This window comes from Zavarzinella formosa DSM 19928, assembly GCF_000255705.1.
GTDB classification, from domain to species: domain Bacteria; phylum Planctomycetota; class Planctomycetia; order Gemmatales; family Gemmataceae; genus Zavarzinella; species Zavarzinella formosa.
Genome location: NZ_JH636440.1, coordinates 1,141,435 through 1,189,025, shown reverse-complemented (window position 1 = coordinate 1,189,025; position 47,591 = coordinate 1,141,435). Strand labels below are relative to the sequence as shown.

At 61.3% G+C, this 47,591-nt stretch carries 27 protein-coding genes and 1 pseudogene; 8 read left to right on the top strand and 20 right to left on the bottom strand.

The annotated features are described in order from the left end of the window. Nucleotides 1-347 (bottom strand): annotated as a pseudogene (locus tag BGIM_RS65865) (hypothetical protein); the annotation flags it as partial. Between the two features lie 576 nt (nt 348-923). Here BGIM_RS65865 and BGIM_RS0116265 point away from each other — a divergent pair. From BGIM_RS0116265 to BGIM_RS0116250, 4 genes are all read left to right on the top strand, one after another. Next, nucleotides 924-2,183, top strand: coding sequence for an Lpg1974 family pore-forming outer membrane protein (locus BGIM_RS0116265; protein WP_157369054.1), 1,260 nt, complete (start codon nt 924-926; stop codon nt 2,181-2,183). Between the two features lie 199 nt (nt 2,184-2,382). Continuing rightward, nucleotides 2,383-4,068 carry a hypothetical protein gene (locus BGIM_RS65860; protein WP_029630096.1) on the top strand — a complete coding sequence of 562 codons (1,686 nt, stop codon included), beginning with the start codon at nt 2,383-2,385 and terminating at the stop codon, nt 4,066-4,068. Nucleotides 4,069-4,147: 79 nt separating this feature from the next. Beyond that, nucleotides 4,148-5,140, top strand: coding sequence for a sugar phosphate isomerase/epimerase family protein (locus BGIM_RS0116255; RefSeq protein ID WP_020470811.1), 993 nt, complete (start codon nt 4,148-4,150; stop codon nt 5,138-5,140). Nucleotides 5,141-5,143: 3 nt separating this feature from the next. Beyond that, entirely contained in the window at nt 5,144-5,434 is a 291-nt protein-coding gene (locus BGIM_RS0116250; RefSeq protein ID WP_020470810.1) for a hypothetical protein, read from the top strand. Nucleotides 5,435-5,549: 115 nt separating this feature from the next. Here BGIM_RS0116250 and BGIM_RS0116245 read toward each other — a convergent pair whose 3' ends face one another. The 17 genes from BGIM_RS0116245 to BGIM_RS0116150 form a co-directional block, all read right to left on the bottom strand. Beyond that, nucleotides 5,550-6,122 carry a GIY-YIG nuclease family protein gene (locus BGIM_RS0116245; RefSeq protein ID WP_020470809.1) on the bottom strand — a complete coding sequence of 191 codons (573 nt, stop codon included), beginning with the start codon at nt 6,120-6,122 and terminating at the stop codon, nt 5,550-5,552. A gap of 93 nt (nt 6,123-6,215) precedes the next feature. Continuing rightward, nucleotides 6,216-6,608 carry a hypothetical protein gene (locus BGIM_RS0116240; protein WP_020470808.1) on the bottom strand — a complete coding sequence of 131 codons (393 nt, stop codon included), beginning with the start codon at nt 6,606-6,608 and terminating at the stop codon, nt 6,216-6,218. Beyond that, on the bottom strand, nt 6,592-7,242 hold the full coding sequence (locus BGIM_RS50695) for a hypothetical protein (RefSeq protein WP_020470807.1): 651 nt from the start codon (nt 7,240-7,242) through the stop codon (nt 6,592-6,594). The genes BGIM_RS0116240 and BGIM_RS50695 overlap by 17 nt, the downstream gene beginning before the upstream one ends. A gap of 261 nt (nt 7,243-7,503) precedes the next feature. Continuing rightward, nucleotides 7,504-8,133 carry an Imm21 family immunity protein gene (locus BGIM_RS62955; RefSeq protein WP_157369050.1) on the bottom strand — a complete coding sequence of 210 codons (630 nt, stop codon included), beginning with the start codon at nt 8,131-8,133 and terminating at the stop codon, nt 7,504-7,506. A gap of 122 nt (nt 8,134-8,255) precedes the next feature. Further along, the gene (locus BGIM_RS62950; RefSeq protein WP_020470805.1) at nt 8,256-8,984 is read right to left on the bottom strand and encodes a hypothetical protein; all 729 of its coding nucleotides are present in this window, start codon (nt 8,982-8,984) and stop codon (nt 8,256-8,258) included. 126 nt (nt 8,985-9,110) lie between these two features. Continuing rightward, a complete protein-coding gene (locus tag BGIM_RS0116220) occupies nt 9,111-9,608 on the bottom strand; it encodes a hypothetical protein (RefSeq protein ID WP_020470804.1) in 498 nt (165 codons plus the stop codon). 136 nt (nt 9,609-9,744) lie between these two features. Beyond that, nucleotides 9,745-10,095, bottom strand: a complete 351-nt coding sequence (locus BGIM_RS0116215) for a VOC family protein (RefSeq protein ID WP_020470803.1) — start codon at nt 10,093-10,095, stop codon at nt 9,745-9,747. Between the two features lie 317 nt (nt 10,096-10,412). Further along, nucleotides 10,413-10,802 carry a hypothetical protein gene (locus BGIM_RS0116210; RefSeq protein WP_020470802.1) on the bottom strand — a complete coding sequence of 130 codons (390 nt, stop codon included), beginning with the start codon at nt 10,800-10,802 and terminating at the stop codon, nt 10,413-10,415. Between the two features lie 948 nt (nt 10,803-11,750). Further along, complete coding sequence (gene tatC / locus BGIM_RS57615) at nt 11,751-12,857, bottom strand: twin-arginine translocase subunit TatC (RefSeq protein ID WP_020470799.1); 1,107 nt, start codon at nt 12,855-12,857, stop codon at nt 11,751-11,753. 201 nt (nt 12,858-13,058) lie between these two features. After that, the gene (gene nagA / locus BGIM_RS0116190; protein ID WP_020470798.1) at nt 13,059-14,249 is read right to left on the bottom strand and encodes an N-acetylglucosamine-6-phosphate deacetylase; all 1,191 of its coding nucleotides are present in this window, start codon (nt 14,247-14,249) and stop codon (nt 13,059-13,061) included. 283 nt (nt 14,250-14,532) lie between these two features. Next, complete coding sequence (gene proS / locus BGIM_RS0116180) at nt 14,533-16,044, bottom strand: proline--tRNA ligase (RefSeq protein WP_020470796.1); 1,512 nt, start codon at nt 16,042-16,044, stop codon at nt 14,533-14,535. Nucleotides 16,045-16,205: 161 nt separating this feature from the next. Continuing rightward, entirely contained in the window at nt 16,206-16,820 is a 615-nt protein-coding gene (locus BGIM_RS0116175) for a Uma2 family endonuclease (protein ID WP_020470795.1), read from the bottom strand. A 67-nt stretch (nt 16,821-16,887) separates the two neighbouring features. Further along, nucleotides 16,888-17,706 carry an alpha/beta hydrolase gene (locus BGIM_RS0116170; protein WP_020470794.1) on the bottom strand — a complete coding sequence of 273 codons (819 nt, stop codon included), beginning with the start codon at nt 17,704-17,706 and terminating at the stop codon, nt 16,888-16,890. After that, on the bottom strand, nt 17,699-18,871 hold the full coding sequence (locus BGIM_RS0116165; protein ID WP_020470793.1) for a dipeptide epimerase: 1,173 nt from the start codon (nt 18,869-18,871) through the stop codon (nt 17,699-17,701). Before BGIM_RS0116165 ends, BGIM_RS0116170 begins: the two co-directional genes overlap by 8 nt. 161 nt (nt 18,872-19,032) lie before the next feature. Further along, on the bottom strand, nt 19,033-26,565 hold the full coding sequence (locus BGIM_RS0116160; RefSeq protein ID WP_162136258.1) for an Ig-like domain-containing protein: 7,533 nt from the start codon (nt 26,563-26,565) through the stop codon (nt 19,033-19,035). Between the two features lie 321 nt (nt 26,566-26,886). Next, nucleotides 26,887-39,696, bottom strand: a complete 12,810-nt coding sequence (locus tag BGIM_RS0116155; RefSeq protein WP_020470791.1) for a proprotein convertase P-domain-containing protein — start codon at nt 39,694-39,696, stop codon at nt 26,887-26,889. Nucleotides 39,697-40,287: 591 nt separating this feature from the next. Then, the gene (locus BGIM_RS0116150) at nt 40,288-41,193 is read right to left on the bottom strand and encodes a cysteine hydrolase family protein (protein WP_020470790.1); all 906 of its coding nucleotides are present in this window, start codon (nt 41,191-41,193) and stop codon (nt 40,288-40,290) included. A gap of 146 nt (nt 41,194-41,339) precedes the next feature. Between BGIM_RS0116150 and BGIM_RS0116145 the strand changes: the two genes are divergently transcribed. Then, nucleotides 41,340-43,319, top strand: a complete 1,980-nt coding sequence (locus BGIM_RS0116145) for a prolyl oligopeptidase family serine peptidase (protein ID WP_193788986.1) — start codon at nt 41,340-41,342, stop codon at nt 43,317-43,319. Between the two features lie 6 nt (nt 43,320-43,325). Here BGIM_RS0116145 and BGIM_RS0116140 read toward each other — a convergent pair whose 3' ends face one another. Beyond that, nucleotides 43,326-43,874, bottom strand: a complete 549-nt coding sequence (locus BGIM_RS0116140; protein ID WP_020470788.1) for a hypothetical protein — start codon at nt 43,872-43,874, stop codon at nt 43,326-43,328. A gap of 259 nt (nt 43,875-44,133) precedes the next feature. Between BGIM_RS0116140 and BGIM_RS0116135 the strand changes: the two genes are divergently transcribed. Both BGIM_RS0116135 and BGIM_RS0116130 read left to right on the top strand, forming a co-directional pair. After that, entirely contained in the window at nt 44,134-45,039 is a 906-nt protein-coding gene (locus tag BGIM_RS0116135) for a DUF1559 domain-containing protein (protein ID WP_020470786.1), read from the top strand. A gap of 46 nt (nt 45,040-45,085) precedes the next feature. After that, complete coding sequence (locus BGIM_RS0116130) at nt 45,086-45,853, top strand: HEAT repeat domain-containing protein (protein WP_020470785.1); 768 nt, start codon at nt 45,086-45,088, stop codon at nt 45,851-45,853. 47 nt (nt 45,854-45,900) lie between these two features. Here BGIM_RS0116130 and BGIM_RS57610 read toward each other — a convergent pair whose 3' ends face one another. Beyond that, complete coding sequence (locus BGIM_RS57610) at nt 45,901-46,248, bottom strand: cupin domain-containing protein (protein ID WP_020470784.1); 348 nt, start codon at nt 46,246-46,248, stop codon at nt 45,901-45,903. 200 nt (nt 46,249-46,448) lie between these two features. Between BGIM_RS57610 and BGIM_RS0116115 the strand changes: the two genes are divergently transcribed. Continuing rightward, on the top strand, nt 46,449-47,339 hold the full coding sequence (locus tag BGIM_RS0116115) for a beta-propeller domain-containing protein (RefSeq protein WP_020470782.1): 891 nt from the start codon (nt 46,449-46,451) through the stop codon (nt 47,337-47,339). The last annotated feature ends 252 nt before the right edge of the window (nt 47,340-47,591 follow it).

The window sequence follows — 47,591 nt, the reverse complement described above, 5'->3', positions numbered from 1 at the left end:
AGCTGGGGTTGGGTGGTCACCCCCGGAAGATTCAGTTGGGTTTGGCCGCTCTGTTGACCGCCGCCGCCAAACTGGCCGCCGCCGAACTGACCGCCCTGTTGACCGCCGAACTGACCGCCGCCGAACTGACCGCCGAACTGACCGCCATTGTTTCCGCCGTTATTGCCGTTGTTGTTCCCGTTGTTATTGCCGTTGTTGTTGTTCCCGTTGTTGCTGTTCGATGTTCCCTTGAAGATGTTCTGGTTGTAGCCAGGAGGAACGGCGGGCGGGTTGGGAATTCCGGGGCGGGGACCGGCCGGGAAGAACGGCCGGAGTTGGGCCGACATCTCGGTCGGGAAGGGAATCATCGAGACGACTCCCAAGACCATGGCCGACGCGGCTAGGCCGTGTGTGATTGAAAAGCGCATTTAGTTCGGATCCCTTGCAAAAACGGTGAGAAGAACGGAAGGAATCGGCCTCGACAGACCGGCTCTGTCAATCGTCGAGGCCTTCGAGAGTCATGCTGTGATAAGACACGTTGATTTGGAACAACCGACGGGGTCCGTACCAAAAAAGAGCGTCCGGTCCATGTCAATCCTAGCGAAGCGGGTGTCCGGCTGATTTATTTTTCGGGAATTAATTGCCCAAAATTCCGAATTTCGTCAAACACCCCTGTTGCTGAATGCAACGCCGCCCCGCTTCTCTCATGAAACTTGCCGGGATAACGCCAGTTTGCCCAAGGTTTGCGCCGGATAATCCGCATTTTCGGCACATCTGGCATTGACCGCCCGCCGATAGAAGTTATGTCTGTCGCCATTCAATCGAAGGTGTTCGCTCTGCGCGAATGCCCAAACAAGTGAATGACCCGGCGGACGGGGAATCTTCTTTTCGGTTTGGGGAAACCGGCAAGGGATGGCCGCACGGCGTCAAGGGGGATGTTGGAAATGTGCAACCGCTGGCTCGGCTATATGCTGATGATCGCTCTGGGGCTCGCCATTGGGTTCACGCCCGGCCAGGTCCGGGCGGAACCGTGGGATGTCAGCGGGAATTCTCTCCCGACTCTTCCGGTGCCGATTGGTCCGTATCAACACGACGGATCGGGATTTTACACGGGAATCGAATTCCTGATGATGCACGAGACACGGGCGATCGGCAGGCAGGTCATTGCCTCCCGAGGCTATGTGCCCTCGTTTGACTTTCCCAATCCGGGCGGGTCTCCAAGCCCGGGATTCGTCGGCGGGGTGCCTCGCGGATCGGGGGCGACAGCGCTCGCCAGCGATCAACTCGGGAACACCAGTTGGGCTCCGGGCTGGCGGATCACCGCCGGCTACCGGATGGAGGACGGCACCAGCTTCTCCGTGAGCTGGGCGCACCTTCAGGACGTGAAATACAGCGGCGGCGCCGGCTCGCAGGGGCCGAACTTCGCCCAGGTGGACGGGGGGGACAACACGTTCCTCTTCGCCCCGGTGTTCAACTTCTCCCCGCTGTTTTCCGGGGCGCCCAACCGCGTGATCGCCACCGTTCCCGGTGTCGGCACCGCGCCGGTCTCCGGGTTGCTCAACGGGATCTGGAACGGGGCGTCGGACATGTCCATGCTGTTCAGTCAGCGGTTCGACAACTGGGACATCGCCGGCCGTTTTCCGGTTTTCCAAAGCGAAAACGCCCGGTCCTATGCCATCGCCGGGGCCCGGTTCGCCTGGATTTGGGAACGCTTCCAGTGGGTGACCACGGACTTGAACTACACGGGGGACGACACGACGGGCTTCACGGCCAGTTACGACGGGCAATACGCCGCCCGTTACGACAACACCCTCTCCCAACGGATGTATGGTCCCATGATCGGGGCCGGGCATGAGGTGTATCTCGGGAGCGGGTTCGGGCTGGGGTGTGAAACCTCGTTCGCCCCGTTGCTGGACATCGCCAAGGAACGGGTGAAGTATATCCGCGTGGACGAAACCACGCAGGCCAAGCGTGGTTGGATCGACAACACGATCACCCTGAACTTGAACTTCGCCATCAACCTGACCTGGCAGCCGTTTGAAGGGATGACGTTGCGGGCCGGATGGAACGCCTACAACTTCTTCAACACCTACTACATGGAACGGCCGGTGGGCTTTAACATGGGAGCCTTGGATCCGACCTACGGGACCCAGATCTACCGGCTCATGCACGGGTTGAACGTCGGTCTTGCCTATACCTGGTGACCGGCCGATCGGGGATCTCCCCGTTCCCCGATCCCATCAACCGGGCGGCGGTTTCCCATGTCCGGGGAAACCGTCGGCCGGTTGTTCGTTTCCATCGGCTGATTGCCGGGCGGTCCCCTGTCTCCTATCTTATCGCCACCGTGCGGGGAACGACCGCCGCCCGTCGAGTGGAACTCACCAATTCATCTGGGGACAGAGCATGGCCGAGGAGCGTGGGGCTGCCCGCGATTACCCCGCTTGGAAATCCAAGCCGACATCGTGGACCAAACTATTCGGCACCTTTCTGGTCGCCCTCGATCCGTTCAAGCTGCTCGTCGCCGCCGCCGGCATTTTGGCGACCGCGCTCGGATGGTGGCTGATCTCGATCATCTTCTATTACAGTTGGTCGATTCCGAAGCAAAGCGACTATGACTCGAAGAAGTTCCCCGAGGGAACCACCGAGGAACAGCGTGCCCAGCTCAAGGACGACGCCTTCCGCAAGGACATGGCGACGTGGGCGTTGATGTACGAACTCGGCGGGCCGTCCGACCGTTCCAACAAGGACGTGACGGCGATTTACGCCAAGTGGTATCAGGAAACCCACCCGGACAAGGCTCTTCGGAATGTGCATCTCGCCAACGGCCACGGCGGCAAATACCGCACGATGCCGTGGAACGAAGATCGCGGCCCGAATCCGTTTTTGCTCACCAAGTCGGTCATCAGCGGCAGTTCCGGGGAACGTCGGGAGTTCATCGGCTGGTTCTTTAGCAATCAACTGCCGAACCTCGTGGAACCCCTGCTGAAGTTCCTCACGCCGGTCTATTACCTGTTTGACGCCCGCGCCAGTTTCTGGGTGTACATCTACCTGCTGTTGCTCATCTTCTGGCTGCTCGTGGTCTGGGGCTTCTTCGGCGGCGTCATCACCCGCATGGCCGTGTTGCAACTCACCGGCAAAGAGGGGGGCGGCATCCGCGAGGCTTTTGGCTTTGTGAAAAACCGGTACCTCTCGTATTTGCTGTCACCGATGGTGCCGCTGTTGCTCATCGGATTCATGGTCCTTTGCTGCATCCTCTTCGGCATCATCCACTGGATTCCCCTGCTTGGGGACTTTGTGGACGGCATCTTCTGGTTCCTGCCACTTCTGGCCGGGCTGGTGATGTCCCTGATGCTGCTCGGCATGGTTGGCTATCCGCTGATGTACCCCACCCTCAGCGCCGAGGGGAGCGACACTTTCGACGCAATGAGTCGATCATACAACTATGTGTACGAATCCCCGTGGCATTACATCTGGTACTCACTTGTGGCCGTCGTGTACGGGGCGGTGCTGGTGTTGTTTGTGGTGACGGTTGGCTCGGCCGCCGCTTACCTGTCCAAGTGGGGCGTTTCCAAGTGGCCCACCTTCGGGGCCGACCGCTCGCCGGAATATTTGTTCATCTATTCGCCCCAGTCGTTGGGCTGGCGGGAATTGATGCTTCAAGGAAGCCCGGCCGCCATCAATGATGAAGGCGAAGTGCTGAACCCGGCCGCCAACACGGTCTTCATGGACAACTACTCGTGGTACAACCACGCGGGCGCCGCGATGACCAGTTTCTGGATCACGCTGGTGTTCATGCTGGTGATCGGCTTCGGCTACAGTTACTTCTGGACCGCCGCCACGCAGGTTTACCTGCTGATGCGGAAACGGGTGGATGAAACCGATTACGACGAGGTGTACGTCGAGGAAGACCTGCCCCCGCAATCGCCGGTGACGGTCACCCCGACGCCGACTCCCTCGCCGAGCCCGACACCGACCCCGGCTCCGACGCCCGCCCCGGCAGTCGTGACCACCCCGGCTCCGGTCACGGTGACCCCGGCCCCGGCGGCCACCGAGCCGACAAAGCCCGCGACGGACAAGCCGACGACCTGAGAACTCCGGTTGACAGTGATTCTCAAAAGCCCCATACCCTTTCGGTGTGGGGCTTTTTTGTTGACGGCGGGAGGTTCCAATGCCACGGCCCGTGATTCTGTTCACCAACGCGGTGACCGACATTCCGTTCGAGGAACTCGCCGGCAAGGCCGAGGAATGGGGCTTCGCCGGGTTTGAACTCTGTTGCTGGGGCGATCACTTCGAGGTCCAGCGGGCCTTGAGCGAGAAGGATTATTGCCCGACCCGCCTGGAAATTCTTTCCCGCTTCGACCTTCAAGTCCCCGTGTTGAGCAACCACCGCACCGGGCAGGCGGTTGGCGACCCCATCGACATTCGGCACAAGGGAATTCTTCCCGATTATGTGTGGGGCGACGGCAAGCCCACCGGCGTCCGCCAGCGCGCCTCCGAGGAAATGGCCGGGACATTCCGGGCCGCCCAGAAACTCGGGGCGAACATCGTCGGCGGGTTCACCGGTTCCCCGCTGTGGTCCCACGTCGGCGGCTATCCGGCCCCGTCCCCGGAGATTATCGAAGCCGGTTTCAAGGATTTTGTCCGCCTGTGGAATCCGATTTTAGATGTCGCCCGCGACGAGGGGGTGCGCTTCGCCTTCGAGGTTCATCCGGGGCAAATCGCCTTCGATCTTTATTCGGCCGAAATGGCCCTCGACGCCCTCAACGGCCGACCGGAGTTCGGCTTCACCTTTGACCCGGCGCATCTGCACTGGCAGGGGGTGGACCCGGTGGAGTTCATCCGGCGGTTCCCGGATCACATTTATCATGTGCATGTGAAGGATGCCGTCCTGACCCTGAACGGCCGTTCAGGCATCCTGAACAGTTACCTGCCGAGCGGCGACCCGCGCCGGGGGGTTCAGTTCCGCACGCCGGGCCGGGGGGGGATTGATTGGGAGAGCATCATCCGGGCGTTAAACGAGATCGGCTATGCCGGTCCGCTCGCCGTGGACTATCATGACCGGGGCATGAACCGCGAGGCCGGCCTTCGGGAAGCCTGCGAGTTCGTGAAGCGACTCGATTTTGAACCCGCGACCCCGCCCGGCTCGCAAGCCTTCCGGTGACCGATGCGAAACCCCGATCCGACGACGCTCGAAGACCTGCGGGACAAATGGACCGACCAGTTCGTCCGGGCCAACCCCGACAAACCGGAACACAAACGCTTTGAAGGCCGCGTCGGCCGCGTGGTGACCGTCAACTGGTCCGGCAAGGCCATCATCGACTTCGCCGACGGCGCCTGGTACGACCTCCCCGCCTCGGAAGAATACCTCACCCTCGTCCCCGCCGACGACCCCGCCAAAACCAAATACGACCCCAAACGCACCAGCGCCCAAGCGAGGCCGGACCGGCAGGGGTGAGAGAACAATCTCGTCCAATCCGGGAATAATTGGCCTATTTTGGCCTCAATGGTCCATTGCGGCTGATTTTCGGTGGTTCGCCCGAAATGATGGAACGATCCTCAAAAAACAAGAATTAACCTTGGCCGACCGCTTGATCATATGCGCTTGACTGCGAGGGCGGCATGATAGCGAAAAATCGCTCGCAACGGACCATTACCTCTTCCAGAGAGGTGGTGCGAAAGATCTCCGTGTGCAACTTTTCACAGTTGGCGGACACGGATTCGATTGCTGTCTTCTCCCATAATCGTCGGCATGGCCAAGACTGCAAGACCGTGGCGAACGGAGCAGAACAACGCAGATGCCTCAACCGCTCCGACATGCCGGTGGCAAAACCTAATTTGAACCGTCCGGGGTCAAATTTTGGCTCAAGCTGAATAAGGTAGAAAACGCCGACTTCGGCAGACACAAAATCCTCGGACTCATCGCCGTTCGCTTCGGCGTCATCACGTTCAATGATGGCTTGCATCTCGACCGTAACAAGCCGGAATTCTTCTTGCGTGATGTATGCAACCAACTGGTTTTTGCTCGACAAGTTTCGATGTTTCGCCGGGGTGATGCCGAGCTTTTTCAGCACCTTAAACACGGTCGATTTACGCTTGCCATGCTGGCGGGCGATGTCAATCACCGAGATTAGATCGTCACCCACTTCAGATGCTCTTTTCGATGTCAAAATCCAAGTTCAGCCGCCCTCCATCAGAAGACAGCCACCAACTTGGAACAGATGAGGACAATATCTGCCTCAAATAATGATTGCGAATCGGAACCGCACACCGGCTCGCTTCGCCGCCTCTAACTCCGTTGCTATTTGTGACAACTCCTCGATCACGAGTGATTGCCGAGCCAAAACATTCGGACATGAAATTAGATACGTTTGCAATGCCTTGACGGTTGCCAGTCCGTGCGATGGCGAGAACCATTCGGCGGGCGCTAATTCGGCCCGTGTCTCGTCACTCATTGGTGCGGCGATATCTTCGGGCGCGTAACTCTCGAATGCCAAGAGCGAGACAAGCCCATTCTCTTTGGCAAAAAAATCCAATTGTTCCCGCACTTTGGCCAGCGCCGTATGGTCCGTTCCGCATTCGGAATACGGCTGGGCTTTGGCCTCAAACACTGTCTCAAAACTGGCCCCCATCCTGTGCGTCCTTTGTGATCTGTGTCTCGGCCTGTCTTGCGATGCACAGAGATTTGCCTTGAAAGACAACCTCGCAGCCCCGCGACCACAACTCAAAATACGGGCGGAATACGTCTCGTGGAATCCATTTCTGAAAGTATGGCCACTGAAGATACCATGCAAGCCAATAATCGCACGCCACGCTGTAGAAGCCTTCTCGCAGATGGACGGTTCGGTGCCCGTAGTCGTAGAAACCCCGAAGGATGTCACCGAGCGAATCCTGAACCAATGCGTGATCGTCGTTTCTGCGGTCGCACTCTCCCGACGGGACAACCACAACCCCATCAACAGCGCCGATATACTCGTGGAGTTCCCGGTGACCTGATAATGTCGCCAGCACAGCTATCAGCCGCAAGCCGGCGAGCAAATCCTTCCCGAAATCGATCAACTCCGTGTCATTTGAAAGCGGGGGTGTGCGAACGACGAAGTACGCATCTCGCGCCCAGTCAGGATGAAACGCGGCCTGGCAGACGGACCGCACACGGGCGGCATAATTTGGCGAATCCTCAAGACTGGCGAATACCTCGTCAACACCGTCGCCATGCGGCCGGTAGCCCTGAAAAACGCCGAACCAACGATCATCATCGTCAATCACTCACGAAGCCCTCCGGCGGTTGATTAACCATCAGCGTAACCATTTATTGACGCCGCGCCAAACACCGCCTTACCACTGATGTCTTGGCGAGCCGAACAGCATGTGCTGCCGGGTGACTCCCGGCGGGCAACGGCTTCCCCCCGACTCGGCGAGACAAATACCCGTGATGAAAGCGATTTCCCCGCCGACTACCCCGCCAAAGCCAAGTACGACCCCAAACGCACCAGCGCCCAACCCCGGCCGGATCGTCCGGCCGGATCGTCAGGGGTAACTCAAGTTGATCCTTGAGTTACAAATCGGGGAAAACCGGCGGGCGGCCGGGTCAGGCACAGCGCCCGGTTTGGCGTTTGAGCGCCGCCACTCGTAAACGATCACACCACACTCGCCGGCCGCGGCACGCGACATCATCACCCGGTACGACCCGGCGGGCAGCTCGAACGCCGAGTGTTCAAAGAGCCAGTTCCGCGGGGTGTCCGACGAGTCGAGCAGGAGCAACCGCCCGCCCGGATGACGGAACGCCACCTCGGCCTCCGGTGACAAGCTTCCGACGACTGACCGGAAGAACTTGAGCAGGGCGGCTTCCGACGGGGCGTAGTCCCACCGGAGAATGTAATGCCGCCCCTGCCACTCGTGGCAGGCGGCCAGCAAAGGCACATCGCCCAGCACCACCCCCCGGCCACGGCCGACGCGGATCACCCCCATCCAATCGTTGACATCGCAGGCCCGGTCATAATCGGTGGCCGGTTCGGCGGGATCGGAGCGGAATCGGGCTTGGACGACCCGGCCGTGGCTCGGCTCGCCCACGCCCTCCCAATGCGGGGCGTGCTTCTCCGGCACCACGAGATGCGGCCCGCCGGTGGTGCCGATCCAGACCAGCCGCCGCTTTGCCACCTCGACGCCCTCCGCCGAACGAATGACTAAACTCAGCCGCCCTGTGCGCCGAGCCATCCCAGAACCGAACACTGCGGCGGTGTCGGCGACGGCGTCTGATTCGGCGTCCGGGCCATTCCCGCTCACAGCGGCATGAGGTCCGCCGCCAGTTGACTCCGGGCGGTCGAGGGCAGTTCCAACCAATCGCTGGCGAACTCGTCCTCCGTCTGCACGCATCCCGCGAACCCGCCCCACCGGAAGGCGTTTCGCAGGTACTCCACAAACGTAAACGACATCGACCCGCCCTCGAACCCGACGGGACCGTCGGCCGCCCGGCCTGGCTCCAAGTACAGCGGCCCCACCCCGCTGTACCCGTCCTTCATGAGCGGGCATGGGCAAAGAAAGATTTTCTCGACCGGCCCGTCCCAACCGCTCGCGTCGTTGCGTGTCATGTCTAGTCCGTATATTTGGAGCGGGTCTTGCTGCCCGCGCCAGTCGGGGTGGCGGCCGCGCAAATCCACCGCTCCGACGACCTCGTAAAACGCCCGCAGGGACAATGGGACTGTGACCCCGAACCGCCGCTCGTAGTCATCGATCAACTCTGGCTCGTTGCCATCCGGCGGCACGTGCGGGGGCTGCGAGTCGCCGATTAATCCCGGCCTGTCGCGGGCGAAACGATACCCGATGTGCTCAAGCCGCGGGATCAGCCGCCCCACGTTTTCTCGCACCCGCCTCATCGTCTCGTTGGCTACCGCCCTGGCCTCGCTCCAATAAGGCTCTTCCCGAACCCGGTCGCCGAGGGCGATCAGTTCCTGCCATACCTGCTGGTATTCGCCGCCCGCGTACCGTTCGATGAAATCGGTTGCAGCCATTCGTGTCCTTCGCTCGCCGAACGACTCGGCAGTGGCGGGGGCCGAGTGTGCCATATGCCGGGGAAAACCGTCATGCTCCCGCCGGGTCAGGCGCCTCGCCGGGTTCGGCACGGCCACCACGCCCGTTCACCGTCGAAGCACATCAATCCAAGACAATTCGAGCCGGGGCGAGCCGATCAGCAAGCAAGTCGGCAAGGTGACATCCAGCGCGTCGTCTCGCGACTCCACAACCACATTCAAAACGCCTGCGGAACGCCGATCGGCGCCTGACTTCCCCTTTGCGTCCAAGAAGTCGAAGTCGAGCTTGTCCGACAATTTCAACTCGCCTTGCGCGCTGACACGATCCGTCGTCAGCGAGAAATGCTCAAACTTGCTGATGCCCTTGCCACGCGCTCGCTGAAACCGAAGGGTGACGTTTTCGGGCCATTGGCCCGCCTTCAGGATGATGGTTCCCTGACCGATGCCGTTTGGACTGGTGACGACGAACACGGTTCGCTTCGCTTCTTTGACAACGGTGGCGCTGTCCTCCGGCTTGTCGAGCTTGAATTCGTAAACCGGTTCGGCAGCCTTGGCTTCCGTGCCGCCACCAAGGGCCAGCGACGCAAAAATCAGACCAGCAAACATGGGGATATCCTCCGCGATGGTATGTGCCAGATCGGGTTACGGTTGCTCTGTGGCCGAATGACTGTCTTCAGCGGCCGGCGTCGGAGCCCCCCGGCGAACTTGGCGGATGGGGCCGCCCGCGCGTGGCCGGGTATTGTCACCATTGGCGAAAAACAATGCACACATTCGTCGTGTCAAGAACAGCAAACTCTTTCGCGCCCCACGGCTTTGTTTCGACAAACTTCGCGTTCGGATGGAGCAGTAATGGACGCTTGGCCGCAATCTCGGCGTACAGGGCTTCGATGGAGTCCGTCTCGATGGTGATCTCGGGACGGTCCTTCGCCGCGAATTCCGGACTCTCGACGACATATGCCTTTGCCCCGTCCCTGGCCACGACAGCAAGCGACTCATCCTGATAGAGCGCCTCGAAACCCAGGCACCCCACAAACAGGTCGAGGCCTTCACTCAGGTGATTGAAAAACACCTTCGGAATCAGGCGGATCATCATGACTCTGTCACAGCCTTTCATCCGCCGAATGCCGAACGACCAAACTCGACGAGCCGGGGTGGGTTGTCACGTTTCACCGTTGGCCAAGAGCCCCACTGCGTCAGCGGTGGGGGTGGCTTCCTGAGAGTAAAATCCACCCCCACCGCTGACGCAGTGGGGCTCTTGAGGTTCGGCAACCAGCGTGAATGGGAATCAAGAAAACCTCACATTCAACCCCGGCCATCTGCTTAAGCCCGACAAGCCGGCCTCAGTCAGCGACTGATCAGCCCCCGGAACCAATTTATGCGGCTGGGTCTGGTGCAGAGTTTTGTTCGGCGTCAGTCCAAGCTCCAGAAAAGCTCCACTGAATCCAGACCGCCTCTCGCCGATCGCCACCACAAGGTAAGCGTGCAACTGTACCCCTCGCCCGGAGTCTTGTCTACGCGAGCGGCCACCAAGTCCGCCCCGGACGCCTCCCGCACCACCCGTCGTAGTTCCCACACCAGATGGCCTCGCGTGGACGGCGCGGGCGTGCCATAGTTTCCCAGCGCCACGTCGAAGAACCGGCATAAAAGCGCATCCTCACTCGGACCGCTGGCCGACAGGTCAGGCGGTGGCGGTACTTCCTGTTGATATGTACAGGACATGCCACCCTCGGAATACATGCCGTCGGCAATCCCACACAGGCTGCGTAGGAAGCCGTCAACCAGCGCCGGCACATCTGCCACCCTGAAACCCTCCGTTCGCCGAACTTGTGATAGTTGCGCCCCGGCGCAAGTTATCACAGTTGGTTTTCAAGCCGTTTTTCGATTTCGAACACGATTCAGAATCGGCGTAACCGTCAATTTGGCAAAGGCTTGCTTGCCTCACACCGCGTTCGTTGGGACAAAAAAGATCGCAATCCATCACAATAACGACACTTTGCGCCGATTGCGGCCCGGTCATAAACAGTCGGGCAGGCTTTTCGTTTCCAAGGGATGGGGTCATTCATGAGGAAATCCACCAATCCCGGACGCCAATCCATGTCCTGAAGTTCGGTCCCCGTCACCAAGACTCCATCCGGTTATAACTGACGGGCACCGATGGCATCCGGCCAGCGATCCTTGTTTCCTGTCCACCTCGCCGACAATGTCGTGATTTTTGATGACCGGGCGGTCGAGTCTCATGGGCTTCCTTCCGCCAACAGATTACCCGAATCATCCGCGAGAATGCAAGGACTTCCGACGAAAACCAAGGAGAGCACCTTTCCATTGATATTCGAGCGGGCCGAACGCTGTCTGGCTCGCCAAGACGGATCGTTCAGCTTGCCGCCGGTGAGCAACTTCCCTCATTTTGGGCCATTTTCCATGACCCGAAAAGGCTGCGTATTTGCCCAAAATCATCAGGGATGATGCTCGTTTTACCGGGAGTTTTGAAAAATAGTGTTCAGTTGGCCCACTGGTTTTGACCACTTGGGTGGGTGTCCAACTGTCCAAAAATGGTCGCCGGAGGGGTGTTTTTCACTTTTTCAGGGCAATTTTGGGCCGGGTTTTGACCGGTCTGCAAATCCGAAAAGCCCGAGGGCTGTAACGTGTTGGCCGGTCGGGCAAAGAAAAAGCCGTGAGCCAAACCAAGACCGCCAACGGGGCATTTGGTTTGGCTCACGGCTCAAAGCTCGTGGCTCACGACTTGCCCGATCACACCGCCACTTCTTCCTCTTCTGGGGCGCCCATCAAATCCCCGAATAGGTTCTTCGGCGGCGGCAGCATGTAACAGATCAGGATGCCGAGCATGTAGAGGGCCATCGTCGGCACGAACAGCCAGAGCATGGAGATCACGTCCGTGGACGGCGTCAGCACGGCGGCAAGGACGGCCAGCGTGAAGATCGCATAACGCCACTTTTGCAGGTAAACCTGCCAGGTGAAGATGCCGATTCGGTTGAAGAACAACATGACCAGCGGAGTCTGGAAGGCCACGCCGAACACCAGCGGCATCACCAGCGCGAAGCCCAGCCATTCGTTAAGCCGAAGGTCCGGATCCACGTTGATCCAGCGGTAAAAGCTCAACATCGCCTCGACGGCCCGAGGCAGCACCATGAACTGGCAGAGAAGACAGCCGCCGAGGAACAGGAAGATCGAGAACGGCATGTAGACATGCACGAGTTTCTTCTCGTGCGGATACAACCCCGCCCCGATGAAGGCCCACATCTGCCCGAAGATCCACGGGCAGGCCAGAATCACGCCGCACAACAGCGACACCTTCATGTACACCCAGAAAGCTTCCATCACGCCGAGACCCGTCAGGTATTGCCGGGAATCAGTAACGTATTCGCCGTCATTGTTGGCGAGGTACACGCCTGCCGCATGCAGCTCCAATGTGCATTCAACGTGTGTCTGTTCTGGATTGACGGGTTTCAGGTCAAAGGTGTCCGCGAGCGCTTTGACCGGGATGCGCGCCCGAACTTCGTTAAACTGGCTGATCTTTCCCTGGTCTTCGTTTTTGCGGGCTTCTTCGGTCGATTTGCGAACCCGTTCGGTTCGCTCGTGGTAGAACTCCTTCACCTGGCTTTCCACCGGGTCGGTGATGATTTTCAGCATCGGCTTGCCCACGCCGAGCCACTTCTGGCCCAGCGCGTCGCCCAGGGCGTCAAGGGCGAAGCCGATGACGAGGCAGAAGGCGAGGCCCTTGATGGCCCGCCACATGCGGGTGCGCAGTTCGTCGAGGTGATCCCCGAACGACATGCGGCTTTCCTTGAAGAAATCGTCGCCATAGTCTTTGCCATGGCGGGGTCTTGAACCAAACATGGGAGTTTCCTGCGAAAAGCAGGTGAACAACGGCGGGCGGAGATGCCGCGTGTTGGGGCGGGTTGGTGAGGGGAACAAACCTCCGGGCGAGGGTGCCCGGCCGTCATTCCCGACAAGAGATGAAATCTTAGCACGCCAACGCGGAGGGGACAAGGGATTGATTTGTCTTCCGCCCGACCCTCGCCGCGAAAGCCCGGCCGGTCACCGGCTGACGGCCCGGCCGCCGATCCAGACGCCGCGAATCTCCAGGTTTTTGTCTGTCCACACCAAGTCGGCATACTTGCCCGGTTCGATGCTTCCCACTTTGTCCTCGACGCCGGCGATGCGGGCCGGGGTGAGGCTGACCATCCGCACGGCGCTGACCAGCGGCACGGGGGTTGTGGCAACGAACGTCCGCAGGCCGTGATCAATGGCGGTGACACTGGAAGCCAGGGCCTTGCCGTCCGGCGTGATGCCGACGCCGTCTTTTTTCCACACAATCGCCTCGCTGTCCGGCGGGCCAAACACATATTGGCCGTCCGGCATGTCCATGCCCCGCATCGCATCGCTGACAATGGCGAGCCGGTTTGGACCCTTGATCTTGTAGGCGAGTTTCATCAAGGCGGGGTTGAGATGCTTTCCGTCGGCGATGATTTCCGTGGTCAGTTCTTCAAAGTAGAGCGTGGCCTCCATCAATCCGGCGCGCATCGGGTAAGTTTGCGTTTGCCGCAATCTCGCCCGGTCGGACATCGCGCAAAACAAGTGATCGACGTGCTGGATGCCCCAGCCGATGGCTTCCTCCACCTGCTCAAAGGTTGCGTGGGAATGCCCCGCGTTGCAGCGGACTCCCTTCTGGCGACAGGCCTTCACAAACTCGGCGGCGCCGGGCAGTTCCGGGGCCACGGTGGCGGTACGGAGATACTTCGACATCTCCAGATACGGGGCGTAATCCTCAAAAGTGGGAGGCCGCACATCGGCGGCCGGGTGGCAGCCTCGGGCTTCCTTCGCAAAGTATGGCCCGTAGAGATGCGCCCCCAACACCCGTGAGCCGACCGGATCGGCATCCTGGAATTTCTTCACCTGCTCGAAGAACGCCATGTGCCGCGCGTGGCTGGCGACGGTGGTCGTCGGCGTGCAACTGGTGGTCCCGTGCCGGGCGTGGCATTCCAGCACGGTGCGAAAAGCCTCGGTCGTCCCGTCCATGAAATCGGCCCCGCCGGCCCCGTGGAGATGCAGATCCACAAACCCCGGCAGGAGGTAGCCATTTTCCAAGTCGATCATCTCGGAGCCGATGGGAATGGTCAGATCCCGGCCGACGGCCCGGATCTTCTCCCCGGTGACCACCACATCGCCGACGACGGTCGCATCAGGCGTTATAATCGTCCCATTCGTAAAGATCAGCGTTTTCGACATGCTGAAAACTCCCCGTGACCGGGCGATTCGGGATAACCGTCAGAGAAACCGGCTTAAGATTCTTCGCGAGATCCGATTCAACCCGCCGGGTGATCGAACCGATGATGGCCACCGAATTCAATCCCTGCAAAAATCCTGCCAACCAGCCCCGACCGCTTGGCCGCTTCCAACGACTGCGGTTGGGCCGTCCGGGTGAACGGCCGCCGTTGTCCGTGTGCAATATCACCGAAAAGCCGACGGGGCGCGAGCCGGGACAATCGGAAATGGAACGCAAAAAAGCGGGTTAATACGCCCGCGCAAACACCACTCGCTTGGCGGACGGTTTCCCGGTCACCATGCACGTCCCCGATTCCGTCGGCCCGTCAAACGGGATGCAGCGGATGGTCGCCTTGGTCTCTTCCTGAATCTTGTCTTCGGTCTCGCGGGTGCCGTCCCAGTGCGCCCAGATAAAGCCGGGTTCTTCGATCAACTTCTTGAACTCGTCGTAACTGTTGGCCGTTCGCATCGCGCCATCGCGGAACTTCTTCGCCCGCTCGAAGAGGTTCTTTTGGATATCTCGCAACAGGGCATCAATCTTGGCCGGGGCCTCGGCCATCGGCACGCCCATCGTCTTGCCTTCCTTGCCGGGGATGTCCCGGCGGGCCAGCACGCAGGCGTTCTTTTCCATGTCCTTCGGGCCAAGTTCCACCCGCACCGGCACGCCGCGAAGCTCCCATTCCGCGAAACGGTGGCCGGGCATGTTCTTCGTGTCGTTGTCGATTTTCACGACGATGGGTTGATAGCCATAGAAATCATCACGCGGCAATTCGCGGATGGCTTGGGCCAGCTTTTCAGCCGCCTCGACGCAAGGCTTGCGTTCGGCCTCGCTCTTGCCCAGCGGGCAGATGACCACATGAATCGGCGCCAAACGGGGCGGCACGACAAGGCCGTTGTCGTCCGAATGCGTCATGATGAGGCCGCCGATGAGCCGGGTGGAGACGCCCCAACTGGTGGCCCAGGCATGTTCCCGCTTGCCTTCTTCGGTGGTGAACTCCACGTCGAACGCCTTGGCGAAGTTCTGGCCGAGGAAGTGGCTCGTCCCCGCCTGCAACGCCCGGCCGTCCTGCATCATGGCTTCGATGCACAACGTATACACGGCGCCGGGGAACTTCTGGCCTTCGCTCTTCGGGCCGACGAGGACGGGCATCGCCATCCATTCCTCGGCGAACTTTTGGTAGACGCGCACCATCCGGAGCGTTTCTTCCTCGGCTTCCTTCCCGGTGGCGTGAGCAGTGTGCCCTTCCTGCCAGAGAAACTCGGCCGTCCGCAGGAACAGCCGGGTCCGCATTTCCCAGCGGACGACGTTCGCCCATTGGTTGATGAGCAACGGCAAATCGCGGTAGCTTTGAATCCAACTCTTGTAAGTGTTCCAGATGATCGTTTCGGAGGTCGGCCGGATAATCAGCTCTTCCTCCAGCTTCGCCTCCGGGTCCACCTCGATCTTGCCGTTCACGGAACGGAGACGATAGTGCGTGACGACGGCGCATTCCTTGGCGAAGCCCTCGGCCATCGCCTCTTCCTTCTGGAAGAAGCTCTTGGGGATGAACAGCGGGAAGTAAGCGTTGACGTGCCCGGTGTCCTTGAAGAGGCCGTCCAGCCCGCGTTGCATCTTTTCCCAGATGGCGTAGCCGTTGGGCTTGATGACCATGCAGCCGCGTACATCGGAGTTCTCGGCCAGCCCGGCCCGGTTGACGATGTCCAGATACCATTCGCCGTAGTTCGCGGCCCGCGTCGTGATCTTCTTGTCATCAGCCATGAGGACAATTCCTGCTCGGTCATTGGGAATTTTCGGAAAGCGGAATTGTATGAGTTGAAAGCATCAAGGATGAAAGGAAGCCCGTGAAGCTGCGATGCGGAGTCCTCGGAGCGGAGCGCGGGGGCTTTTCCGAAGGGATGAAAGAAAAACCATGATGCCGCTCACACAAGCGGGAGCAGCGAATTCACCGGGATCTGGCCGATTGGCTGGCCGTCGAGAATCACGGGGACGGAATCTCCGGCGACATACGTTTGCCGGGTGGCGTATTCCGGGTTCGCCGACGGGCCGGTCGGCCGGTCGTACACCTCTATTTGGCGATCCACCAGATTCACGATCCAATATGTCGGTATCGCGTGGCGGGCATAAATGCGAAGTTTGTCGATCCGGTCGAGCGCCAGCGATGATTCGGCCACCTCAACCACCAAGCCGAGGTCAGCCGGTTCCGGGTGGCGGTCGGCGTATTGGTTTGGCCGCATTCGGACGATGGCCGCATCCGGTTCCGGTTCGCTGGCGCCCAGGCTGACGGCACATTGCATCCGCAAGTCCCAGTCCGGGCCGATGACACTCAGCAAAGCCCGCATCAGCATGTTGATGGCGGCATCGTGGGGAGGGTTTCGGGCCATCTTGTTCACCAAATGCCCTTCGAGCAATTCAATGCGATCTTCGGGCGTGAGGTGGCCGCTGGCGATCAGGCGGTGGTATTCGACCACCGTAAACCGCCGGAACCCCGCTTGGGTGATCGTTTTCAACGGCATCATCTCCGTCTCGGCAATCATCTCTCGCCCTTTCCGTGCCTCCAAGATTTGTGACCAATTAAACCAAAACCGGCAACCGGGAGCCACCTCATTGTTTCACCCACTCGATGAAGTCCCGCACAAACGGGTGGCCGGGGGCCTCCAGTTCCAGCGTGTGGTGGCTGTCCGGGTATGTGATGATGGTATGGCTGCCTTGGAATTTCTCGACGAATCGGCGGGTCTTCGCGTTGTCAATGATGCGGTCGTGTTCGGCCAGCATCAGCAGCGTCGGGATGGTGATGCGCTTCCACGCTCGTTTCAAATAAATGTCGAGAGCGACACTCTGGAACATCATCCGGGCCGTTGCTTCCCGCAGGGCGAGCGGGTCGTTTCGGATCATCTCCTGCCCGGCGGGGGAAGCCGTGAACAACTCCGGGTCGTTCAGGGGGATCGGGAACTTTTGCGTCGGCCGGCGAAAGGCACAACGGCCGATCCGCAATTTGGAGAGCAGGCCGGGAGTGACCTTCGGGAAGAACCCCGGACACAGCAGGGCGAGCTTTTGCACCAACCCCGGATGCCGATAGGGAAAGGCCGCCGCCAGTTTGCCCCCCCATGAGATGCCGGCGAGAGTGATCGGCCGGTCGGTCGGCAGCGTTTTCACGAACTCGGCGATGTCATCAAGCCAGCGGCGAAACCGGCCGGAGTCTCCCCGCATTTCCTGATTGCGGCCGCAACCACGCCGGTCCATGAAAAACACGTCAAACCCGGCGGCGGCGATCTCGGCGCACGACCGGCCGTACCAGCCGCCGTGGCTCTGGATGCCGTGCAGAAACACCACCCGCCCCGTTGGGGAACCGGCCGGTTCGTAGTGGCGATAGTGAACCGTGTAACCGTCCGACACGGTGAACGGATGGAGCGGATCAACCAATCAACACCTCTCGGCGAATCGCCCGGCTTTCGATGAAATCACCCTGAAATTTGATGCCCAACCCGGTGCGGATGATCGCCGGGGCGATGCCGCCCCAGCCGAAAGTGATGTCCTCTTCGCCCAGCATGTAATGAACCAAATGTCGGTCGTAAGAGCCTTCCAGATAGCGGATGTCTTTCACGCTGGTGGCGAAATGCCGGCCGGCGGCCGAGAGGATGGCCGTTTCCCCCACCTGGCAGCCGAGTTGATAGCCAAGGCCGTGTTTCCGGGCGAACTCGGCGAGCCGCAGCGTCGGGATGAACCCGCCGCATTTGGAGAGCCGCAGGTTGAACAGGTCGCACCAGCCGTCCGCGACGGCCCTTTCCGCGTCAACCATTCCGCACAGGGATTCGTCCAGCATCACGGGGGTGTTGATTTCTTTCCGCAGGGCCGGGAGAAACGCATCCCTGGCATGCGGCAACGGCTGTTCCATGGAGGTGATACCGAAGGGTTCCAGTTCGCGGATCTTCCCGGCGGCGTTCTCCGGCGTCCACGCCTCGTTCGCGTCGATGCGAATGTCCCGGTTTTTGCCGAGGCGGCCGCGAATCTTCCGGAGGCGGTTCACGTCGTCGTATCCCTCGATGCCCACCTTCACCTTCACCTGCTTCGTGCCGAAGATTTTCCAGCGCCACGCGGCCAGCCGGAGTTTCATCTCCCCCTTCGCGGAGGTGATGACGCCGCTGTAGCTCACGCGGTCCCGGAACTCGAACAACTCCGGGGCCAGATATTTGGGGATGTTGCACAACGGTTCGCCGAAGACCCGGCCGTAAGCATCAAGCAAGGCCAGTTCCACGGCGCAACGGGCGGCGTTGCCGGTGATTTTTCGCTCATCGCCGGGCTGGTCGGCCGGGCGAAAGCGTTCGATCATGGCGAGGGCCTGCGAGAAATCCCGGCAGGCGTGAAACTGGCTTTTGAGGTCGCCGGCTTGCAGAATCTGAATCCCGGATTCGGCTGATTCCCCGGTGACATACTCGCGGGGGACGCCCTCCCCCCAGCCGACGGTTCCGTCCCCAAGGGTGACGCGAACGAGGATATTATCCGTTTCCGTGCGGGTATGAGAGGCGTGGGTGATGCGTTTTTTCAGCGGAATGCGGACGATGTAGGCGACCATTTCACGAATGTTCATCGCCTCATTTTATGGGGGAGCGGGGTTCGTGAAGAAAGGAAAAACCGCAAAGCGGGCGGCATCACCCCTTGGAAACCGTCACAATTCCAATGTTTGAACAATTGGTGTGTGAAAGTCTCCGGGGACTGACGCCGCCCGGCTTGCCAAAGAAACACCGACGGTCAGATCGTCGGGGCCGTGTTGCCGATGCTCACGCTGGCCGTCAGCGAACCGGTGCTGAAGGACAAATCCGTGGCCAACCCGGCGTTGGCCGTCACCGGCCCGACATTCTTGCTCATGTCCCAAGCACGGTAGGTGATGCTGGCCGTCTGGGCCGTGCTTGCATCCGTCGCCTTGAACCGCAGTTTCCAATCCGCTTGCAAGAGCCACGCCTTGGCGACGGTCGGCTTCACAATGTCAGTCCACGTCGAACCGCCATCGGAGGAGAATTGCCACGTGCCCGCCCCGGTGAGGCCGGTCACGGCGATGCCGCGATCAGGCGTCAGGGCCAGTTCGTCGGCCGGTTCGGACACCACGCTCACGGGAACCAGCGTACTGACAACATCACCGACCGGGAGACTGTCGTTCAATGCCAGCGGGGTAAGCACGATAGCCGATCCGACCGCCACCACCGGCCGGTCGTTCACGGGCGTGACGGTCAGGGCCGGGCTGGCGGTTTCTGAGCTAAAGGCGTTCACGCCCGTGGTGGTGTCCGCGAATTCGCCGGCCACGCCCGCCGAGCGATCCCACGCCTTGTAAGTCACCGTTCCGGCCGACCCGTTGAAGTCGGGGTTCGGCACGAACTTCAGCTTCGCGGTGTCCGGCAACAACAGGGCGTTGGCCGGGCTGACGCTCGCCGGGATGTTCGTGAAGACGGCGCCCAAGGCATACTGCCAGGTTCCGCCCGTGTTGTTCACGGCGGTGATGGCGATGCCCTGTCCCTCGCCCTTGATCGCGGGAGGGGTGGGGGTGAAATGGCCCGTCAGCAAGGTCTTGATGCCCGTGCCGGCGTTTGTCTTCGGATCTTCGGTGAGCGAGGGGAAAGCCGCCCCTTGGGTCAGATGCGGGACAGAGTTCCCGACGGAAACATACGCGGTTTCCGACGCCGTGCTGAACGACGACGCTCCGTTCTTCGGATCGGTCGTGGAGGGCCTGCCAGAGACCGATCCGGCCGCCGCGAGGCCGAAGCTCGTGTCCCAGCCTTTAAAGGTCAGACCGGCCAGTTGGGCGGGAGAGCCCGCCGCCGGCACGAAGCGGACAAAATACGTTGGCAACAGCAACAAGGCGGCGGTTGTTTTCACCGTTCCGACGGGGGTCCAACCGGGATCGTTGGCCGCGCCGCTGGTCTTGTTGAACTGCCAGCTGCCTGTTCCGGTCGTGCCGGTGACGGCGATGCCGTTGCTTCCCGTCGCCGTTTCCACGTCCGTCAGGCTGTTGCCGATCAGGCTGGAAACCAGCGTGCCCGCCGTGGCACCGGCCCCCACCGGCAGCGACGGCAGCATCGGCGTGCCGGTGGTCACCAAAACAGGCGATTGGTTGACGGGGCCGACGACCAGGGTTGCCACCTTGGACGCCGTGCTGAAGGCCGAGTTTCCGGTCGGATCGGCCCATTCTCCGTGAAGGCCGGCGGTGCCGTCCCACGCCCGGATGGTGATGCTCGTCGTGCCCGATTGATTGGGATTGGGCACAAAGCGAATCTTGTCCACCGGGGACAGCAGCAACACGTGCAGGTCGTTCGCGCCGGTGAGGGACTTCCACGTCGTGCCGCCGGTGGAGTATTGCCACTGACCAAAAGATTCGTCCACGCCCGTGACAGCCAGGCCCACGCTGGCATTGTCGGCGTCCCCGACCCGTTTGCTGAGCAGGACCGAGACTGTGGTGCCTGTGTTCGTTTTCGGATTTTCAAGGAGCGACGGGAACGACGGCGAGGGAGGCGAGACGTTCGGCAGGAAGACTGGCGAGGCATTGCCGACATTCACCGTGGTCGTTGCCGTCAGCGTGCTGACGCCGTTGGCCGTGGTGAGTTTCACCCCGACTTGGCCGGGGGTTCCCGAGGTGCCGTCCCACGCCTTGAAGGTCAGTTTGGCAATGCCCTTGACGCCCAAAGTGGGGAGAAAGCGGACAAGGTACGTTTCGTCAAGCAGCACCGCTTTCGTGACCGAGGGGGCGACGATATCCGTCCATGAACCGGCGCCCGACAGTTGGAACTGCCATTTGCCGGCACCCGTTGCCCCGACGATGGCAATGCCGGGCTTCGAGAAGGCATCGATGTCCTGGAAGCGGCCGATCAACAGCGCGCCCACGCCGGTTCCCGCCGGATTGGTGTTCAAGGGCGAAATCGACGGCAAGAACGTCGAATTGCCGGTCAACAACGTCGGCGCGTCGTTCGTGTTGTTCACGCCGATGACGTAGGTCTGCGAATTGGAGCTATACGGCGTCGAGCCGCCTGTTGTCGTCAGGTTGCCGAACTCGCCGGGGAGGCCGCCGGTTTGGTCCCACGCGTTGATGGTGATCCCGGCCACGCCGGTGAAGTTCGCCGCCGGGGTGAACTTCAGGGAGTCCGTGTCCCGCAGCAGCAAGGCATGAGTTGAACTAACGCTCGCGGCCGGCAGGGCGACGAAGGTCGTTCCCTTTGTCGAGTAACTCCATGTGCCGTTGCCGACGAGCGAGGAGATGGCGACGCCCTTGAGAGAACCGTTGAAGTGCAACGAATTCGAGAAAGCCGCCAGCAGTTCGCTTGCTTTGAAAGTTCTTGCCCCCGAGTCTTCAAAGATGGTGGTGTTGGTCACCAACGGCGTTTGCACTGTGACATTCAAGGCGGTGCCGGCCGGGGAGAAGTTTCCGGCGTCGTCCGTCGATTTGGCCGTGAAGGTGTGGAGGCCGGGCGTCAGCGTCGCGGTGGTGTAGCTCCACACCCCGCCCACGCCGGTCGTCACAGGTGTCACGGTTGTCAGCAAGTTGCCACCGTCGAACACGTCAATGCTCAGGCCGGCTTCGCCGGAGCTGCCGCTGAGGGTGATGACGGTCGCCGAAGTGGTCGAGCCAAAGGTGTTGAAACCAACCGGCGAGACGCCGACAAACCCGTTGACGGTCGGCGTCGTCGGGGCGATCGTGTCAATCGTGATCGTCGGAATCGTCGGCGGGGTGGTGGCGGGGTTTCCGGCAAGATCCTTGGCGGTGACCGTGAAGGTATGCGGGCCATCCGCCAACGCGGGGGCGGTGATGGACCACGTTCCCCCGGCCACGAGGTCAGACCCAATGGTGGTTGCTCCTTCCATGATGGTGACCACCGTGCCGTCTTCCCCGGTGCCGTTAAAGGTCGGGGTGTTGTCGTTGGTCAGGTTGTCGCCAAGGATGCCGGAATCATTGGTGAAGTCCGTGAAGCCCGGGTTCGCCGGGGGCGTGAGGTCCACATGGACAACGAACGGAGCGCTTGGAACCGATGTGTTCGGGGCCAGGTCCGTCGCCGTCGCCGTGAAGGAATGCGGTCCCTCGGTCAGCGTGCCCGCGTTGTATGTCCAGGTGGTCCCGGTCAGGATGGCCGTGCCGACGGGATTCCCGTTGTCGTAAACCTGGACCGTCGTGCCGGCCTCGGCCGTGCCGGAGATCGTCTGCACCGGGTCGCTGGTGTAGCCGTCCGTCGTGGAAGCCCCGGTGTCGTGGCTGATGCCGGTGATGACCGGCGCGAGGACGGTGGTGTCGACGGTGATCGTCGGAATGGTTCCGGTGATGAGTGAGGTGTTACCGGCCAAATCCATCGCGGACATCGTGAAGTTGTGCGGGCCGTCCGGCAGCACGCCGGTGGTGAGGCTCCACGCATTGCCCGCCACCGTCGCCGTGCCGACAAGGGCTGAACCGGATTGGTTCGTTTCACGGATGGTCACGACCGTGCCCGTCTCCCCGGCGGGCATGGTGCCGCTGAGCGTCAGGGTGTTGTCGTTGGTGAGGAAGTCGCCCTGCGCGCCGGAATCAGTCGAGAATCCGGTGAATGTCGGGGTGGCCGGGACAACCGTGTCCACGGTGACGACCAGCGGCGTGCTGCCCGACGAGGTGTTCGGGGCGGCATCCGTGGCATAGGCGATGAAATTGTAAACGCCATTCGCCAGACTGGCGGTGTTAAATGACCATGTGCTGTTGGCGGTGTTCACGGAGGCCGCGCCAAGAAGCGTGGCGCCGTTAAACACGTTCACGCCGACGACCCCCTGGCTGGCGGTAAATGTCCCGGTCAGGGTCAGCGTGTTGTCATTGGTGATGAGATCCCCCGGAATGTTCGAGTCCGTCGTGATCTGCGGGGTGATCACCGGGGCCGTCGGGGCGGTGCTGTCCACCGTGATCGTCGGCAGGGTCAGCGGGGTCAGCGTGACGTTGCCGGCCGCGTCGACCGCCTCGGCGGTGAAGGCGTGCGGGCCATCCGAAAGAATCGGCGTGGTGACGCTCCATTTCCCGGCGTTCACTCCGGTGCTCGGGACTTGGAGAGAGGTCACCACCACGTTGCCCGCCTCGCGGATCGTGACGGTCGAGCCATTCTCGGCGGTGCCGCCCAAGGTGAGCGTCTTGCTGTTGGTGAGAAAATCGCCCGCCACGCCGGAATCCGGCGTGAATCCGGAGAACGTCGGCGTGCCCGGACGGGTGGTGTCAACCGTGAGGGCGAAGGACGAACTTACTCCCGAAGGGTTGTTGGCGATGTCTTTGGCGGTGGCCGTGTAGGTGTGCGAACCGGCCGTCGCCGAGACGTTCGGAAGGGTCCAGTTTCCGTTGATGTCGGTCATGATCGTCGAACTGAGGACCGTTGAGCCGTCCTTGACCGTCACCACGGACCTCGGCTCGGCCGTGCCGTTCAGCGTGATCGTCGTCATGTTGGTGATGCCGTCCCCGAGCGCTCCCGAATCAGAACCAGCCGAAATGCCCGTGATGACCGGGGGCAGGCAGGTATTGTCAACGGTGACACTGAGCGGGTCGCTGTCCCCGAGAGTGTTCCCGGCCAGATCGGCAGAGTTCGCCGTGAACGTATGCACACCGGCCGCCAGGGGATTGCCGACCGATCCCACGGTGAAGGTCCAAGTCGTGCCGAGAGTCGTGAATGGGGTGAAGGTGGTGCCGGTCAGGGAGTCCTTGATGGTCACGATGCTCCCCGACTCGGCCGTGCCGCTCAGGGTGATCGACGCGGCGTTGGTGATTCCGTCCGTCGCGGTGCCCGGAATCGAGGGGTTGGCCGAGTCAGGCGTGAACGAGGTGATGGTCGCCTTCGCCGGTTTGGTGGTGTCAACGACGATCGGGAATCCGCCGGGCTGATTGCCATAGGTCGACGGGGGATTGCCCGCCGCATCGGTGGCGGTCGCCCAGAAGGTGTAAGTTCCGTCCGGCGTCAGCGCGCCGGCCGGTGACCCGGAGACATCAAAGGTCCAGTCGCCAAGGGCGCCAGCCGTCGTGCTTCCCAAATGGGTGTACGGCAGCGTCGTCCCCATGTAAATGTCCACCGTGGCGTTTGCCTCGGCGGTCCCGGTCAGCGTGATCAGCGTGGCGGACGTGATATTGTCCCCCGCGTTGGCCGTGTTGGGGGTGAAGTTGTCAATGTTCGGCGGGGCGGCGCCGGTGGAGTCGAGGGACACCCGGTAAGTCCCGCTAAACTGGGGGGCGTTTGACCGGTTGGTAGCGGCGTCCTGGCTGTCGGCGACGAAGTCAAGGAATCCGTCGGGTTGCGCCGGGGTCGTCGCGGACCAAAGGCCGGTCACCGGGTCCACCAGAATCGGAGGGAGGATCGGATTGGTATGGTCGCTTCCGACATACAGGTTCACATAAGAACCCTTCTCGCCGGTCCCGGAGATGTGGATTTGGTTGTTGGTCGAAGTCGCGTCGATCTGGTTGGGGCCGGCGTTCACGTTGCTGTTGTCGATCGTCGGAGCGGGGGGCGGAGTCTGGTCAATGGTCACCAACGGCGAATAGACCGCGGAAGGATCGGACGAGTCGTTGGTCAGGTCCGTGTCCGTGACCGTCACGTCAAACGTCCCGTTGGTGAACGAGCCGCCCACCACATCGGGGGGGAATGTGAACGTGTTCACCGGGGTCGCCCAGGTCCAGGTCCCGTCGGCCGCGACCTGGGTGGTGGTGGGGAATGGGGTCGCCGGGTTTCCGGATCCGTGCAGCGTGTAATAAAGCTGGATGGTGTGCCCGGGCGCGTCGGCCGTGCCGGTGAACGTCAGGGTGTTGTTGTTCGTGATGTGATCATGCAGGGTGACGGTGTGCAGAGTCGGATCGACACTGGCGGGGAAGTTGCTGTCGAGGGTAAAGTCCGGGTCGAACTTCGGGGAATCCGGCTTGGGGTTGTAGTAATAGGGTTCCAATCCCTCGCCGGGGGTTCCCATCGACATGTACAGCGATTCACCCAACGTGGAGAACGAGCCGAACGAATAGGTCCCCGACGTGATCGCCGTCGGCGCCGTTTGGTTCACCGGGTCGTACTGGAACAACGTGTCCGCGTTGGAGTTGTCCTTGCCCTGAAACACCAGTTGGCCGCCGAACCCCTGGAGGTTTGAAAGGTTGTGGCTGTTGGCGGGAGTGATGTTGGGCGCGGCGGTGACGGTCAGGCCGTCGGTGACGTACAGTTCACGGTTGCCGCCGACGGTCGCGATAAAATACACCTTCTTGTTGATCGTCTGGAATTCCTGGACATCCGGATTGCCAGCGCCGCCGTCGACGTTGTCGAACGCCACTGTCGGGGGGGTTGTGCTGCCGTCGCTCCGCCACAATTGCCGCTTGCCACTGACAGTGGCAGAGAAATAGACATAGCCCCCCATGTACGCCAGCGGATGGGGGCCTTTGAACGTGTCCGTGACGATGGATTGAAAGATTTGCGTCACCGCGCCGGTGACGGTGTTCAGGCGATACAGGCGATGATCGGTGCCGAGAGTGTTCTTGGCGGCGAAATACAGATCGGTCCCGCTGGCCCCCCCGATGACGAACGAATCGGGAATCGGATCCACGCCGGAGGGAAGCGGCGTGGCGCCGGAGCCGCTGACGGGCGTGATGGCTGTTCCCGTGGGATTGATCTGGTAGACCGACCAGCCAGTGGCTCCGTTCGCCTTGGCGATGACATACATCACTCCGTTGACTTCGTGCATGGAGTCGAAGACGGTGCTGCCGTTGCCGGGGGTCAGGTCGAGTCTGGTGATGGTCCCGTTGCTCGCCGTGGGAGTGGGGATGTACCGAAAAAGTTCCCGGCCGTTCGTGCCGTCATCCGCCGTGAAGTACATGGCGTTAAAGGTGGGGTCCGTCGGGTGTTTGTAAGCGGTAAGATTCTGGGGGAAGGAACTCGCCCCCGCGTTGGTGTTGACGTCCTTGATCTCCGTGGCCGTCCCGCCGCCGCTCGTCCGGAACAATTCAACGCCGTCCGTGCCGGAAACCCCGGCGAAATAAGCGTCCCCGGCAAACAACGTCGGCGCGACGCTGCTGTTCGGGACGACGTTGACCAAGGTCGGGTTGGCGCCGTTGCGGGCAGAGTAATACAAACGAGTGCCGTTGGTGCCGTCGTTGGCCGTGAAGACAACCCCGCCCCCGACTTCGGTGAACCCCGCCGGATTGGAATCCCCGGCCGGATTGATCCCGGTCGGAGTGGTGACTGTGTTGAACAACTCCGTCGGAAACGGCGTGGCCGACGGCACTTCGCGGGATTCCAAGGTTTCGATCTTCAACCGCGGACGGAGTTTGGTGGCAGCCATGAGATTCATCAACTTTTTAGGGGAGTCAGGCGATCAATAACAAACGAGTCAAGACAACGCTTTTGACACAAAACAAGCGCAAATCGTATCAAATCGGGGGATCGAATTCTATCTCGGTTTAAGCCGGCCTTGTAACGGATTCTTAACAAGGATTCGGCAAAGTCACCGCAAACGGATGACTTTGCCCTCGGTTTTTTCCTGTTCCGCAATGAAAAGGGCGAATCAACGGGTCAAATCCGGCTTTGCGATGTCTGTCCCCAAAAGACGGACTCATCCCGCGAACCCCCTCGCCATCACGAAGAGGGGGTCGCCAACTGATCCCTACGACACCACGGGGGCGGTGTTCACCGTGAGGGAAGCCGTTTCGATGGCCGCGCTGAAGGCGGTCGTCTGGGCGGTGTTGAAGGTCGTGAAGTGCGACCCCACCGACTGATCCCACGCCTTGTACTTGAACGTCGTTGTCCCGCGGAAATTCGCGTTGGGCAAGAACCGCACAAGATCGGTCGAGGACAACAGAATGGCGTTGGCCGCGGTGACTCCGCCAAGCGACTGCCAGGAGGTCCCGTCGAAATACTGCCACGTCCCGTTTGTGTTGTCCACAAACGTCACGGCGATTCCGTGTCCCTGACCCGCGACCACTCCGATATCCGGATCGGTCACGGCTGTTCCCAGCAGCGTGTCCGGGGTGATGCCGACAGGGTTGCTGTCGCCGACGGCCACGTTGGGCAGTTGCACGTTCGGCGTGATGTCCAGCACCGGCCGGGTGTTGACCGCCGGATTCACGATGGTGATCGTCGCGGTTTCCGTCGCCAAACTCAGAGCCCCCTTGTTGACGGTGGTGGAGGCCACCGTTCCCGAGGCGGGCACCAACAAATTCGTGCCGGGCGTCTGGTCCCAAGCCCTGTAAGTGATCGGCTCGACCCCCACAAACGTCGGGTTGGGCACAAACCGGAGGAGGTCAAGCGGCTGGAGGAACAGTGCGTTGACGGTGCTTACCGTCGGCACGTTCACCCAGATGCCCGAACCGTTCAACTGGTACTGCCATTGTCCGTGGGTGGTGAGGGCCTTGGTGAGGGCGATGCCCTGCAACGCCCCGGCATCCACGTCGGTGACAGCCGTGCCCAGCAGGCTGGCCACGGTGTTGCCGGCGATCAAAGATTGGTCCGTGCCGGCGAGCAGCGAACTCAGCGCCGGAGTTGGGGTGATGCTCAGCACCGGCACGTCGTTGACCGGCGAGACGGTGACGGTGGCGGTTTCCGTCGCCGAACTAACGGACGAGGTTCCGCCCGTCGTGCCCGGCAGGGAGAGATTGGCCAGTTGGCCCGCTGTTCCCTGCGTGCGGTCCCACGCCCGGTAGCTGATGGTGGCGGTTCCGTTGTAATTCAAGTTCGGCAGGTAACGAATCCGGTCCGTGTCCTTCAGGAGCAGGGCGGTCTCCAGGGCCACGTTGCCCATCGGCTTCCAAACGGTCGTTCCGGTCGGCAGGTATTGCCACACGCCGGTGGCCGTTCCCGTCAACCCGGTGACGGCGATCCCCTGGAGGGCGCCCACGTCGTCGGTCACCGCTCCGCCAAGAATCGCGGACACCAGCGGGGCCAGCGGCGACACCGGCTTGCTGTCCTCCGGGATCGTGGGAAGCGTGACCACGGGGGCGGTGTCGAGGATCGGGGCCGCGTTCGGCGCGGGAGCCGGCAACGGCGGGGCCACCACTTGCAACTTGCCGACTTTGATGCCGGTGCTCAGGGCCGTCGAAGCACCGACGAAGAACTGGCCGGCGGTGCCGCCGCCGGGGGAGCGATCCCACGCCTTGTAGGAGATGGTCGCCGTCCCGGTGAAGATCCCGCTGGGCGAGAACCGGATCAAATAATCCGGGTCCAGCAGCAGAACCTTGGTGGCGGTGACCCCGAAAATGGGCGTCCAGTTCGGATCGAGCGGAGCCTTGTACTGCCACTGGCCGCCGACCGTGCTGACCGCCGTGACGGCGATCCCCGGAACCGTGCCGACATCATAGTCGGTGACGGTGGCGCCGATGACGGAGGCCACCGTGTCGCCAACCGGGCCGGGCGGATCGACATTGTTCATGTCGATCGTCGTCAGGTTGCTGGGCGCCGCCGTGTCGAGGATCGGCCGGTCGTTGACCGGCAACACCCGGACGGCGAGGAAGTCGCTGTTGAGGCTAAAGGCACCGTTGCCGCCCAAGACGCCCGGAACCGTCAGGTTCGCCGTCTGTCCGAAGGTGCCGACGCTCTGATCCCACGCATAGAACTTCAGGTAAACTTCCCCGTATTGATTGGGGGCGGGGACAAAGCGAACCTTGTCAACGTCCCGCAGCAACCGGGCCGAGGTAAGGCCGACGGTCCCGAAGTTCAGCCATGTCGTTCCGTTGTTGATCGAATACTGCCATGTGCCGTCGATCTCGCCGCCGGTCCCGACGATGGCCAGCCCCTTCTTCGCGGAAGGACCGTCACCGTCCGTGACGAGATTGGCGGTGATCGGCTTCAGGTTGGACCCGGTGTTGGTGGTCTGATCCTCCTGGATGGTGTTCAGGATGGTGACCACGCGGGCCGTGGCGGTGGCGGAATCCACGCTGAAGGCCGTCGATCCGCCGGTGGCGTTCACCAGCGTCAGGTCGGCCGTGCCGCCGGCGACGTGCGTCGGCACATCCGATTGATCCCACGCCTGGAACGTGAGGGTTGTCTGGCCCCGGAAACCCGTGTTCGGGATGTACCGGACACGATCCTCGGGCCGGAGCAGGCGGGCGGTCGCCGACGTCACCGTTGACAAGTCGAGCCAGGTGCCGCCGTTGTTGATCGAATACTGCCACGAGCCGGTCTGCGAGCCGGTCACGCCGGTGACGGCGATTCCACGGGGATCCGTGAGATCCTGGTCGGTGATGGAATTCGCAATGAGATCGGAGACCAGCGTCCCCGCCGAGGTGGTGGTGTCCACCCCGACCGGGAGCAGTTCCAGATTATGCGGATCGGTGAGCACCGGCGCCCGGTTCACCCCGATGAGGATGAAGAACGTCTGCGAGGAATTGTCCACGCCGCCGTTGGCGATGCCGCCGTTGTCGCTCAGGGTGACCGTGACCTGGACCGTGCCGGTCGCGTTCGTGGCCGGCGTGTACGTCAACTGGCCGTTCGCATCAATCGCCGGTTGTTGCGAGAACAACGCGGGATTGCTGTTCGACGTGCTGAACGCCAGCGACGGGAACTGGTTCGACTCGTTCGCCGGACCGGCGCTCAAGTTCGTCGCCCATCCGGGGAAGGTCTGGGGACCGGCGTTCTTGGGCGTGTAAATATCAGGCCCCTTGGTGAACGTCGGCGGGTCGTTCACCGGGTTCACGACCACCGTGAACGTCTGGAAGGTGTTGTTATGCCCGCCAAAGGACGTTCCCCCGTTGTCGAACACCCGGACGGTGATCGTGATCGGGCTGACGCTGAACTGATTGGGCAATGGCGTGAACGTCAGGGTGCCCGTCGGGTTGGCGCTGGTGTACGTGATCACCGGCGTCGGGATCACGAGCGGATTGCTGGAGACCGCGGTGATGGTCAGCACTTGTCCGCCGCCGTCGCCGTCGGCGATGCCGGTCAGTGGGACGCTCGTCGCCCCGGAGTCCTCGTTGACCGTGATGGCCGACGGGGTGATCGGGTCGAGCGTCGGCGCGTCGTTGACGGGCCGCACCGTGACCTTGAATGTCACGGTGTAGGTGTCATGGCCGCCGCCGAGCGTGCCGCCGTCGTCTTTCACGATGACGGTGATGGTGACCGGGTTGCCGGGCGTGGTGAACTGGTTCGGCAACGGCTGGTAAGACAGCGTGCCGAACGAATTCGCCGACGTGTACGTGATCGTCGGGTCCGGGATGATCGACGGATCGGACGAGATGGCCGTCACCGTCAGGTTTTGCGTCAGTTCGCCAGAACCGGCCGTGATTCCGGTGAGATTGATCACCTGGGGCGCCGGCAACTGGTCTTCGTTGATTGTCTGGTCCGCGATCGGGTCGAGCGTTGGCGTGTCGTTCGGCGTGACCAGGCCGATCTCCCAAGTTCCGCGACCGAGGGTCGTGGCGACGAGGAGGTTTGGTAGAACTTGCTGGCCGGTTTGATCGGTGATCGTCGTGTCGTTGCGGCCGGTCGCCGAGACGACATTGCCGACGGCCAGATCCAAGTCGGTGATCTTGACGTTCGGAAGCCCGCCGCCCTGATCGACGGCGTTCGTGGTGTTGTCGGTGAAGCGAATCCACGAGAGACCATTGTCCAAGCTGCGGAAGACCCCGCCGTCGCCCCCGGCGTACAGGACCGGCGTGCCCGGCGTGGCAAACGTGAGCGGCCGCCAGTCGACCGCGATCGTCGTGAGCTTCTGCAACAGGGTCGTCTGGTAGGCCGCCCCCAGTTGATAGGCTTGTCCGGTGATCGAGAACAGATTGCCGGTGATGTTCTGCCATTTGTTGACTTGCGGATCGGTCGAGGTCCAGTCTTGCATGAAATAGACCCCCTTGTCCGTCACGGCATAGGCCGAGTTGCTGCCCCGGACGGGGTTCGCGATGATCTTCAGGACCGGCGAGCCGTCCAGGCCGGTGGAAATGCTCTTCCACGTCGGAGCCAGCACGTTCCCGGTCTTGACGAAGATGTGTCCCCCGTTGGTTCCGGCATACAGATAGTCATTCAGGGTCGGCGGCGGGTCGCCCGCCTGCGGGATGACCGGGGCGCCATAGGCCACCGCGCCCGCATAGGTGAAGTCCAGGTCGCTCGGCTCGGCACTGACGAACCAGTTCAGGCCCTGGTCCACCGTGCTGAACAGACGGCCCACGTTGGAGCTCATGCTGATGCCGTTGCCGTCGATGGTGTTGACGGTGAATTTCTTGACCGCGTTGGTCCACTGGCCGAATCCCTGGGGATCCGACCCGGAGTTCTGGAACAGACCGTTCGTGCGGCTGATCGGCACGCCGCCCTGCTGCTGGATCTGGAAGAAGTCAGTCGTCGGATCCCCCGCGACCTGAATGTCGTTGATCCGGCGAAGAATGTAAACCGTCCCCGACCCGGTGGGGTCGGTGGCGACGTAATTCGCCCGGCCGTCCCGGTTGACATCATCCCACGTCTTGGTGCCCGTGGAATTGAGATCGTTTTGGGAGGCATAAACATCGCCCAACCGCCGGGCCGCCCCGAGGATCAGCGAATTGGAAATGCCGGCGGCCAGATAGCTGGGCTGGACGTCCCCGGAGTACAGGCGGGCCACCTGAATGTTTCCGTTGCGATTGCCGTTGACCTGAAGGTCCGTGTAATCGGTCATCGGCAGGTCGGTGTTGTACGTGCCGACGGCGTTGCGAGAGCCGTTGATCGGCAGATTGACGCGGTCTGTGTTGGTCAGGTCGTTGGACAGGTTGGTGCGGTTCCCGAGCAACTGGTTTGCCTGGTTGATCCCGTCCTGCCGGTTGAGCGTGCCGTCGTCGTTGGAGACAAACGTGCCGATCCCCTCGTCATGCCCGTAGATCACGCGGGCCTTGCCGGTGAGCGGGTCAACATAGGTCACGATGTTGGAAACCCAGTCGTAGTCGTTGCCGCCCTCCACGATCGCATTTGTGGCGGCGTCGGTCTCCGTCGGCCGACGGTCGATCTGAACTTCCGTCCAGGTGATGTCTCCCCCGTCATTGGTGAAGCTGCCCAAGGCGCTGCTGAAAATCGTGGTGTCTTGCAGGAACGGTTCGTACGGGTTGTACTTCAGGTTCAGGAAGTTCCACGATTTTCGCCGGGTCGCCGATAGGGCGGTGTCATAGCCGCCGCCAACGGGCGTGTTGCTGTCCAGAACCGGCGTTCCCCGCGTGGTGTCGTTGCGCACCAAACCACCGCCGCCGGTTCCCGAGGTGTTGGCGTCACTCGTGCTGGAATATTCATTTCCGGTGGTGTCCGTGTGTGAATACAGCTGGAGCTTGTACGGATCATTCACCTGCGTCATGTCGATGCGAATGATCCGGTCGGAGCCGACGTACAGGATGTTCGGGTCGGTCGGATCCAACGCGAGCGTGAGCGAGTGATTGGCCGCGTTTTGAGCCACGCCGTTGACGCTCGCCCCGGAGAAATAGTTATTGGTGGTGAAGAGGCCCGGAAACTCGATCTCGATGTCATTGCCGCCCTGCGAATACCCGCCGGTGTCGGTGAGCTTCAGCTTCGTCCAGTTGTTCAAACCGGTGGCGCCGGTTGAAACACCGGCATCCTTGGTGACATAAATCCCGTCCAGTCGGCCGTCCGGCGTGGCGACCGCCGCCACGAGCCAGCCCTTGTAATAATTATTGGCCAGCGGATTGTTGGGCTGGTACAGCGGGGTGGCCAGGACGATTCGCCCCTTGGCGCCGTTGGGCGTGCCGGAGTTGCCCACGGGGACCGAACCCGAGACGCCGTTCTGATTGACGGTCGGCCGTCCGAGACCGCCGTTCAACAGGGTGAAACTCACACCATTGGCGACGTTCAGATTAGTGGTGATCAAAATCCCGACACCTTGAACCCCGACATACCCGATGGTCGGCCGGTTCAGGGTGTTGGGCTGGGCGCTCCCCTCGCCAATGGCGAAATCCGTCACGTCATTGCCGGCGGGATCGCGGTAAATCTGCGTCCAGGTGTTGCCGCCGTCAAAGGTTCGCCAGAGGCCGGCCACATTGTCCGTCGCCGGGGTCGAGCCACGTCCCACCGCCGCGTACATGATCAAGGGGTTGGAGTTGGGGGTGAGTTTCTTCTCGACAACGACCTTGTTGATGACGGCGCCGACAAACAGGTGATTCCGCTTGGGGTCCGTGACATCCAGATACTGGGCCGGGGTGTTGGCGGGCGCGTTCGTCGGAACGTCAAAATTCTTCACGCTGTCGAGGATGTTCCACGTCTTGCCGGCATCGTTGGAGATGAGGAAGCCGACGCCATCGTACCGGGAGGTGCTCGGATTGACCTGATCCGCCTGATCGATGAGGTTCAACGCCGACGAACCGGTGCCGACGATGATCTTGGTCTGGAGCGGGTCGCCGGTTTCGTTGACCACCGTCAGCGAGCCGACGTTGATGGCCGACCCGTAGCGAGTGATGTTCCCGTTGGCGTCGCGAATGACCTGGTTCGGCCCGAAGTCCGTCAGCGGAACCCAATTCGGTCCCGCCGGATCGCGGGTCAGGAAGTTCGTCGTCCGCCACACGCCGCCCGAGGCCCCGGAGGCATAGACGGTGTTGCCCGACGGATCGGAGGGATCGACGGCGATATTGCTCACCCGGCCGGCGGTCGTCCGCGACGGGTCGGAAGGTTCCTGGGAGACGTTGGTCGTCGGGGTGATCGGCAGTCCGGTCACCGGGTCGATCGGCGTATGCCCGCCGTTGATGCTGGCCCCGGAGATCGGGTTAAAGGTGTCGCCCCCGGAGGTGTTGCCATCGGGGCCGACGGGATTCCAGGATTTGTTCCCGGTGGTCGTCAGTTCGTTCGAGAACGTGACCCGGTAGCCGAGGGACGTTTGGTCCGCGATGGGGTCGCCCAAGCCATCGCCGATGACATACTTGTTGATCGTGAGGGCAAACTTGGAGACGTTGGCGACGCTGGGTCCGGTGTTTTTGATCTCCAGATTCCAAGTGCCGCTCGCCAGAATGCCGTTGAGCTGGGCCAGGGGTTGGGTGGGGTTGTTCGACCCGCCCGCCCCCGCGAAACCGTTCTGCACCGGCGCCGTCGCGGAGTCGTCGAAGGTCACGTCGGTGATCGAGGACGTGCTGCCGGTGCGCGGGGCGTTTTGGAACAGGAGAACCTTGATGGTCCCGTCCGGGGAGACCAAACGGGCTTCGAGATCCCGCATGGTCCGGCCGGCGGCCACATTCGCGGACAGATTGGCCGTGATCTTTTGGATTTGATACCCGTCAGTCAGCCCGTTGATGGTCAACGGGATGCTGACCGTGCTCAGCGCGGGAATGATGGTCGGAACCGATGGCGTGGGCGAGGCGGAGTAGGACTGCGGAATCACGGTCGCGCCCGGAGGCAGCGGGAACACCGCCGGCGAACCGTCCAGCACGCTGACCCCGGCGTTGGTGTCCTTGTCCATCTGGTTGCCGGACACGTCCGAGATGTTGCTGCCAATCTGGATCTGGTAATCGCCCGGCAACGGCTGTCCGGGGAATGCGATCCGGAAATACTGCGAATTCCCGGTGATGATCGTTCCGCCAAACGTGTCGATCGGATTGATCGTCACCCCGGTCAGCGGGATGTCTCCGTTCGGCCCGATGATGCGCAGGATATCATCCGGATCGTTGACCAAGTCAAGCGGATTGCCGCGAGTGAAGGTCGAGGAGTTCATGACCCGGTCGAACTTCACGTCGATGTAGGTGGCCGCCGAATTGTAAACAACGTTTTCCGGCGACGTGGTGTGCCCGGTCACCGACGCGGGGAACACGGCGGGCGTGAGCGGAAGATACGGCGGCTCGACTTTCGTCGGGTCAACCGGCGCCCGGGGCATGAAGATCCCGGTGTTTGTGGCGACATCGCCATCCTTCAGGACGATGTCGTACTTGCCGGAGGGTTCCAGGTTCGTGAAGTAAATGCGGAAATACCGGGAATTGACGGACGACCGGGTGCCGCCAATGTCCGTGATCGGCAAAACGCTGATCGGGTTGTTGGGATCGGCGACCGGGATGTCGCCCGCCGGACCGGTGATCTGGACCAGATCGGCGCTGGTGAAAGTCGAGGCATCGACGACCTGCCCGATGTCCACGTCGATGAAGTCGGCCGAGGGGGTCTGCGTGGTCTGTCCGACCAGCAGGTTGGGGAACGGAATGGGGGTGGCCGTCGGAGTGGTGATCGAGGTTCCGGCGGGATTTCCAAGTTTGACCTGATACTGGCCCGCGCCCAACTGGCTCGTGTAGTGGATGCGGAAGTACCGGGAATTCGTGGTGGCCGGGAGAAGCGGATTGCCCCCGAAGCCCGTGACGGGCTCGATGGTGAGAGCCGGGGAAATCGTGAGGGCGCCCGACGGGCCGGTGATGCTGGTAATGTCCTGCCAGGTGAACGACGAGGTATCGACGACCTGCCCCAAATCCACATCGAAGTAGTCGGGGTTTTGGACCATGATCTCCGTGTTGACGACCCGCGGCCCCGGAACGACGATGGGCATGGCCTGATCGGCGAACGGAGCCACGAACGGCCTGATCAGACCGTTTGAGTTCGGTTGCGGCGTCGGGACGGCATACACATCCTGAACGTCTTCGTTTTGCAACGAATTGCCGTTCTGGTCCATCAGGTTCCCGCCGGTCAGCACGGGGGTGCCAACATTCAACTGAGTGACACTCAGAGACCAACTGTCCAGTTGGCCCTGCACGCCGGCCGCCCGGTCTGTCATAATCAGGGTCCAATTGCCCCCCTGAACGCTGGACTTGAAAGTGGCCAGCGAACCGACGGCCTGGAAAGTCCCGGTGTAGGGGGCGACCGAAAGCACATCCGTGATGGCGGTTGGCGCGGCATCATCGAAAACAGTGTTGATCATGTTGCCGCCGGACAGATCACCCGCATTGAAGAGCTGGATGATCTGACCGTTGGGAGCGCGCAACTTGAATTCCAAGTCGGACAGGCGCGTGTGCGTGACGTTGATTTGAAGAGTCACCACACCCACCACGGCCGAAGTGAAGCCCGCCGGCGGAACCGGGTTCGGCATTTGGATTGTGGAGGTGACCGTCGTTTGCACGGAGCCCAACTGGTCGGTGAGCGTCACCGGAGCCTGGGGCACGCCAAGGATGGTCGTGGCGTTTCGGGTGGTCGTCGCCCCCAGACTGCTGGGAATCTGGAACGACCGGATGCGATCCGAAATGCTGCTCGAATCCGTGGCGCCGTATTTGCCGGATTCGTATGGTTTGAGCGGATCGGTGTTGAGCCGCCCGATCGTGTAGCTGTAGGTGCCGGCCTGTCCCGCGTTGGCCGCCGGTTCCGGATTGGTGAGACGGACGAGGAATCGCTTGGAACCGTAATGCGTCCCAAGCACCGGGTCGATGTAGGTGTCCAGTGGCTGGATCGTCAGGCCCGTGATTCGACGGCCGCCGACGGTCGAATCTTCGTTTGAAGCCCGGTATCGAAGATCGATGTCGGCCGGGGTGAACGTGCTGGGATCAATGACCCGGTCGAATTCCACGTAGAAGGCGTCAAAGACCTGGCCGTTCGCGGTCGGGACGTTGTAAGAAATCGTCCGCGTCGTCACCAAACTGTTGATGGTCGGGAAGTTGTTCAGGGCGACCCCGCCCGGCGTGGTGAGGAAGCCGTTGCGAAGGTTCAGCTTGTAAGTTCCCGCAATGGCCGAGGTCGGCAAGCCGATGCGGAAAAACCGGGAGTCGACGCCGGGGGTCACGGAACCGCCGATCGCGTTGATCGGATTGACGGTCACGGCCTGCGTGATGGAGAATAGCTTTCCATTCGGATCGAAGAGTTGTCGAATGGCGTTGAAGTCGAACGTCGAGGATTTGGCGACCACACCCAAATCCACGTCGATGGTGTTGTCATGCAAATCATCAATCTGCGCCGCGCCGAGAACCACGCCGGAATCCGACCCGACAATCCGGGGACCGGAGGCGATCTTCAATTGTTGGGTGCGGACTTGGGCGATTTTCTGATCGACGTTTCCGGTGTAAAGAAGCTTGACCACGCCGCCGTAGGACACCAGCCCCATGTTGTTGCCGAAGACTTCGTTGCCCGTGATCGATGCCATTGCCGGACCGTTGGAGGGGACGTATTGCACGGTGTCGGACTTGGTGTTGATCTGATCGTAAGTCGTGTCGAAAGGATTGACGGGAGACGCCTTGGAAAACTCGATGGTTCCCAAGGGAGTCCGGGTCGGATCAGGCTCGAAGGCGGCGCCGTTTATGGACGTGGACAGCATCGTCAGCGATCGTTTGCCGGTCGGATCCTGCGCGTTCGAGTACGAACTCACCAGCACCGTCCCGGTGGTTGGATCGACGGTGATCTTGGGATTGAACAAACCGGTGTTCGTGTCCGCGGTGACGGGTCCCAAAATGGTGGAGGGCAGCACCGGGCCGCTCACGTCGGAGGCCGTCGAACTCCAGAGCAGGCCGTCGTCATCGCTGTAAATCACCTGGGTGCCGCCGCCGTTGAAATAAGCCGCGTAAATCCGGTTCTGATAGGGGCTGTAAAGCCCGAGCGTGTTGTCCGTTGCCACGGAGACGCTGGCGCCGAGACCGGCCGGATTGGCGACGCTGGCGGTCGGGTTGCCCGTCCCGGAGAAGTTGTTCGCCGCAACGCCCGCCCCGGTGGCCGTTTCAGCGCCCGGGCTGACCGAACTGTCCGTGAGGTCATCCTTGAAATCTTGGGAGATTTTGATGCCGGCCCGGGCAATCTGCCGGAAGTTTGGCGCCGGGCTGCCGCTGTATCGGAAGTCAGTCACAACGATCGTCCAGACTCCCCCGCCGCCCGCCAATTGGGCCGCCGTCATGCCGCCGAAAACCGTGTCAAGCGAGCCCCCTTCCGGCTTGAACGAGCCGGCGAAGCCGTTCACGGCGGTGGGGTCGTTGATCCGTCGGGCGGCGTTGTCCTCAAACGTGGTGCCGAAATTAAAGGCGTTGCCGTTGCCGTCGGTCTTGAGGCGTCCCAAATCGGTTCCGCTGATCCCGTTGCCGGTGTTGTTTCCCCCGGCGTCGAGTTTGTTTCGCACCAAGGTGATGGATTTGCGAAGGGGGTTGATGGCGTATGTGCCGGGCCCGCCCGTCGTCACGGGGACGGCCGCCGCGCCGAGAGCCGGATCCGGGGGGGCCACCAAGTCAATTTTGAGTTCGTCCAGGGAGTTCGAATACAGAGCCAGCGTGACCGACAACTTGTCCAGACGGGTGATGAGCGGGTCCGTCGGCACGGTCAGGTCATACGTCGTGATGTTGGTGATGTGAATCGGCGAGCCGTTGAAGGCGTCGTTCAACGGCTGGAAATTGTTGGTCCAATACTCGACCGATTCGGGAGTCTCCAAGGTGACATCCTGGCCGGGGACGTCGTTGGCGGTGTTCGTGCTGAAATTATAAGAATCGGCGTAAAGGTTGTTCAGCACCGTGCCGCTGAACATGGTGATCATCTTGCCGCCGGAATCCGCGAGGCCAGCCCGGCCTTGGGTGAACACAATCTTGGGGGCGGTGTATTCCTCCCCGTTGCCTTGGTAATTGCCGCCGGTGATCAGATTCGTCCTGTTATCCTGGTTGTTCACCAAGACCTGCGGGCCGAAATTTTTGCCGCCATCCTGGGAGACCGTCATCCGAATTTTGCTGCGAACAAACGTCGCATCATTTCCGCTCGGCACAACATCAAACGTGTTCCAGGCGACGAAAACCTTCACTTTGTCCGCAGTGGTCTGCGTGGCCGCGAAAGGATCGGTCTGGGTGCGGTCCGCCACGTTGGGTTTGTCGGCAATGGCGTCCGCCGAGTTATCGGTGAAGCTCGCCAGGTTGGTGTCGATGGCCACGGTCGGGTTGAAGACCGCGTCCGTCCCGAGCCACTTGTACAACGTCTTTTCGTTGCCCGAGGTGCCTTGGGCCTGGACGGTGGAACTGCCGTGAATGGTCCCGTCGGGGTTGTTGATGTTCTGTTCGATCGGCGTGCCGACGAAACTGTACTTCCGCAACACCAACCGGCCGGCGGTCGAGCCGACGTTGTGTTCCACATACGTCAGGTACACATTGTGGAAGTTGTCGTAGGCGACCGCCGGATTGCTGACGTTGGAGAACGGAATGAATCCGCCGCTGGGAGAGGCGGCGTTCTCGTCGTTGCCGTTTTGGATGGGACCGCTGTTGCTGGTCCAAGTTTGGCCGGCATTGCCCGAATAAATAAAGCCAATCCGGGAATTGCCGCTGTTGTCCATGTATTGGACGGCGCCGAACAATTGATTTGGATTGGTGGGGTCGGCGACGATCGTCGGGGCGATTGTCCCCGTGGCGGTGAAACCGGTGATGGCGATGCCGGTGGTGCCGACGGAGGTAGTCGTTGTGTAATCAATCACCGGCCCGATGAGGGTGGCGGGGACTTCCCGGTTTTCGAGCGTTTCCAGAATGAGCGATTGGGTGCGGACGGATGATCGACGGGGTGAATTCCCGGCCTGTTGAAAATACTGACGACGCAGCCGACGGGTGATGGACTCGAAATTCATGTCGATCTCACTCTGTGACGTTGCGAGCGGCCCAGGCGGGGGGACACTTCACCGGGAGTTTGGGGCTCCCGGCCGGGGTACAAAAGATAATGGCTGAAGCACCGGCCAACCCAATTTCTGCGCGCCTGTCAGAATTAACGGCCTTGTTATTCGCCTTACCGATTGAGTGCGGACAGGGGCACTGTGGAGCAATGAGTCCGAGAGATGAAAACCCCCAGAAACACTCAATACGGTAGAGAGATACAGGGTGTCAAACGGGGTGGATAATTCGCCCCTTCCGGGACGGCCGATGTCAATTAAAGGGCATCTTACGCGACCTCGTCAAGTTCACCCGGCCAATTTTCCCTCCCAAATCAACCAAGGCTGATTCCAAAGGTACGAGTGATTGGTTTGAGCCGGATTCATGGGGGGCGCGAATGCGGGCGCGCGGCTACCCGCATGGGATATCACGCCTTTTGAAGTGGGAATTGGTGGCCCCGTATCGAGAGAGACGAGGCAAGCGGCCAATCAGTTTCCTGACAATAACCAGAAAAATCAGATTCTTCGATCTGGCTGGCGGAATCGCTTCCTTTGTCCGACCAAGTGTCCGCTTCACCGACTGTCGGATCGGCGAGAATCTTTGGCAAATCGAAAGGCGGGTTTGCCGGTGATGTCCGTACTGGCGAAGCTCGGACACCAGTACCGTTCGACATGCTCAACAACGCGGTCGGTGCCGTCGAAGTGTGTCCCGCCCGGCGGGCGTTCCGGGTTATACATGGTGTCCGTCATGTCGCGAATGAGGGCCACGTTCTTGCCAAGCCTCACCATCTGACGGATGGCAAACGGCCTACCCAACACGCACATATTCAGGTGGACGCCACACAGAATCACGTTGTCAATTTTGCGGGCCGCCAGAAGATTCCATGTTTCCTGGCCGTCGTCCGTGATCGCGTCCGCGTCGGCGATCTTGATGGCCGCCGTTTGCCGGGTCCACGGCGAGCGGATTTCGCATTTGTCCTTGCAATCGCAACCCATGTCCGAGTCGTCGATTGGCAGCACGCCCTCGCGCTTCACATCAGGCCAGTTCCAAGCCGTGCCCCAGCGGGGGCTGTTTGCCAACGGAATCGGCGTCGCGGCAAACGGGGCTTCTTTCGCCCGTTTTCGTTGCGGCGTGTCCTTGTAAAAATTCGTGCAAGTGCTTGGGGAGTGAATGATCAAAACGCCGTGGGAACGGGCGGTTTCCAACATCTCGTTCATCGGCCCGGCCAGTTCGCCGACCCGGCTCGCGGCCGACTTGCACCAGTGATCGTCCCACATGTCGCACACGATGATCGCCGTTTTCTTCGGATCCCATGCCGCTTTTTTCTCCTCGGCAGCCGCAGGCAATTGACCGGGCAACGCGGCCCGTGAACGAAGCGTGAGTTTCAACGGGGAGTCTTCGGCCATGACGCGGGTTGCCGGATGAAAAATGAAAACAACGGCGAACACAACAGACACTTGGTTTGCAAGACGGAGCATCGGAATCTCCACGGTCGGCGCAGGCAAAGGGGGCAGATGGAAACGATATTGCCGGATGATCCGCCACGCAAGGAGGAAGCGTTCTCGCCTTGATGTTTCGGGAATGTTACACTGCCTGCGAGACTCAACCCGGAGACATCCCGAAAATGGATCGATTTCTGCGAAACCTGACAATCTTTGCGGGGTTTATGGTTCCGGTGTTGTCCGTCCCGGCGGCTGAGCCAACGGACAACGAACAAATCACCCACAACACCGCCGAGCTGGGGAACCAGATTCAAAAGCTCCGGTCCGGCCCGGCGCGCTCTCCGGAACAACAAGACCTTTTGGCCGACGCGGAGATTTTCCACAAGGGTGTCTTGTGGGCGTTGCGATACGAACCGAAGCTGGAACCGGCCGATGTGGCCATCGTCAAAAAAGCCTTGCAACGTGGCCTCGCGCGCACGGAGATGCTGGCGGCGGGCAAACAATCTTGGGGCGAACGCAAAGGGAAACTCGTCCGGGGTTATGTCTCGGCCGTGGATGGTTCCGTCCAGCCATACGGGGTGATCGTGCCTCGCGGGTACGATCCTGCCAAACCGATCCGGCTTGATGTCGTATTGCACGGCAGCAGCAAGCCCGTCGGTTTGAGTGAACTGCGCTTTATGAATCGTTTCGACGAGGGGGACGGCCCGTCGCCGAACGCGCCAGAGGCGAACCACATCGAACTTCACCCGCTCGGCCGGGTGGAGAATTGTTATCGCTGGTCCGGCGAAACGGATGTCTTCGAGGCCATCGAAGCGGTGTGCCGACAATACAAGATCGACCGTGACCGGATCGTTCTTCGCGGCATGTCGATGGGCGCCTCAGGCACATGGCATCTCGGGCTGAAGCACCCGGATCGCTTTGTCGCGATCGGGCCGTATTGCGGCTATGTGGACACCTTTGAATTTTCACGAACTCCTCTCGCAAATTTCGTCAAAGTTGGCCCATTGCCGGCTCATCAGGAACAAGCCCTGCACATGCTCGACTCCATCGACTACGCCGCCAACGCGGGCGTGGTCCCGGCGATTGCCTGCATGGGGGAGAAGGATGTGTTCTTCCAAGCCCACGTGCTGATGGGCAAAGCGATGGAAAAGGAGGGCCTGAAAATGGTCAACCTGATTTCGCCGGGGACCGGGCATGTCATCGACCCAAAGACATTTGCCGAGCAGATGCGGCAAATCGGCGAGTATGCAAACAAGGGACTGGACCATGCTCCGAAGCACATCCGCTTTGTCACCTGGACGTTGAAATACGCCGATTGTCATTGGCTTCGCGTGTTGGGGCTGGAAGAGCATTATCGCCGGGCCGAGTTGGAGGCCTCGATTGCGGAAGACGGCTCGGTCGATATGAAAGAGCCAAAAAACATCACCCGTTTCGCCCTGTTGCCGCCGGTGTTGCAAGGGCCGAAGCCCAAGTTGCGCGTTGGCGGCGCCGACATCGCGTTACCGGCCAACATCAAGAAGGCGGTGATCGGCCGCCAAGACGGGAAATGGGTTTGTCTCGGCGAATTGGACATCACTCCCCTGCCCGGCAAACGGCCGGGACTTCAGGGGCCGATTGACGACGCCTTCACCGCCCCGTTCTTGTGCGTTCGCGGCACCGGCAAGGCATGGAACCCGAAAGTGCAGGCGTGGTCCGAGGCGAACCTGAAGCGGTTCGAGTACGAATGGCATCGCTACTTTCGCGGCGACGTGCGGGTGAAGGATGACACGGCCGTGACCGATGCGGACATCCGACAGTTCAACCTGATCCTCTTCGGCGATCCGGGAAGCAACAGCCTAATGAAGCGGGTGATGCCCAAATTGCCGGTGCAATGGACGGCCGAGGAATTGAAGGTCGGGGCCGAACGATATGCCGCCGCCGAACATGCGCCGTCGTTCATCCAACCCAATCCGTTGGCCGACGGGAAATATGTGGTCATCAACAGCGGGCACACCTTCCATGAAAAGGAACTGGCCCTGTTGAATTATCTGTTGTTCCCAAGGCTCGGCGATTGGGCCGTGATGAAAGTCGGCGACAAGATCCCGGCGAATCCGTCGCAACCGCTCGACGAAGAAGTGATCCGGGCTGGTTTCTTCGACGAGCGGTGGCTGCCGGCCAAGTGAGGAAGCCTATCGTCCCTTCGATGCTCCCCGCCGCGGCGCCCCGCCCCCGCCGCCACCCATCGGCTTTTGCGAAGGCTTGGCGGCGGCATCCTCGACCCGATGCGCCATCCCCTTGGAAGAAGACGACTTCGGCAGGGCGATGGACTGCGTGAACATCCGAGCGGCGGCCGATTTCATCGTGGATGACTTCTCGACAACAACTTCAGCTGGTTTCGGCGCCGCAACAACCGGCGTCGGTTTCGCCTCGGCGGCGATCGGCGTCGGCTTGACCTCGGCGACAGCGGGCGCCGGTTTCACTTCAACGACCGGTTTCGGCTTGGCTTCCACAACGACGGGAACAGGCTTCGTTTCCGCAACCACCGGCTTGGCCTCGGCGACAACCGGCGCCAGCTCTTCTTTCACCGATTTCGCGGCGATCTTCGGCTCTTTTTTCGCCGGTTTCGCAACCGCCTTCGGGGCTTCGCTCACGGGTTGGACAACCGGCTTGGCCTCGGCGGGCGGCGTCTCGGGGACGGCGGCTTTCGCCTTCTGAACCTTGCTCTTTTTCTCAGTCATACATGGTGCTCCCTCGGCACGCCGACCGCCGGAGGGCGGCCCCGCGCCAATGGATATTGTCACAATTCCCCGAAGGTTCGGCCCGTCCGGCCGCCGGATTTTGGCCAAATCCCGATATGCGTTTGTTGATGCAAATTACTGATTGACTCGCCGGATCATCCGGGTTACGATCCAAACTCCTCTCATCCTTACCTGCCGTGCCTTCCCTCTAAACAACCGGGCGAAAGCACGTACCCAACTTTTGACCAATGAGGTTCCCATGAACCGTCGGTCCCGGCACGCGTTCACGCTCATCGAATTATTGGTGGTGATTGCGATCATCGCCATCCTCATCGGGCTTTTGTTGCCCGCCGTGCAAAAGATTCGCGAAGCGGCGAATCGAATGAAGTGTTCCAACAACCTCAAACAAGCCGGTCTCGGGTTGCAAAACTTCCACGACACCCAAGGCAAACTTCCCCCGGCCTATAACTACAACGGCACGACCGACATTTCCGAGGCGACCTGGCTTTATTTCTTGTTGCCATACGTCGAGCAGGACAACCTTTACAAGACGGGCAACCTCGCCCAGAATTTCGGTTCCCTTCCCAACCAGAACAGCACGATCTCAGCCGCCATGCTGCCGGGCTACAGTTGCCCGTCGGACATCCCCGGCAATCTGGCCTTGGGTTATTACGGCAAGGGAAATTACGCGGCGAACGGTGGCATCGGCCCGATGACCTCAAACTTCACCAACGCGGCGGCCTCCATCACCACGCCCGGCGTCTTCACCATCAACACGCAGATCAGCCTCACGGACATCACGGACGGCACGACCAACACCGCGATGGCTTCGGAACTCCGCAAGGTAAACGGAGATGATTTTCGGGGCGTCATGCACTACCCCGAGGGGCCGATTTACCAACACAACCGCACGCCCAACACGTCCACTCCGGACGATTTTCGGGCCGGGTCGTGCATCTCGACCCCACAGGTTCCCTGCTATGGCGCCTATACCGCCTACAACAACCGGGCCGTGATTATGTCGGCCCGCAGCAACCACACCGGTGGTGTCAACGTGGTTTTGTGCGACGGCAGCGTGCGTTTCGTCACCAACCGGGTCAGCCAGTCAACCTGGCAGGCGCTCGGAACGATTTCCAATGGCGAAGTGCCCGGCTCCGACCTCTGATAATTGTGATGGTTTCTCTCCCGTTCCTTTTCCCGGAAGAATCGCGATGAACGTGTCTGTTGTTCTCATGGCCTCGCTGGCCCTGACCATCGGGGCCGAACCCAAGCCCGAGCAGTTGGCCAAGGTCCGCGAGGAATTGAAAAGCCCCAAGGTCGAGGTCCGGCTGGCCGCGATCAAGCAACTGATCCACTCCGATCTTTCGGATCACCTGAACGCGGAAATGCAGGCGTGCTTCAAAGACACGGATGGTGATGTCCGCTCCGTCGCCGCGACGGCCGTTGGCAATCTCGGGGCGAAGGCCGAAGGAGCCATTCCGGCCTTGGTCGCCCAGTTGGGTCACGACAAGTTCAAAGAGGCAAGAGAAACAGCGGCCCGCGCCTTGGGCCGCATCGGCAAGGCGTTGCCGGAAAACCATGACGCCGAGGAACCGCTTCGCAAGGCGGCGGCCAACGACGAAGACCCGGTCACGCGCACCGTGGCCCTCGGAGCGCTGGCGATGCTGAACAAGGACGTTCCCGGCCAGATCATTGCCCTGCGAAAATACCTCCATCATGATGAAATGTTGGTGCGCATGAAAGCCGCCCACGCCTTGGGGATGATCGGCCTCCCCGCCAAGTCCGCCGCCCCGGAAATCGCGGAGATTTTGCCGAAGGAAACGGACGGCCATCGTCGCGGCTACATTGCCCGCTCCCTCGGCAACACCGGCGACCCGAACTCGCTGCCCGTGCTGATGAAGGCCCTCAAGGCCGAAACCGATGATGCCGCCAAGGGAGAGATGCGCGGGGCCATCCAGAAACTGGGCGGAAAGCCGTAAGCCGTCTTTGTTGGAGATTCATGGCGGGGGATTGCTTCCCCGCCTGTTCACACTTCATGAACATCGTGCAGCACGCCGGGGGGAATGCACACGACAAGCACTTTCAAATCTCCCCACGCCCGGTGTTTCATGCCGCGAGGCACGTAAACGACGACACCTTCGTGAACCTCGATTTCCGAGTCATCCAGCGTCATCCGGCCTTTCCCGCCGAGGATGTAATAGACCTCGTCAGTTCGTTCGTGATAGTGCAATCGGGCGTCGGTGATCTCCAGATGATGCACTTCGGCGGCCGCCTGATCGTTCTCCTCAAGAAGCGGCCGGATCTGGCCGCAGGTCTCGGCCCACGGTTCCACGTCGGAGATTTCACGTCGAATAAAGGGAGAAGTTGTTTGCATGGGATGCTCGTGAAAGATCACGTTCGACAACGAAGCCAGCGTAACGTGGCCGCCAACCCCACGCAAGAAAACACCCGAAAGTTTCCGGGCCTCGCCGGTTTCTTGTTTTTTCGCGGAGACCGGCCCGTTAAGCTGTCAGGCTCGGACGAACCCCCGGCGGGTTGCGGATCCGGTCCAATCTCTCCCAATGGAAACAGATCATGAAACAGCGTCTTCTCCCGATGCTCTTCCTCCTCTCGGCCGCCACGCTGGCCACCAGCCCGGCAGTCGCGGCTGACCCGGTTCCCAAGCACCGCATCATGTTCTTCGAGTACGGCAAGGGGCCAAACCGGCTGCTGGAGTTGGATGCCAATGGCAAAATGGTTTGGGAACACAAGCCGCCAAGCATCGCGGTGATCTTCGAGGTATTGCCGACCGGCAATGTGCTGTACGCCTACGGCGGCAACCCCACCGGCGTCCGGGAAGTGAACCGCAAAGGCGAGGAAGTCTGGAACTATGTCAGCAAGTGCCCGCAGGTTCTCGGATGCCGTCGGCTGGCCAACGGCAACACGCTGGTCGCGGAACAGGGTCCGTGCCAGGCCGTGGAAGTGAGTCCCAAGGGCGAAGTGGTCCGGGTAACCCCCCTGACCACCACGATCAAAGAATATCATCTGCAAGTCCGCAACATCCACAAACTGGACAACGGCAACATCCTCGCCGCCCATGAGGGAGAAGGGGCCGTCCGGGAAGTGGACGAGAAGGGCAAAATCGTCTGGGAGTACACCGGTGTCGAAAACGCCGGCGATGCCCGCCGGTTGGCCAACGGCAACACCCTGATTTCTTGCGGCACCCAGAAGCGGGTGATTGAAGTCACGCCGGAGAAGAAAATCGTCTGGGAATTCAACGCCAAAGACGCGCCCGAACTCAACCTGACTTGGGTGTCCAGCATTCAACCGCTGGCGAACGGGAACATCATCGTCGGCAATTTTCTTCGCAACCAGGAAGGCAAAGGGGCTCACGTCTTTGAAGTGACCCGCGAGAAAAAGGTGGTCTGGAAATGGGAGGACCACGCCCTCATCAAATCGCTGACCACCGTTCGCGTTCTGGATTAACGAGACTGTTTCCCGACATGACCTTGAGAGTCATCCTCTCGCGAGGCGAGAGGATGGCGATTCTCGTTTAACGCCGTTGATGTTGAACATCCCGGCGAAGTTGTTCCAATTCGCCGATGATCCGGTCGAGCCGACGCTCGAAATCACGCAAGCCGCCCGCAACCGATCCTTGGTGATCCCCGCCGCCCGGACCGAAGCCCCGCGGCGGTTGCGGCCCGCGACGGGGGCCGGGGCCGAAATCCGACCGGTGCG

What these genes read in the sequence shown, in the direction of transcription:
- BGIM_RS0116130 (WP_020470785.1), top strand. Translation starts at nt 45,086, where the DNA reads ATGAACGTGTCTGTTGTTCTCATGGCCTCGCTGGCCCTGACCATCGGG.
- tatC (WP_020470799.1), bottom strand. Translation starts at nt 12,857, where the DNA reads ATGTTTGGTTCAAGACCCCGCCATGGCAAAGACTATGGCGACGATTTC.
- BGIM_RS0116160 (WP_162136258.1), bottom strand. Translation starts at nt 26,565, where the DNA reads ATGGCTGCCACCAAACTCCGTCCGCGGTTGAAGATCGAAACCTTGGAA.
- BGIM_RS0116115 (WP_020470782.1), top strand. Translation starts at nt 46,449, where the DNA reads ATGAAACAGCGTCTTCTCCCGATGCTCTTCCTCCTCTCGGCCGCCACG.
- proS (WP_020470796.1), bottom strand. Translation starts at nt 16,044, where the DNA reads ATGGCTGATGACAAGAAGATCACGACGCGGGCCGCGAACTACGGCGAA.
- BGIM_RS65860 (WP_029630096.1), top strand. Translation starts at nt 2,383, where the DNA reads ATGGCCGAGGAGCGTGGGGCTGCCCGCGATTACCCCGCTTGGAAATCC.
- BGIM_RS0116155 (WP_020470791.1), bottom strand. Translation starts at nt 39,696, where the DNA reads ATGAATTTCGAGTCCATCACCCGTCGGCTGCGTCGTCAGTATTTTCAA.
- BGIM_RS0116220 (WP_020470804.1), bottom strand. Translation starts at nt 9,608, where the DNA reads ATGTTTGCTGGTCTGATTTTTGCGTCGCTGGCCCTTGGTGGCGGCACG.
- BGIM_RS0116240 (WP_020470808.1), bottom strand. Translation starts at nt 6,608, where the DNA reads ATGGGGGCCAGTTTTGAGACAGTGTTTGAGGCCAAAGCCCAGCCGTAT.
- BGIM_RS0116250 (WP_020470810.1), top strand. Translation starts at nt 5,144, where the DNA reads ATGCGAAACCCCGATCCGACGACGCTCGAAGACCTGCGGGACAAATGG.
- BGIM_RS0116150 (WP_020470790.1), bottom strand. Translation starts at nt 41,193, where the DNA reads ATGCTCCGTCTTGCAAACCAAGTGTCTGTTGTGTTCGCCGTTGTTTTC.
- BGIM_RS62950 (WP_020470805.1), bottom strand. Translation starts at nt 8,984, where the DNA reads ATGGCTGCAACCGATTTCATCGAACGGTACGCGGGCGGCGAATACCAG.
- BGIM_RS0116215 (WP_020470803.1), bottom strand. Translation starts at nt 10,095, where the DNA reads ATGATGATCCGCCTGATTCCGAAGGTGTTTTTCAATCACCTGAGTGAA.
- BGIM_RS0116135 (WP_020470786.1), top strand. Translation starts at nt 44,134, where the DNA reads ATGAACCGTCGGTCCCGGCACGCGTTCACGCTCATCGAATTATTGGTG.
- BGIM_RS57610 (WP_020470784.1), bottom strand. Translation starts at nt 46,248, where the DNA reads ATGCAAACAACTTCTCCCTTTATTCGACGTGAAATCTCCGACGTGGAA.
- BGIM_RS0116255 (WP_020470811.1), top strand. Translation starts at nt 4,148, where the DNA reads ATGCCACGGCCCGTGATTCTGTTCACCAACGCGGTGACCGACATTCCG.
- BGIM_RS0116145 (WP_193788986.1), top strand. Translation starts at nt 41,340, where the DNA reads ATGGATCGATTTCTGCGAAACCTGACAATCTTTGCGGGGTTTATGGTT.
- BGIM_RS0116175 (WP_020470795.1), bottom strand. Translation starts at nt 16,820, where the DNA reads ATGATTGCCGAGACGGAGATGATGCCGTTGAAAACGATCACCCAAGCG.
- BGIM_RS0116140 (WP_020470788.1), bottom strand. Translation starts at nt 43,874, where the DNA reads ATGACTGAGAAAAAGAGCAAGGTTCAGAAGGCGAAAGCCGCCGTCCCC.
- BGIM_RS0116165 (WP_020470793.1), bottom strand. Translation starts at nt 18,871, where the DNA reads ATGAACATTCGTGAAATGGTCGCCTACATCGTCCGCATTCCGCTGAAA.
- nagA (WP_020470798.1), bottom strand. Translation starts at nt 14,249, where the DNA reads ATGTCGAAAACGCTGATCTTTACGAATGGGACGATTATAACGCCTGAT.
- BGIM_RS0116265 (WP_157369054.1), top strand. Translation starts at nt 924, where the DNA reads ATGTGCAACCGCTGGCTCGGCTATATGCTGATGATCGCTCTGGGGCTC.